The sequence below is a fragment of the Flavimobilis rhizosphaerae genome (assembly GCF_014852685.1).
Taxonomy (GTDB): domain Bacteria; phylum Actinomycetota; class Actinomycetes; order Actinomycetales; family Cellulomonadaceae; genus Flavimobilis; species Flavimobilis rhizosphaerae.
Window position 1 is genome coordinate 1 of record NZ_JACZDF010000001.1, and the last position, 57,671, is coordinate 57,671.

The following is a 57,671-nucleotide window of genomic DNA, read 5'->3' on the forward strand; positions in this document are numbered from 1 at the left end:
TGGGAGAGTAGGACGCTGCCGGACATTCTTTCGCGAAGGCCCACCCCGTTGAGGGGTGGGCCTTCGTCGTTGCCGGACCGGCTCTTCCGGAGCCGCGCTCCCCGGGTCGGGGGGTGAGCCCACCTAGGTCGCTGAACCTCTTCACCCCTCTCCCGACGTGCGAGAACGCACCGAACGGGTGACGATGGTCCCTCCAGTCAGACCGACGGAAGGAACGACCATGAAGTACGGCACAGGAATCTTCCTCCTCGTGATCGGTGCCATCCTCGCCTTCGCCGTCGCCGACCGCATCGAGGGCGTCGACCTCGTGATGATCGGCTACATCTGCATGGGCGCAGGAGTGCTCGCCCTCATCATCGGCGCGATCGCCGGAGCGCAGCGTTCCAACACCTCGCACCACGAGATCGTCGAGCACCGCGAGGACCCCCCGCGCGTCTGAGCCACCCCACGCACGGGCCCCCTGCGCCGACGCGCAGGGGGCCCGTCGTGCCTCAAGCCTCGGAGGTACCGCGGCTGGCGGCCTCGTACCAGACGCTGCGCGCCTAGGATGGGCCTCATGACTGCCCCTGCCGTCCCGGCCGCACCCACGCCAGACGTCACGGGCACAGGGGTCCGCAGCTACCGCGCCGCGGTCCTCGCCGGCACCGTCCTCGTCGGCATCGCCGCCGCCATCATCGCGGGCCTCACCACCGGAATCTTCGACCCGGCAGTCATCTCTGACCCCGGCCCGCTCGTGAGGTGGGCGCTCCCGCTCATCGGGGTGCTGCGCGACCTCGCGACGTCCGTGACGGTGGGGGCACTCCTCCTCGTGACGTTCCTGCTCCCCTCGGGACGTGACCGCGACCGCGCTCTCGCCGCCGCCGGGGCGGCCGCAGGTGCGTGGACGCTCCTCGCCATCGCCGACGTCATCACGACATTCGCAGACGTCCTCGGCGCGCGGAGCGGCGACGCCGACTTCGGTGCGCAGCTCGCCGAGTTCGTGCTCCAGGTTCCCCTCGGGCGCACCCAGCTCGCGATGGCCGTCATCGCTGCGGGCGTCACGGTGCTCGCGCTCCTCGTGCGCACACCCACCGGCTCAGCGTGGTGCCTCGCCCTCGTCATCGGCGCGCTGTCCCTTCGGTCCCTCACGGGTCATACCGCTGGCGCGAGCGGCCACGACCTTGCCGTGTCGTCGATGATGGTGCACCTCGTCGCCGCCGCCGCCTGGACCGGAGGGATCCTCGTGCTCGTCGCCCTCCGTGCCCGGGGCGGCCTACGCGCGCCGGCGCTCGCCGACATCGTCGCGCGGTTCTCGACGCTCGCCGCCTGGTGCCTCGTTCTCGTCGCGTACTCCGGCGTGCTCTCGGCGATCGTCCGACTCGGCGCCGTCGACGACCTCGTCACGACCCGCTACGGGATCCTCATCGTCGCGAAGGGCGCCGGGCTCGGGCTTCTGGGACTGCTCGGCTGGCAGCACCGCCGGCACGTCGTCGCAAGGCTCGGGCTTGAGCAATCAGCGCAGGCGGCCGGCCAGCTCTTCTGGCGACTCATGGCCGCCGAGGCCCTCCTCCTCGGAGCCGTGGCCGGCATCGCTGGCGCCCTCACGTCGTCAGCGCCGCCTGTGCCCGACGAACCTCCCGCGACGCCGACGCCCGCCGAGCTCGTCACGGGCGAGGCCCTGCCGCCCGAGCCGACACTCGCCCGGTGGCTCACCCTCGTGCGGTGGGAGGCGATCCTGGGCGCCGCGATCATCGCTGCCGTCATCGTCTACGTCCGCTGGTACCTGAGGCTCCGCCGCCGTGGCGATGCCTGGCCCGTCGGACGGGTCGTCGCCTGGTGCGCCGGCATGGTCGTGCTCATGTGGGTGACGTCCGGCGGTGCAGCCGTCTACGGACGGATCCTCTTCTCGGGCCACATGGTCCAGCACATGACCATGGCGATGGTCGTGCCCCTGCTGCTCGTGCTGTCCGCGCCTATGACGCTCGCGCTGCGTGCGCTCCCTGCCCGGGGCGACGACTCCCGCGGGCCGCGCGAGTGGCTCCTCACGATCGTGCACTCCCGCTACGGCAGGTTCTTCGCGCACCCCGTCATCGCCGCCGTGAACTTCGCGGGGTCGATGATCATCTTCTACTACACCCCGTTGTTCGAGTGGTCGCTCACCACGCACATTGGGCACCTCGGCATGGTCGCGCACTTCACGCTCGCCGGATACTTCTTCGCCAATGCCCTCATCGGCATCGACCCCGGGCCCACCCGCCCCGGGTACCCGCTCCGGCTGCTCCTGCTGCTCGCGACCATGGCGTTCCACGCGTTCTTCGGCGTCGCGCTCATGTCAGGCACGGCGCTGCTGGTCCCGGAGTGGTTCGGGCTGCTCGGCCGCCCATGGGGGCCGCCCGCGCTCGACGACCAGCAGATCGGCGGTGGGGTCGCCTGGGGTGTCGGTGAGATCCCCACCGTGCTCCTCGCCGTCGTCGTCGCGTTCCGCTGGGCACGCGACGACGAACGCACGGCGAGACGCCGCGACCGGCGCGTCGAGAGGTCCGGCGAGGACACCGAGCTTGACGCGTACAACGCGATGCTCGCCGACCTTGCCGAGCACGACGGACCGGGGAAGCGTCGCTGACCCCGCGCCGGGACGCCGAGGGTTCGAGGCGTCGATCGCGCGCGTGGCTAGGGCCAGGGCTCTCGCTCAGGACTCCGGGACGGAGATGATCCCCTCGAGCACCTCGGCGAGGGAGGGGCCGGCGCTCGAGAAGTCGAGGGTGAGCGGGTCGGGAGCCGACGTTGACGTCGTCGTCGGATCGGACTGGGAGAGGGACACGATGGACTCCCGTGTGCACGTGGGCTGAGCTGGTGAGCGCTGCGGTGGCGCAGCTTCCACCCGACCATATCGGCAGGGATGCCGCCACGCTTGAGGTGGACGCTGGTCGGGTCCGTCCACATCTCCCCCGTCGAAGGTGGGGACGACGCTGGCGGCACGTGCACGGACGTCATCGACGGGCCCACGCAGGGTCGACGTGACGCCGACGCAGGTCGGCTCCCGTCCCTCGTGCGCCCGCGGTCTCCTCACGGCGTCGAGGCCGCGGGGTGTCAGCGTCGCGGCAGGATGATCGGAGCGCCGCCCCGCGGATGGGGGAGGACCTCAACAGGATGCTCGTAGACGGCCGACAGCCGCGCGGCGGTGAGGATCTCCTCCGGCGTGCCGTCCCCCGCGACACGGCCGTCCGCGACGATCGTCACGCGATCCGCGTACGCGGCTGCGAGACCGACGTCGTGGACGACGACGACGACCGCGCCGCCCGCCCGCGCATGATCACGGGCGAGGGCGAGCACCATCTCCTGGTGGTGCAGGTCCAGCGCCGCGGTCGGCTCGTCGAGCATGAGCAGCTGCGCGCGCTGCGCGAGGACCCGCGCGAGGGCGACGCGGGCGCGCTCGCCGCCCGAGAGCGTCGGGAACGCGCGGCCGGCGAGGTGCGTGACGTCCGTCGCCGCCATCGACGCGGCCACGACTGCGTCGTCGTCATCGGCGGCCGCGGTGCCGCGCCACGGCGCGCGGCCCATCGCGACGACCTCGTGGACGAGGAACGGGAAGCTCAACGTGACGTCCTGCGTCATGACGGCGCGACGCAGCGCGAGCTCGGTCGTCGACCACGCCGCGAGCGGCGCGCCGGCCGCCTCGACCGTGCCGCGCGTGGGCTCGAGGTCGCCCGTGAGGACGCCGAGCAGGCTCGACTTGCCCGCACCGTTGGGGCCGATGAGCGCGCGCACCTCACCCGCGCGGACCTCGACCGACACGTCGTGCAGGACCTGCACGCCGCCACGGGCGAGGTCGACGCCGCGGGCGGCGGCGAGGACCGTGCCGGCGTCCGCGCGCAGTGGCAGCCGCGCACGCCGGCGCAGGCCGCGCGCGACAGCGCCCCCTGCGCTGCGGGCGCCGGCGCTCCTAGTGCCGCGGGCGCCGGCCGCAGGGGCCGCGCCGGGCGTCACGCCCAGCCTCCCTGGGAGGCGCGCGTCCTGCGCAGGAGCCAGAAGAAGAACGGCCCGCCGACGAGCGACGTGAGCATGCCGAGCGGCAGCTCGGCGTGGGCGACCGCGGTGCGGGCGACGAGGTCCGCGACGACGAGCACGAGCGCCCCGCCGAGCGCGGACGCCGGCAGCAGCACCCGGTGCCCCGGCCCCGCAACCATACGGACGACATGCGGCACCACAAGCCCCACGAAGGCGATGATGCCCGTGAACGCGACACCCGCGGACGTCAGGAGGGCCACGAGGACGATCGCGACCTGACGCAGACGCTCGACGTCGAGACCGACGTGCCGCGCAGCGCGCTCACCGAGCGACAGCAGGTCGAGCCGACGCGCGAGCAGCCACGAGCCCACGAGCCCCGCGACGACCATGGGCGCGACGATCCCGACCGAGCGCCACGTCGCGCCGTTGAGGGAGCCGAGCTGCCAGAAGACGATCTGCTCGCGCGCCGACGGGTCGGCGACGTAGACGAGGAAGGCGAGCACGCCCGCAGCGAACGCGTTGACCGCGACGCCGGTGAGGACGAGCGTGACGACCTCCGTGCGACCGTTCGCGCGTGCGAGCGCGTAGACGACGGCCGTCGTGACGAGCCCCCCGACGAATGCGGCGCCCGCCACGGCGAGGGACCCTGTCGCGCCGAGCACGGACCCCGGCAGGACGATGACGAGGCACGCGCCGACCGCGGCTCCCGACGAGATCCCGATGACGCCCGGCTCCGCGAGCGGGTTGCCGAACACCCCCTGCATGAGGGCGCCCGCGCAGCCGAGCGCGGCACCGACGAGCAGGCCGAGGACGATGCGGGGGAACCGCGCGACCCACAGCGTCGCCTCGCCCTGCGGGTGCGCCGGCAACGGACCGGCATCGATGCCGAGCCTGTGGAGGACCGCACCGAGGACCTCGGCAGCCGTCACCGGCGTCTGCCCGGACACGGCGGAGAGCGTCGCGGCCGCGAGCAGCGCAACCACGAGCCCGCACAGCAGCACGACGCCGCGTCGGCGGCGCGCGGGCAGGACCGGGGCGGGCGCGGTCACGAGTACAGCGCCTCGGCGAGCGCAGCGACCGTGCGAGCCGTCGACGGGCCGAAGCTCAGCAGGCGCGTGTCCGGGGCATCGACGACCCGCCGGGCCGACGCCGCCGGGGTCTGTCCGATGCCGGGCATCGCGAGCAGACCGTCGACCCCGCCGACGGACTCGAGCCCCTCGGACATCGTGAGCAGCACGTCGGGCGCCGCGTTGATCATGCCCTCGCTCGTCACCGGCGTGAACGACGAGGTGAGGCCGAGAGCCGTACCGGCGTCCGTCGCGCCGACCGCCTCGACGAGGGCGTCCGCGCCCGAGCCGGGGCCGCCGAGCATGTAGACGCCCGCCGTGCCCCGCAGGTAGAGGAAGGCCACCGAGAGCGGCTCGCCCGTCGGTGCCGCCGCGCGTACCGCGTCGAGCTCGGCCTCCGTGCGTGCGACGAGCGTCTCGCCCTGCTCCGGTACGCCGAGGGCGGCCGCGACCTGCCGGACGTGGTCGTCGATCGTCGCGAGCGAACGGTCGGGGTCGAGGAAGACGACGGGGACGCCTGCCGCCCGCAGCTGGTCGAAGACCTCGGCCGGACCGATCGACGTGTCGGTGAGCACGACCGTCGGGTCGAGCGCGAGGATCGACTCGACGTTGAGGGCGTGGCTCGAGCCCGAGACGACGGGAAGGTGCGCCGCTTCCTCGAAGCCCGTCGCGATGTCGCGCCCGACGACCCGGTCGCCGAGACCGAGGGAGAAGACGATCTCGCTGAACGTGCCGTAGAGGTCGACGGCGAGGATGCGGCTCGTGTCGGTGACGGTCACGCGGACGCCGTCGGCCGACGTCACCGTCGCGGGAAGGTGCTGGCTCGTCGGTGCGGGGAGCGGCCGGACAGGGTCGGGGTCGGCGGCGATAGTGCGGGGCCCTGGCGAGGCGCCGTCGCCCGTGGCCCCGGAGGTGCCGCCGGGGGCGGCTGCGCCCGGGGCGCACGCCGTGAGCACGGCGACGGCGAGTGCCGCGAGCGCCACGAGGGGGCGGCGGCTCATGCGCCGGACCCGGTGGGCGACGCGTCGTCGGCGCCCGTGGCTCCTGTCGCGGCCGCGTCCTCCTGCGCGCGCACCGCGCGCACGCGGCGGACGGCGTACGTCGTCGCGACGGCCGCGACGAGCAGGCCGGCCGACGTGAGCAGCCAGAAGCGTGTCGTCGCACCCTCGTCGTCCGTCGACGAGGGTGCGGGGGCCGCGGGCGTGGTCGGCGTGGCCGTGGTCGACGCGGGGGAGGAGGCGTCCGTCGTGCCGCGCTCCGTCGTGCTCGGCTCCGTCGTGCTCGGCTCCGTCGTGCTCGGCTCCGTCGCCGTCGGCGCCGGGGCGCCGGCGGCGACGAACGTCAGCGGGACGCGGACGTCCGCGGACCGGTCCGTGAGTCGCGTGTGGTCGGCGAACGTCGCGAGGACGCAGCCGCGCGGGGCGGCCGCGGCGTCGGAGCAGTCGACGTTCGCGTCCGTGCCCTGCACCGTGAGCTCGAGCCCGAACGAGCCGCCGTCGCCGAACGGCGTCGCGAGGTCCTTGCCGTACGACGGCGGGTTGGAGGACACCCAGGCCGACGAGCCGCCCTCACCGCCCATGTCGACGCCGCCCAGGCACGGCGTCGGCCGCTCACCGGGGCCGTTGTCGACGCAGACGCCGACGTAGATGCCCACGGTCTCCTCGAAGCCCGCGCCCGTGACCGTCACGGTCGTGCCGGTCGGGTCGAGGTCCGTCGCCCGCGAGACCGTGAGCGTCTGCCCGTCCGTGCCCTCGCCCGTGCCGGGCACCGCGAGCGCGGCCGAGGGCAGGAGCCCGAGGAGCGCCGCCGCGACGAGCGTCGCGGGCAGGCGCAGGGCGGTGCGGACCGTGGGCATGGGGGACCTCGGGACGGTAGGAGGGAGCGGCGACGCGCGCGCATCGTCGCGAGGTTAGGCTACCCTGACCCGCCGCCATGGAGGAGTGTCGTCCGGCGTGCGGGACGTCACCCCCGCCCGTCAGTCGACGGGGTGGAGGCGGCCGAGCTCGGCGAACAGCGCGCGGTTGAGACGGAAGGCCTCCTGCGCCTCCGCGACCGCGGCCGCGCGCCCGTCCTCGTCGAGCGGGAGCGCGTCGAGCAGCGCGCGGTACTCGTCCTTGAACACCTTGGGCTTCGCGATGTCCGCGAACGTGTAGAAGCGCAGTCCCTCGTCGCCGAGCCCGTAGTGGCGCTGGAGCATGACCTTGATGACCTGACCGCCCGAGAGGTCGCCGAGGTAGCGCGTGTACGCGTGGGCGGCGTACGTCGCGAGCGATGACGCCGAGGCGAGAAGGCGCTCGACATAACGCTGCGTCGCGGGCAGGTACGTGATCTGCGAGGGCCAGTCCGCGCCGACGAGGTCGGCGAGGTCGGCCTCGATCTGCGGGGTGCGCGTGAGGATCGGCAGGACGATGCCCGCGGCGGCGCCCTCGGACGTCGCCGCGATCCGTGCGCCGGCTTCCTCGAGGGCCCGGTAGATCGCGTGCTGCTGGACCGCGAGCGACGTGTAGGCGGCGCGGCCACGCTCGCCGTAGCCGCCGCTCATGAGGGTCTCGATGTACCCCATGGTCTCGGCCTCCGTGTGCTCCTCGCGCGTGCCGACGCGCAGCAGCGCGGAGAGCGTCGCCGGCGCGGTCCCGTCGCTGACGGGAAGGGCGGGGGACTCGACGATCGTGGTCACAGAAGGCTCCAGCAGGTCTCGGTGCGCGCGGGATATGGACGCGCGTCATGACGATCTGTCACGATACCTCGCCGACTTAGGCATGCCTACCCATCGCTCAGCAGCTGGGACACGGCGTCGTGCCCGTGCCCCGCTGCCCGCGTGCGCCTAGCATCAGGACCATGAGCGACGACGCCGTGACGCCCGACGACAAGGACTGGACGTGGGTGCTCACGCGCCCCTGCGCGGAGTGCGGGTTCGACCCCGCACGGCCCGTCGAGGAGCACCTCGACGCGCTCGAGCAGCACGTGCTGCGCTGGCGCGAGGTGCTCGTGCGCACCGACGTACGCGCACGGCCCGCACCCGGCACCTGGTCACCGCTCGAGTACGCATGCCACGTCCGCGACGTCCTCGACGTCATGGCCTCCCGCGCCCTCAACATCCGCGAGGAGGACGCGCCGACGTTCCCCGGCTGGGACCAGGACGCAGCCGCGATCGAGAAGGACTACGCGGGCGACCGGCCGCTCGCCGTCGCCGACGAGATCGCCGAGCGCGCCGGATGGTTCGCGCAGGCCTACGCCGGCGTGCGCGACGACGAGTGGGAACGACGCGGACGCCGCGGCGACGGCGCCGACTTCACGCTCCGCACCCTCGCGCTCTACACCGCGCACGAGCTCGTCCACCACGCGCACGACGTGAGCGCGTAGCGCTTCCTCTCGGCGAGGAATCCGCGCTGATGGTTGCTCCGAGCAGCCATCAGCGCGGATTCCTCGCCGGGGCGCGGGTCGGCGCGGCGGGTCAGCGCGTCGGCGCGGGGATCCTCGCGCCGACGGCGCGCAGGACGAACGCCTCCGTCGCGCGGCACGCGGCCGCACGGCCCGCCTCGTCGTCGCCGAGGGAACGGCCCGAGAGGCACGAGTTCACGAGGCTCACCGTGACGTCGAGGTCCTGCTCGGGGAACTGCCCGCGGGAGATCCCCTCGACGATGATGCGGCGCAGGATCGTCTCGACGATGTCTGCATGGCCGCGGAGCTGGCGGGCGGTCGAGCGGGACACGACCGTCCGCAGCTCCGGGCCCGGAGCGAGGTGGAAGACGCGCTTGAGGCGCATGCGGGCACGGACGTAGGTGCGCATCTGCGCGACCGGGTCGTCGACGTCCTCGAGCTCGCGCTCGAGGCTCGCGACGTACTGCTCCGTCTCGTGGTTGATGAACCCGACGAGCAGCGACTCCTTGTCGGGGAAGTGGTTGTAGACCGCGGTGCGTCCGATGCCAGCGGCGGCTGCGATCTCCGCGAGCGTGATCGAGTCGAAGCCGCGCTCGTCCATGAGCGCGGCGAGCGCGGTGAAGAGCTTGTGCCTCGTCTGCTGCCGGTGCTCGGCGAGGGACCCTCCGATGATCTTGGGCATGATGACATGATGCCACCGATCGTCAGGACGATGGTCCCTCGCAGCGGTGCGACACGTCACAGGGCGTTCCCAGAGGGTGTCCACTGGCTGGACGCCTATCCACAGATGTTGTCCACAGGGTTGTGGACGGTGTGGGGATCGTGCGGCCCCGCCTGTGCACGACGCTGTGGGTGCGCTCGACGGCCGAACTACACCCGCGTGGGGTCTTGTCGACCAGGGCATGACCAGAATAAGAACAGAGGAACAAGGAACCGTCGACCACCCCGCGCCACCGTGCGCAGGACGGCCCGACGGTGACGACCCACCGGAAAACGACCCCGACGGCGCACGCCGGCCACCACCGGCGCGCACGGTCGCGACGCCGCGTCGAGGACGGTCCCGAGGGTCCGACCGCAGCACGGCGCGCCACCGCGCGCCACGCACGTCGACCGGCGCACCCGGGCAGCTGCGGCTCACCACGCTCTCCCCCGGGCCCACGCCCGGGGGAGAGCCGTGACACCACCTGACGTGACACGGCGGACGGCCCTAGTCTCGGCACGTGACCGACACCACTCCCGAAGCGCGCACGCTTCCGGCCGACACCGCCCCCGCCGACCTCGCCCGCGACCGCTTCGCCGACCTCGTGCGCTCCGTCGCGCTCGGCGCCGTCATCTGCGGCCACTGGACGATGGCAGCCGTGAGCGTCGACGCGGGCGGCGCGCTCCACGTCGGCAACGTCCTCGCCCGCGCGCGCTGGGCCTGGCCCGCCACCTGGGTGCTCGTGCTCATCGGCCTGTTCTTCCTCGTCGGCGGGTTCGCCAACGCGACGAGCCTCACGCGCGCCCGCGCCCGCGGCCTCAGCTCGCGCGCCTGGGTCGGCCGACGCCTGCGCGGGCTCTTCGGCCCCGTCGTGCCGTTCGTCGCGCTCGTGCTCGCCGTCGTCGGGATCGCCCTCCTCGTCGGAGCGCCGCGCGGCCTCACCGCGACCGTCGCCGTCGCCGTCCTCATGCCCCTGTGGTTCCTCGCCGTCTACGGCGTGCTCGTCGTCCTCGCGCCGCTCGGGCTTCGGCTCGACGCCCGCTGGGGCTGGCGCGTGTGGATCGTCATGAGCGTCGGCGCCGTCGCCGTCGACGCCGTCCGCATCGTCACCGACGTGCCCTGGTACGGCTACCTCAACTACGTCCTCGTGTGGGGGCTCGCGCAGCAGCTCGGGTTCGCGTACCGCGACGGGCGGCTCACGCGCGTCCGTGCGCCCGCGCTCGCCCTGTGGGCAGCGGCCGGCTTCGGCACGATGGCGCTGCTCGCGTCGACAGGGGAGTGGTCGTGGTCGATGGTCGGGCTGCCCGGCGACCGCTCGCCCATGAACCCGCCCTCGACCCAGGCGCTCGCGCACGTGTGGGCGCAGGTGCCGCTCGCACTCCTCGCGCGGCGCGCGCTCGCGGGACGGCTCGACGGGCCGCGCGCCGCGCCACTGCTCGACCGCGTGGCCGACGCGTCGCTGCGTGCGTTCCTCTGGCACCTGCCGCTCTACGTCGTCGTCACCGCGGTGTGGTTCGCGGCCGGCTGGCCGTTCCCCGAGCCGGCGTCGGGCCTCTGGTGGGCGACGCGGCCCCTCGTGCTCGTCGTCCTCGGCGCGCTGCTCGTCGTGCTCCTCGGGCTGCCCGCGCGGCTCCGTCGTCGTCGGGCACCTGCGGCCTGAGCGTCTCCGGCGTGCTGCGACGGGCACGCAGCGGGCGTGCGCCCGCGTGCCCGCCTCGCGCCGGCGGTCTGCATGCGGTTCTCAGGCCTGCACGCGCGTTTCAACACGCGTGCAGCACTGAGAACCGCGTGCAGGCGGCGCGTTCGGCTGCCGGTGCCCCGGCAGCCGAACGGCGAGGCGGGCCGTCAGGCCGTGGGAGCCGGCGCCGGACGGCGCAGGGAGATGTTGTTGCAGGCCTCGCAGACGTCGGCAGGGATGAGCCCCGCGCGCTGCAGGCGGCCGAAGATCCAGCAGCCCAGGCAGAAGCCGGCGAACGCCTCGAGGCTCGCTGCGACGAGCAGGAGGCCGACGAGCACCCACGCGACCGTCGGCGCGTCGAGCGCGTACGCGAGCACCGCTGCCGACGTGAGCGTCGCGCCGATGCCCTGCGCGAAGCGCTTGGGCGGGCCCGGGACCAGGCGTGCCGGGCCGAGGCGCGGCGCGACGACGCGCTGCGCGACGAAGCCGAGCAGCGAGAGGCGCGGGCCCGCGAGGACGCGACCGACGAAGCCCGCGGCCAGGATCGCGAGCGGGATCCACGACTGCGTGAGGAGCGTGACCGCGCCGAGCACGACGACACCCGCCGCGACCGTGCGCGCAGCGAGCTCGTTGACGGGGTTGGGGAAGCTGAAGAACGACGCCATGCGGGGATGGTGCGCCCTGCGGCCGTCGTTCCCGAGCGATCGGCTCCAGAATCTCGCCCCTCGGACGCGAGGGCGCTACACACCGGACGTTCCGCCCGCCCTGCAGTGGCCCGATAGCCGATCCGTGCGTGTCCGGAGCGTGGATCGGCTATCGGGCCACAGAGGTCCGCGCTCGATAGCGGATCCGGACAGGTGAGGCGCACGGATCGGCTATCGGACATCGGGCGCTGAGCTCGGAGGCACGGATCGACGCGTTCCGACCATTCGACGGGTGAACGGCATCAATCCGTCGGGGGCTCGATAGCGGATCAGGACAGGTGAAGGGGGCCGATCGGCTATCGGAACAGAGAGGGGCGGGGGAGTGGCGGGGCGCGGACGGGCGGGGCGCGGACGGGCGGGGCGCGGACGGGTGGGGCGAGGAAGGGGTGGCCCTTGGGCGGGGTCGACCCCGAGGAGCGCGTGGGACGATGGCTCGGACCCCTGAGGAGGACACCGTGACCCACCCCCGCAGCCGCTGGGAGGAGATCGTCGAGGCCAACCCCGACCACTCCACCTGGTACGTCGAGCGCTTCCGCGCCATGGCACGCGACGGCAAGGACGTCGACGGCGAGGCCCGCCTTGTCGACGCCATGCTCCCGCGCGGAGCCCGCATCCTCGACGCCGGCTGCGGGCCCGGGCGCGTCGGCAGCGCCCTCGCAGCCCGCGGGCACACGGTCGTCGGCGTCGACGTCGACCCCGTCCTCATCGCCGCCGCCGAGGAGGACCACCCCGGCCCCACGTGGCTCGTCGGCGACCTCGTCGACATGGACCTGCCCGCACGCGGCATCGCCGAGCCGTTCGACCTCGTCGTGTGCGCCGGTAACGTCATGACGTTCCTCGCCGACGGCACCCACGAGGCCGCCCTCGCCCGCATGCACGCGCACCTCGCACCCGGCGGCCGCGTCGTCGTCGGTTTCGGCACCGGCCGCGGCTACGCCGTCCAGGCCTTCCTCGCCGACGCCCGCCGCGCCGGCCTCGTGCCGGACGTGCTCCTCGCGACGTGGGACCTGCGGCCGTACCAGCCTGACAGCGACTTCGTCGTCGCGGTTCTCCGCGAGGCCTGAGGCCCCGCTCCACCGATCACGCCCCCGGCCCAGGAATCCGCGCAGATGGTTGCTGCTAGTAGCCATCTGCGCGGATTCCTGGCCCCGGGGAGTGCGTGGGCGGGCACGACGAAGGCCCCGGACCTGTGGTCCGGGGCCTTCGCGACGGAGCGGATGACGGGAATCGAACCCGCGCTGTCAGCTTGGGAAGCTGAAGTTCTACCATTGAACTACATCCGCAGGACGCCCCTGGCGGGACGTCGCACACAGATCATACCTGCAGCCGGGGCCCCGCGTGCGCCGGGCCCGTGCGTCGCTCACACCACCGGGATGCGCAGCGCGAACCGACCCGTGAGCTCCTCGCCCGGCGCGAGCACGTGGACGCCCGCGCCTGGCACCCCGGCCTCGAGCAGCGCGAACCCGCCGTTGGCGTGCGTCGCAGGCTCGACCGCGAAGTACGAGCGGCCCGGCGGCACGTAGACGACCCAGTGCCCGTAGACGTCGTCATGCTCGACGAGCACCTCGACGTCCCCGCCGTCGCGACGCGCGCCCGGGTAGACGACGCGCGCCGGCGCGCCCGGCGCCGCGACGAGGCAGTCGTCGACGAACCGTCCGCCGAGCTCGCGCGCCGCACGGAAGTCCGCACGCGACGGGATCACGCCCGCCGGTCCCGTCGCGACCGCGTCCGTGAGCGCGTACCCGCCGGTCGCCGGCAGCTCGAGCAGCGCGTCGCCCCGCCCCGGCACGAGCTCGCGCACGAGGTACGGGTGGTGTCCGAAGCCCGCAGGGAAGTCCTCGACGTCGACGTTGGCGACCGTCGTCGTCACCGCGAGCCCGTCGCCCGTGAGCGCGTACGTGAGCGTCGTCGTGAACCGCCACGGGAAACCCACGCCGACGACGGTGCGTGCGTCGAAAAGGAGCGTCACGTGCGTGCTCGACGCCTCGACGACGCTGAACGCGTACGGCAGCACCGCCCCGTGCATCGACGTGCCGTCCGCCGCCGTCCGCGGCAGCCGCCACGAGCGGCCACGGAACGTCAGGGTGCACGCCGCGACCCGGTTGGACCACGGCACGAGCGGGAAGCTCGAGCACGCCGACGGCACATGGTGGCGCGTCGGTGGCGTCGGCCGGAGCAGGTCGCGCCACACGCCGTCGACGCGCACGTGCACGAACGCGAGCGCGCCCGCCGCGCCCGGCAGGACGCCCACGTGCCACGCGTCGTCGCGGAGCTCGACGAGCGTGCCGTCGTCGGCGGCGGCGAGGACGGAGCCGCCGGTCGCGTCCGCACCGGTCGCGTCCGTCCCGGGCGCTCCCGTGCCCGACGAGGACGTGCCCGACGACGCCGCTCCCGACCGGGCCGCCGAACGCTCGGCGGCCCGGACGACGACGCTCACAGGACGACGCTCACAGGACGACGTCGACCGCGACCGACGACCCGGCCGGCGCCCACGGCACCGTCGTCCCCTCGATCTCGGTGCCGTCGACCGTGAGCCGCGGCTGCGCGCCGCGGACGCCCGAGTTCTGCACACGGATCGTGTACGTCGCTCCCCGCGCCACGCGGGTCACCGTGAACTCCGGGACGTCCGGGCCCAGGCAGGGCGCGACGACAAGGCCGTCGTGCTCCGGCCGCACGCCGAGAAGGTGCTGGGACACTGCGACGAAGTTCCACGCGGCCGTCCCGGTGAGCCACGAGTTCTTCGCCTCGCCGTGCCGCACCGCCTCTTTGCCGGCGATCATCTGCGCGTACACGTACGGCTCGAGCCGGTGGACGTCGGAGATGTCCTCGCGGTACGCGGGCGTGATCTTGCGGTAGAGGTCGAACGCCTTGTCGCCACGGCCGAGCACCGTCTCACCGATGATCACCCATGGGTTGTTGTGGCAGAAGATGCCGCCGTTCTCCTTGTACCCCGGCGGGTACGTCGAGACCTCGCCCAGGTTGACCTGGTAGCTCGTGTACGCGGGGAACTGCAGGACGTTGCCGTGCTCGGTGCCGAGCATCTCCTCGACCTTGTCGAGCGCCAGCTCGGCGCGCGAGACGCCCGCGTCCGTCGGGACGTCCGCACCGATGCCGGCCATCGTCGCGAAGCCCTGCGGCTCGATCCAGATCTTGCCCTCCGGGTCCGCGTCCGTGCCGATCGGGGTGCCGTAGTAGTCGTACGCGCGGAGGAACCACTGCCCGTCCCAGCCGTGCGCGAGTACGGCCTGCTCCATGGCGGCGACGGCCTCGCGGGCGTGCCGGGCGACGTCGTCGAGCCCCCTGCGCTCGGCGATGTCCGCGAACTCGCGCCCGTAGAGGACGAACTGGGCGGCGATGAAGACGGACTCGGCGACGCCGCCTGCCTGGTTCTCCGTCGTCTGGAACGACTCGCCGGGCTCCCACGAGAAGCAGTTGAGGTTGAGGCAGTCGTTCCAGTCGGCGCGGCCGATGAGTGGCAGGCCGTGCGGGCCGCGGTTGTCGACCGTGAAGTCGAACGAGCGCGCGAGGTGCTCGAAGAGTGGCACCTCGGTGCCGGGCTCGTTGTCGAACGGCACGGGCTCGTCGAGGATCGACCAGTCGCCTGTCTCCTTGAGGTACGCGGCGACGCCGGCGACGAGCCACATGGGGTCGTCGTTGAAGCCCGAGCCGATGTCGTTGTTCCCGCGCTTCGTCAGCGGCTGGTACTGGTGGTAGGCGGAGCCGTCGGCGAACTGCGTCGAGGCGATGTCGATGATGCGCTCACGGGCACGCTCGGGCACGAGGTGGACGAAGCCGAGGAGGTCCTGGTTGGAGTCGCGGAAACCCATGCCGCGGCCGATGCCGGTCTCGAAGTACGACGCGGAGCGGGACATGTTGAACGTCACCATGCACTGGTACTGGTTCCACACGTTGACCATGCGGTCGAGCTTCGCGTCGGTCGACGTCACGGAGTACGTCGAGAGCAGGCGTGTCCAGTAGGCCTGGAGCTCGGCGAACGACGCGTCGACCTGCTCGGTCGTCGCGAACTGCGCGAGGAGCTCGTGCGCGCGCGTCTTGTTGAGGACCTGGAGGGGCTTGATGCCGCGGGCCTCGTCGGCGGGCTCCCACTTCTCGTCGCGCGGGTTCTCGAGGTAGCCGAGGACGAACGTGTAGGTCTGCGACGCGCCGGGCGCGAGGTCGACGTCGAGCTGGTGGGAGCCGATGGGGTACCAGCCGGAGGCGAGGGAGTTGCCGGCCTTGCCGTCGCGCGGTACGGCGGCCTCGCCGAGGCCGTTGTACGCGCCGACGAACGTGTCGCGGTCGGTGTCGTAGCCCGAGGCGACGGCGTTGACGCCGTAGACGGCGTAGTGGTTGCGGCGCTCGCGGTACTCGGTGCGGTGGTAGATCGCGGTGCCCGTCGGGCTCTCGGGCTCGACCTCGACCTCGCCGATCGAGAGGTTGCGCTGGTAGTTCGTCTGGTCGTCCTGCGCGTTCCAGAGGCAGAACTCGACGAAGCTGAAGAGGGAGACGCGCTTGTGGGCGTCGGACGTGTTGGTGAGCGTGACCTTCTGGATCTCGGCGTTGACGCCGACGGGGACGAAGAAGAGGGTCTCGACGGACAGGCCGCCGCGTGCGCCGACCATGCGGGAGTAGCCGAGGCCGTGGCGGGCCTCGAAGTGCTCGAGATCGGCCTTGACGGGCATCCACGAGGGGGTCCAGACGTCGCCGTCGTCGTGGATGTAGAAGTAGCGGCCGCCCGCGTCGGCGGGGACGTTGTTGTAGCGGTAGCGGGTGAGACGGCGCATCTTCGCGTCGCGGTAGAACGAGTAGCCACCCGCCTGGTGGGAGATGAGGGAGAAGAACTCCTGGGACCCGAGGTAATTGATCCACGGGTACGGCGTGTGGGGGGTGGTGATGACGTACTCGCGGGCTTCGTCGTCGAAGTGTCCGTAGCGCATGGTTGCCTCTCGGCCTCGGGTTCAGAATGGTGTGGAAGCGCTCCCACACGGGGTTGGATCGATCATAGCCCGCAGTTCCGCGGAAAGGGAACGGGCGACCTGCGAGACATCCCGCCCACGCACCCCGCCACGCTTGTACGGTGGGAACCGTGCTGCTCTCCGACCGTGACATCCGTGCCGAGCTCGACGCGTCCAGGGTCGTCCTCGACCCCTACGACCCCTCGATGATCCAGCCGTCGAGCATCGACGTGCGCCTCGATCGCTTCTTCCGGCTCTTCGACAACCACCGGTACCCGCACATCGACCCGTCGACCGAGCAGCCCGACCTCACCCGCCTCGTCGAGACCCCGCCCGACGAGCCCTTCGTGCTCCACCCCGGCGAGTTCGTCCTCGGCGCCACGTACGAGCAGGTCACCCTGCCTGACGACATCGCGGCGCGCCTCGAGGGCAAGAGCTCCCTCGGCCGCCTCGGCCTCCTCACGCACTCGACCGCTGGCTTCATCGACCCCGGGTTCTCCGGGCACGTCACCCTCGAGCTGTCGAACGTCGCGACGCTGCCGATCATGCTGTGGCCCGGCATGAAGATCGGCCAGCTCTGCTTCTTCCGCCTCTCGACCCCCGCCGAGAACCCCTACGGCTCCGCCGTCTACGGCTCGCGCTACCAGGGTCAGCGCGGCCCGACGGCGTCCCGGTCCTGGCAGTCCTTTCACCGGAGCGAGGTCTGACTGTGTCCGCCCTGCGGCCCCTGCCCGCCGAGCCCGACGACACCCTCCACGCCGGCGCCGGGCGGCAACGACGCGTCCGGCACCTGCTCGTCCTCGGCGGCGCTGACGACGGCGGCGAGATCGCCCGCGACGACCTGCTCGACCTCGCCGACCTCGCCGCGTGCCGCTTCCCGTCAGCCACGCTCACGACCGGGCCCGGCCCGGTCGGCGACGTCACGCCCGGCGTCCTCACGCTCTCCCGCCACACGACCGTCGTCGGCCCCTACGGGCCCGGCGCCGGCCTGCGTGCCCCGTCGACCGCGCACGTCGTCGACGTGCTCGTGCCGCGCGAGCGCGGCGAGCGTGCGCTCGCCGGCTCGGGCGACCCCGACGGACTCTCCCGCGTCTTCGACGCAGGGCTCCCCGTCCACGAGGAGGCACGCGTCGTCGCGTGGCTCCTCGACGTCGCCCGACGGCTCCACGGCACCCTCGTCCTCGCGACCGACGCCGGACCTGCGACCCTCACGCCCGACCCTGACGCGCACGTCGACCTCACCGTCCACTCCGACGTCTGGCTCGACCCCGAGGCCGCGCTCGCAACCCTGCGCGCGCTCGACGCCCGCGTCGTCTACGCACCCGACGGCACGGACTGGGACGGGCCACCGGAGACGCTGCGCATCCAGGGCCCCGCGATCTCCGTCCTCGACGACGCGGCGCGCGCCGCGCTGCACGACGAGGCCGACGCGTTCGACATCCACACCCTGACGACGCCCGAGCAGCGCACCGGGTACGCCCTCCACCTCGACCTCGGCGACGACGGGCTCGTCGCCGTCGAGATCGGCGGCGAGGAGCACCCCCCGCTCTCCGTGAGCCGCCACGCATGGGCGTCCGCCGGCACGATCGCCTACAGGGTCCGCTGGTTCCCGCTCGACGACCTCGAGCTCCTCGAGGAGAACCCCGCTCCGGGCCACCGCATAGCGCGCACGCGGGCCGCCGAGCGCATGGGGCAGCTCGCGCGCACGCTGCACGCGGCCGTCGGCGGCGTCGTCACCGACGCAGCAGACCTGCCGGTGCACCCGGAAGACCTCTAGGCGGGTGCCTGCCGCGCCTGGACCCCGGCGACGCGACGGCGACGAGCGCAGCCGGCTCGCGCAGTAGATCGCGGAATGCCCCGAGGGGGAGCACGCCGCCTACCTCGTGGTGCTCCACGAGCTCGCGCACGTCCTCGGGCTCGGCCACGTCGACGCCGCCGACCAGGTCATGGCGCCCGACCTCGACGACAGTCTTCCCGACCTTGGTGCAGGCGACCTCACGGGCCTCGCACGACTCGGACAAGGGGCGTGCCTCCCAGAACGGTGAGCCTCGGCCAAGACCCCGAGCACGGCACTCAGCCCCTCAAGAGAGGGCTCGCACGTGCCGAGTAACTAGATGTGTACGACCGACGGGTGAGAATGTCATCCGTGGCGGGTGTGGCCCGCGGCCGGTATTCAGGGTGCCGGACCGTGAGCCCTTCCCCGCGGTGCGAACCGTGGGACCCGCAGAGGTGGAACACCGAAGTTCACATTGCGCGCCCAGGGAACGAGATGCGATGACCGCCTTCAAGACGCCGGCTCCGGCGACCGTCCGCGCGGTCGCCGTCCGGCCGCCGCTGTGGCCCGCGATCGGCGCCATCCTGCTCCTTCTCGTCTCCGTCGCCGCGATCGTCGTCGACCTCCTCTCCCCGGCGCTCGCCCCCGCCGTCCTGCCCGCCGTCGGCTACCTCACCGGCTCGATCGGCGTCTCCGTCCTCGTCGTCGTGCACCGCACGCTCATGCAGCGCGCACAGCAGAACCGCATGTTCGAGCCACGCCGCTACCTTCCAGGCCTCGTCGGGATCGTGCTCACGGCCGGCCTGCTCGCGGGCAGCGTCAACGCCTTCCTCCTCGCGACCGAGCTGGCCAAGGGATGAGGGCCTCGTCGCGGCTCGCAGCCGTCGCGCTCGCCGCAGCGCTCGTCCTCGCCCCCGTCGCCGCACCCGCGTCAGCCCAGGAGCTCTCGGAGCCCGGCGAGCTCGCGATGGCGCAGATCGCCGGCTGCGCCGCGAGCTCCGACAACCTCCTCGTGTCCGTCGTCGTCGACGAGTCCGGGTCGCTCCGCCAGAACGACCCGAAGAACGAGCGTGTCGACGGCGTCATCTCCGCGATCGACATGCTCGCCGACCTCCGCCGGAGCACGGGCGGCGAGCTCGAGGTCGAGATGAGCCTCTCGGTCTTCGCCGAGGGCTACGAGCGACTCGTCGACTGGGCCCCGCTCGACAAGGCCAACGCCGAACGCTTCAGGTCCGTCGCCGCCGGCGACCTGCCGGGTCGCAACCGCGGCAGCTACACGGACTACCGGGCCGCGCTGCTCGGCGCGCAGAAGGACCTCGACGCGCGGGAGGCCAAGCTCGACGGCACGTCGTGCAAGACCGTCCTGTGGTTCACGGACGGGGCGCTCGACGTCGAGGGCGACATCGACGAGGCCGTCACCGACCTCTGCACCGAGCAGGGGATCGTCGACAGCCTCCGCGCCTCGCACATCTCGATCCTCGCGCTCGCCCTCTTCACCGACGCGAGCAAGATCCCCGCGAAGCAGAAGGAGCTCCTGCGCGCCGTCGCCGAGGGCTCGGGCGACGGCGTGTCGTGCGGCCAGGTGCCGATCCGCAGCGACTCCTCCGCCGGCGCGTTCTTCCACGCGAGCGACGCGAGCGCCCTGCGCCTCGCGTTCGCCGGCATCAGTGCGCTCATCGGTGGCGCGAGCCGCTCGGGCTCCTTTACGTGCCCCTCCGACGAGTGCGTCGACGGCGTCGTCACGTTCCCGGTCGACCGCGGCATCGCGGGCGCCCAGTTCATCGTCGACTCCCTCACCGACGGCACCCGGCTCGAGGTTGCCGGCCCCGACGGCAAGGCTGTGCCGCTCGAACCAGGGGAGACGACGGTGCCGGGTGGCACGCTCGACGTCGCGTCCAGGGCGGGGCTCACGACCGCGACCCTCGAGTTCGCCGACGTCGACGGTCCCCACGTGGGCGACTGGACGCTCCGGGCTCGCGACGGCGCCGGGAAGCCCGCCCGGATAGCCGCCGACCTCTTCTACGCGTGGGGCGCGGAGCTGAGCATCGACGCCCCGTCCGGGGTCGTCGTCGGCGAGGCCTCACCCCTCTCCGTGCAGGTGACGATCAACGGCCGGCCCGTCTCTGCGGACTGGTACCGCAACCTCGACGTCCGGCTCAACGCCGGCAGCGAGGCCGTGAGCCTCGTGCCCGACGGCGACGCGTTCGTCGGCGAGCTCACCCTGCCCGCGAGCGGCGCACCCTCCGAGATCGCGTTCACCGCGTCCGCGTCCGCGACGACCGACCCGTCAGGGCTGCGGCTCGCACCGTTCTCCGCGCGCACGGTCCTGCCGACGCGCCTGCCGGCCGCGTTCCCGACGCTCTCGCCGACCCGGCTCACGCTGCCCGCCATGGAGACGCGCGACGGCGTCACGGGCACGCTCACCGTGACCGGCGGCGAGGACGGCCCGGCACGGCTGTGCCTCGTCGGCACCGACCTCGTCGGCCCGCAGAACGCCGGCGCTCTCACGCTCAGCCCGTCGCAGGAGTGCCTCACCGTGGCGGCCGGCGCGACGGAGCGCTGGGACTTCACCCTCCGCACGGCGTCGCTCGCGGACGGGCTCGTCTCGGGCCAGATGCAGGTCGAGATCACCGACGAGACGACGGGCGACACGGTGACCATCGCCACCCCCGTGAGCGGTTCGATGGCCCGGCCCGTCGACGAGTCGCTGCGCTGGGGGCTCGTCGCAGGGCTCCTCGCCGCCTCGATCATCCTGCCGCTCATCCTGCTCGCGCTCGGCAACTGGGTGGTGGGTCGTTACCGGCTCACGGCCCTCACGCGCGCCGCGTCGGTGCCCGTGACCCTCACCCCGCAGGGCGTCCGGCGACGCGGCGAGGCCGTCGCGACGGGGCTCATCGACCCCGACGACCTCGAGGCCGTCGGCCTCGGCGCGAGTCGTCGACGTTCGTTCCGGGCGCGCGGCGTCGAGCTCACGCACCGGCTGCCGTGGTGGCCGCTCAAGGAGCCCAGGGCCGTCGCGACGGCGTCCGACAGCAGCATCGTCGTCTCCGGCACGGGCCGCTTCACCGACGCGTCCGGGCACGAGGCCCCCGTGACGACGGCGCTCGAGCAGTCGTGGGTCCTCCTCGTCGACCCCACGACGCTCACCGAGACCTCCGCCGAGGGCCGGCTCGTCTTCGTCGACGAGGACAAGGGTCTCCTCGAGCTCATGGACTCCCGCACCGCGCGGCTCACGACGTTCCACGGCTGGGAGACGCTCTGGGGCCGCGTCGTCGCCGCATCCGCCCACCGCGCCGCGGGGGCGGAGCGCAAGGCGGCCGCGAAGCAGGGGGCCAGCCGCGGCCCGAGGCGCGGTGCGCAGCCTGCGACCGACGCTCCCGCCCCGATGGACACCGGCGACGCCCCGCCGCCGCTCTTCGCGAGCACCGGGGCCTCGTCCGACGGCTCGCCCCCGCTCTTCTCCGACGGCCACGGCTCCGCCGGCGGTCCGCCGCCCCTGTTCTCCGACCGCACTGCCGGCACCACGTCGTCCGGGCAGCCCGGGAGCCCGGGTAGCACGCGCGGACGCGGCAGCCGCCGCGATCGCGGACGCACGGACGAGACCCCGACCCCGCCGCCGGCAGGCCCGAGCACCCCGCCGCCCGACGACGACTCCACGACCCCGCCTCCGCTGGCCTTCTAGGCCTCCGAACCAAGGAGATCCACAATGCTGCAGCCCTTCCTCCTCATCGGTGTCGGAGGTTCCGGAGGCAAGACCCTGCGCGTGGTCCGCGCCGATCTCCAGCGGCGCCTCGCCCAGGCCGGCTGGACCGGCGACCTGCCCCGCGCGTGGCAGTTCCTCCACATCGACGTCCCGACGGTCGCCGACGGCGACGAGGCGGATCTGCCCCCGCAGCTCCCCGCCGGCCAGTACCAGGGCCTCGTCGCCGAAGGGCTCGACTACCGGACGATCGACAGCGCGCTCGCGGGCGCCGGCATGACGAACATGACCCAGCTCCTCACGGGCTACCGTCCCGACCCGACGAAGGTCACCGTGTCGGTGAGCAAGGGAGCCGGGCAGTACCGCACCCTCGGCCGCATGATCACCGTCGCGAGCCTCGACAAGGTGAGCCGGGCGATCACCGGTGCGATGAAGATCCTCGACGACGCCTCGGTCGTCGACGACCTCATCCGGGTCTCCAACCTCCTCGGGAGCGACTCGCGCGCCGCCGCGCGTGCCCCCATGGCCGTCGTCGTCGCGTCGATCGCGGGCGGCTCGGGTGCGGGCGCCATCATCGACGTCTGCGATGCCCTGCGCGCGACGGGCACCACCTGGGCCAGCGACTCCGTCGGCGTCCTCTACGCCCCCGACGTCTTCAGCGACGTCCCGCCCGAGAAGACGAAGGGCGTGCGCCCCAACGCGCTCGGCTGCCTCTCGGAGATCCTCGCCGGCTACTGGAACTCCGACGGACCGTCGCCCGAGACCGTGAGCCTGCTCAAGGTCAAGGGCATCGTCACGTCCGCCGACCGGCTCGGACCCCGCTTCCCCTTCCTCGTCGGCAGCCGCAACGACTCCGTCGCCTTCGGCAGGCAGAACGACATCTACCGCGCGATGGGCCGCTCCCTCGCGTCGTGGATGACGAGCGACTCCGTCCAGAGTCAGTTCGGCGACTACATCATCGGCAACTGGCCGAACACCGCCCAGAACGTCCCCGACAAGCTGCCCCTCAAGGCGCAGGGGACCGAGACCCCGTTCTCCGCGATGGGCTCGTCGCGCGTCGGGCTCGGCCGCGACCGGTTCCGCGACTACGCCGCGCAGGCGATAGCCCGGCGCTCCGTCGAGCGTGTCCTGCGCGTCCAGGAGGAGCAGCGCGCCCCCGACGACGACCGGACACCGAAGAAGCTCATCGCCGACATCGCCGAGCAGCGCTTCGCGTACTTCCTCGACTGGGCCGAGCTCGAGGAACGCGGCACCGAGTACAACGACATCCTCGACGCGCTGCGCCCCGCAGGGCTCAAGGACGACGCGGCCGCCCTCACCGCGGAGATCCACCGCAAGATCGTCAGCGAGATCGACCCGAAGAAGGGCATCCGCCGCCAGGACGCCGCGACGCGCATCCTTTCCGAGGTCAGCGGCCGCTCGCGCGCCTTCCAGGACGGCCAGAAGCAGGCCCGTACCGACTGCGCCCGCGCCTGGATCGACCAGGTCCAGAAGCACCTCGTCACCGTCGCCTCGAGGAGCGTCGCGACCGACGGCGCACCCGTGACGGCGGAGCTGCTCGACATGGTGTGCACCGAGCTCACCCAGGTGCGCGAGGAGCTCGAGAACGAGGCGAGCCAGCACGCGCGCTACGCGTCCGACCTCAGCGTCGTCCAGAAGGGGCTCGGCACCGCCGAGCTCCTCGTACCGGACCACCCCGCGCTCGAGACCGCGACGCGACAGGTCGTCGAACAGCTCATCCACCAGGAGGAGGCCAACCTCCGCGACCTCGCCGTCGAGCTCATCCCCGACCTCGTCGCGAACTTCCTCAAGCCCCTTGCCAACGCCGTGCGCAACGTGACGCTCACGCTCGAGCAGGAAGAGCTCCCCACCGCGAACGGGCGGCCGTCGGTCATCTCGACGTGGCCGGCAGGGAACCTCGTCCCCGAGCGGCTCAAGCCCGCCGCGAACGAGTTCCTCGTCGACCCGGTCGGTGAGTTCCCGGAAGAGCTCAACACGCTCGTGACCCGCACGGTCGGAGGGTCCTCGGCCGCGGCAGCGTGGCGCACCGCGATGATGCAGGTCCTGCTCGGCTCGGTCGAGGAGGACTTCGCGGGGCAGAAGCTCCTCGTGCCGTCCGTCCCGTGGGTCCCGCGCGACCACAACCTCCACGCGACGTGGGGCTCGTCGCCGACGCGCGCCACCTTCGAGACGCGGCTCGAGGCGGCCGACATCCTCGCGCGTGCCGACGGGTGGGTCACGCAGCCCGGCACGGCGATCGGTGCGCACAACTCCCAGTCGCTCAAGGACTACCTCGACCCGGGCAAGGTCGCCCCGGACGTCCACGCGCGGCGTCTCGAGCGCTTCCGGGGCCAGTTCATCGCGGCGCTCAACACGTCGGCCCCGCTCGTCGACATCAACGCCTCCGTCCTCGCGCAGGTGCACGGCGAGACACGCCACGGGTTCGAGGTCTTCTTCACGGAGATCCCGTTCCCCCAGGGGTCCCCGGGGCGCGCGCTCGTCCAGGAGATCCTCAACGGGCGGAAGTTCGACGGCGTCGACCGCTACTTCGGAGATGGCGACGCCTCGTCGATCGACCTCTTCGCCCTGCTCAGCGCCCCGTACGAGCCCGTCGTCTTCGACTCGATCATGAAGCCGATCGCCCAGGACTGGGGCGCGAAGTTCGACACCGACCAGCGCGCCGAGTTCTGGCGCTGGCGCCGCGCTCGGCCCCTGCCCGAGTTCCTTCCCTTCGCCCCCATGGTGCGCCGGGCGATGATCCGCGGCTGGTTCACCGCCGCGGTGCTTGGCCAGCTGATGATCGACGAGTCCACCAACCGCGTCGGCGTCTTCGTCCCCACGGAGACCGGGGCCCCGGGCACGACCGTCGACTTCCCCCACCCGTTCCTCTCCGCCGACGCCCCGCAGGCGTACGACCGTCTGCCCGTCGTCCTCATCTCGGTGCTCCTCGCCATGGTCGAGGTCAACACGATGGCGAGCCTCGACCCCATGAAGCCCTACGCGCGCCTCCGGGACCTGGGCCGTAGCGGCAAGGACGGCGGCCTCGAGAACTACACGGCCGCGAACGACGAGCTCGCCGCCTGGGTGCTGCGGGCGCAGACGAGCTCCGGCGCCCCGCAGGTGCCCGCCGAGGCGGGCACGGCGGACCAGAGCGTCGAGGAGCGGAAGGCCGCGATCGAGGAGCGCCTCCTGGGGCTCGCCGAGAGCTTCCGCGGCCTCTTCGAGAGGACGGAGCAGCGGACCGACCCGTTCGACGTGCCCCAGGCCTACGAGCTGCGCGGGGACATCCTCGGTGTGCTTGACGACCTCCGCCGCGCGGTCGGGCACCTCTCGGCGCCCACCGGGCTCGGCGCCTTCCACTGACATGGTCGACGTCAGTGTGATCCTCACGGACAACAGCCCCGCGGCTGCCCAGGTCCGTGACGCCGTCGCGTCCTGGGCAGCCGCGGGGCTCGTGGGGGAGTGCCTGTGGGTCACGGCCGCGCAGGTCGACGGGACGGTCCGCCCGGCCGCCGTCGAAGCCACGCTCGTCGGGCCGGGGGAGCCGGAGAGCGGCGACCTGCTCGGGTTCCTCGCCGTCCGACGGCTCGACGTCGTTCGGCTCGTCGTCGCGCACGTCGTCCCGCGCGACGGCGTCGATGTCGGCGATCTCGTCGCGACCGGGCGCCTCGTCGGGGACGTCCTGCACAACGCCCTGCCGCGGGGCGTGGGGGGCGAGGGCGGGACCCGACTGCGCCTGCTCAACGTCATCGTGCCCGCGAGCGGTGTCTCAGACCTCACCCGCGACGCGCTCGTCCCCGGCTGGGACGCGAACGTCGTCGTCGCCGCCGAGGACCGCCCGGACCTCGAGCGGTCGAGCGTCCAGGTGCGCGACGGCGACGTGTTCGTCGGGCACGCGGCCTCGGCGCTCGCCTCGATCGCGGCACTGTGGCCCGGCATCGACGAGGGGAGCGCCGACACGCTCGAGCTCGACTCGACGACGCACGCGGGCGACGTCGTCGTCGTGCGCGCCATGGTGCGCTCGGTCGTCCGTGACGACGCGACCGCCGAGCTTGCCGACGGCATCTGCACGGTGCTGCTCGAGGACCCGGCAGCGCGCAACCAGCACCTCGACTGGGCGCGCCCGGCGCAGACGCCCGACGTCGTCGTCCAGCTCGCGCTCGCCGACCTCGTCGACGGCAGCGAGTGGATGGTGCACGAGCCATCCGCCGGGTCGTCCCGCTTCGTGCTCGTCCGCAAGTTCTGGGCGGCGCTCAAGGCCGCGACCCTCTTCAACCTCCGCCTCTTCGGGCTCGGTGCGGCGACCCTCGTCGGCATGGGGACCCGCTGGGCCGAGCGCACCGCGACGAACGCGATCATCGGCGAGGGTGCCGGGCAGGTCATCCAGTTCCGGCCGACGTCGACCGAGGCGCTCATCCAGCAGGCGCAGGACATGCTCGAGGCCGCGAACCAGCACGAGCGGAACCTCGGCATCCGCGCCGAGGCGAGTGCCGTGCGGGCGCCGTCGCCGACCACGTGGTCGACCTTGCGTCGCTACTGCTTCGCCCTCGTCGACGGCTCGCCGCTGCCCGGCGCCTACCAGGTGCCGGACATCGCGGGCAAGCCTCAGGTGCTCGCGCCCGGGGATGTCGTCCCCGACCCGCTCGACACGTTCCGGACGCGCGACGACCACGTCATGAGGTCGTGCGACGTCATCGCGGAGCGCGTGCACCGCGCGGAGCTCGACGAGGAGCTCGCCGAGCTCGAGTCCGAGCTGGCCGAGGCGCAGGCGGAGGAAGCGGCGGCCAGGGCTGACGCCAAGGCACGCAAGTCGAAGACCGCGAAGGCGGCGAAGGCTGCGAAGAACGCGAAGGCGGCGGAGGCCGGCACGGAGACTGTCGACGACCCCGTCGACGAGACCCCCGCCGACGAGGCGCCGTCCGAGATCGACCGGAAGGTCGCTGCGCTCGCTGCGCAGGTCGCCGCGATCGAGCTCCGCGTCGTCGACACCACCGCGGAGCTGCAGCGTCTCGACGAGTGGGTCGAGCGGCGCGAGCAGAGCCTCGTGTGGCGCCTCGGTGTCAGCGTGCGCGAGGGCACGGAGGCGATGCGTGGCGCGGCCGACGCCTCGCGCAAGAGCGCGATGGCGGACAGCCGGCTGCCCGCCGACGGGCTCAAGCGGGCCCTACGACGGCTCGTCGTCACGTGGGTCGTGCTCGGTGCGGTGGTCCTCGGCTGGTCGCTCGCGCTCGTCTACGTCCCCGGCTTCGCCCAGCCGTTCGGCATCTCCGAGCTGTGGACGGGCATCGTCGGGGCGGTGCTCGTCGGCCTCGTCGTGGGCATCTTCGCGAACCACGTCTACTACCAGACCGTGCTCAACTTCGAGGAGCGGGTCAACGAGATGGTCCACCGACGGCGGGTCACCGCCGACAGGTACGTCGACGCGGTCCGCGAGTCCTCCCGGCTGGGGATGCTCCTCGGCAGGCTCGAGGAGTGGGCCGAGATCATCGGCTGGGCGCTGCACCGCACGTGCACGCCGGCGCCGAGCTCGCGCGAGACGCTGGCCGTCGACAGGCTCGGTAACCTGCCGGCGACCGTCGCGATCGCGACACCCGCGTCGGACGAGCTCGACGTCAGCCCCGTCGTCCTGTCGCGGGCCGTCCAGGTGCTGAGTCCGCGCGGGTGGGCGACCGACGCGTTCGACAGGGCCATCGACCACTACGAGGCGCATCGCCGCCCCGCGCGCGACGGCGGGCACCTTGCGGCCGACCTCGACACGCTCGGCCACTCGGCGAGCCCGTTCCGGCTGCTCCACGATTATTTCGTCGAGGGAGCTGCGGCCCGCTACTGCGTGGAGGATGCGAGGCTGCGGCTCGACCGGGCGCTCGACGACGGGGAGCTGGAGCTCCCGCCGCGCGCGATGACGCGCCGGGGTCGCTTCGGCGACGGCAGGGAGTCGAGCGACGAGGAGTTCCTCGCGGCGGCCCTCGGCCCGGTGACGCCGTTCGTCCTCGACATCTGGACACCGACGGGTCAGACGAAGGAGCGTCAGCGCCCGACGCTGTCGATCGCGTGGCTGCCGCAGGACGTCGGCCGGGTGCACGTGCCCGACGGGTCCGGGCTGCAGGTGCGCTCGGCGACGGGTGACGTCGCAGTGCGTGTCGACATCGGCGACCGGTGCGACATCACTGACATCGTCCACTTCGGTGGTCAGCACGTCGTGCCCGTGCGGGCCGAGACGCGAGCGGTCGAGGGCGTCTTCGACTGACCAGTACGTTGGAGGACTGCTACGCGAGCGCCCGGACGGTCTCGTCGTAGCGGCGGAGCGTGAGCTCCGCGAGGCGCGTGTCCGGCGCGAGCGGCGCCGCGACGACGTCCGCCCCGGCCTCGAGCACGCGGTCGTGGAAGAACCCGGGCGCGAGCAGGTACGACGCGACGACGACGCGTCGGCCCGAGGCTCGCGCCTCGGCGACCGCCGCGGGTACGCGCGGCTCGGCGCCCGCGCCGAAGCCGACGAGGAGACCACCGGACGACGAACCCGGCGCCCCGACCTCCCGGTCCAACGCCGCCGCAAGCCCGGCCGCGACCTCCGCGACCGCGTCCGCCGCCGCGGGGTCCGACGAGCCGGCGGCCGCAAGCACGAGGGCGTCGTCGTCCGTGAGCCCCGCCTCGCGGAGCCGGTCGACGAGGATGTCGACGAGCAGGCCGTCGGGCCCCAGCGGACCCGACGCGGCGGCGCCCGCTGGCTCGACGGCCGCCGCGACGTCGACCTTGACGTGGAAACCCACCGACAGCAGGAGCGGCACGACGACCGCGCCGCCCGCGTCGGCAAGCGCCGACGCCACGACGTCCGCGACCTCGGGCTCCTGGACGTCGACGAACGCCTCCCGTACGTCGAGGTCCGGCCGCAGCCGGCGCACATCGTCGAGGATCGACGCGATCGCCGCCCGACCCGCGAGGTTCGCGGTGCCGTGCGAGCAACCGATGAGGACGGGTGGGACCGGCGCGTCGGACGCCACGTCCACCTCCGGAGCGTCACCCGGACGCGTGAGGTGCGTGCCCGCGGTCGGACCGGCAAGGTGCTCGCACACCTGCGTGACCATCGCGCCGAGCCTGAACCGCTCGGGCACGAGCGCGGGCAGTCCGCGCTCGAGCAGGGGCGCAGCCGTGACGGGACCGACCGTCGCGAACGTCAGGGCGCCCGATCCCGCGAGCTCCGCAAGACGTTCCGTGAGACCGGCGGCCTCAGCCGCGTCGAGCCACGCGACGACGGGAGGTGCCGCCGTGAACGTGACGACGTCGACCTCGCCGGCAGCGACGGACCGCAGCGAGGACGCGAGCGCGTCGGCGTCGGCGGGCGGCCCCCACCGGTGCACGACAAGGCTGCGCACGCGCGCTCCCGCTGCAGCGAACGCCTCGTCGAGACCGTCGGCCCCCGCCCCGTGGTGCTGCACCGCGACGTCGCGGCCGGCAAGCCCTTCGGCAAGAAGCCGCTCGGCGACCTCGGCGTTCTGCTCGGACGCCGTCACCCATGCCGGGTGCACACCGACGCCGACGAGCGCACCGCGACCCTTGGGACCCCGCGCGACGACGCGCACCCGGCCGAGCAGCGCGACGAGCTCGTCGCGCAGGCCCGCCGCCGCTGCCGCCTCGAGCCATGAGCGCAGCCCGACGCCCGTTGTCACGACGATCGTGTCCGGCGGGTCCGCGAGCAGGTCGCGTGTCGTCGCGAGCAGCAGCGCGTCGTCGACGTGCGGGACCATCGCGAGCGGTGCGGCGTGGAGGGTGCGAGCGCCACGGCGCTCGAACGCGGACGCCTGCTCGGCGGCACGGCGCTCGGCCGTGACAAGCACGGTACGGCCCGCGAGAGGGAGGTCGGTGGTCAGCGTCACATCGGTCACCGGACCATCATGACGCGGTATCGGCCAGCGTGGCCGAGGCGTCCGGTACCCGGCTCGACGGGTGGACGCTCTCACCGGCGCGGTCTGTCCGAGACATCGTGGGTGTCGGGTTCCCCGAGCGCGAACATGGCCCGCGCCACACCACGTACGACTCTCGTGACGGCCCCGGGTTGGTAAACTTCAGCAAGTTCCCCGGCCGGCCGCCTACGTGCGTCGTCATCGGGGTGCCGACCGCCTCCCGCCCCCTGACGGACGGACACGGACGTGCCTCAGCTGCTCATCGCCCACCTTGCGATGGCCCTTGCTGCGCCCGCGCTCGTGAATTTCCTCGGCCGACGGGCGTTCCTCGTCCTCGCGCTCGCCCCCGCGTCCGCCGCCGTCTACGCGCTCACGTGGACGAGCCGCGTCATGCGCGGCGAGCACCCCGTGAGCGTCACACCGTGGATCGACGCGCTCGGCCTCAACCTCGTCTTCCGCATGGACACCCTCTCGTGGTTCCTCCTGCTCATCTCGGGCGGCGTCGGCGCGGTCGTCCTCGTGTACTGCTCGTCGTACTTCTCCGCGAACGCCCGCGGCACCGGGCGCTTCGCGGCCGTCCTCACGGCCTTCGCGGGCGCGATGGTCGGCCTCGTCACGGCCGACGACATGCTGCTCCTCTTCGTCTTCTGGGAGCTGACGACCGTCTTCTCCTACCTGCTCATCGGCCACTACGCGGACCGCAAGTCCTCACGTCGCGCCGCGATGCAGGCGATCGTCGTCACGACGTTCGGCGGGCTCTCGATGCTCGGCGGCATCGTCGTCCTCGGCGAGACCGCGGGCACCTACCTGCTCTCGGAGGTGCTCGCGGCACCGCCCACGGGCTCGCTCGTCACCGTCGCCGTCGTCCTCATGCTCGTCGGCGCCGTGACGAAGTCCGCGCTCCTGCCGTTCCACTTCTGGCTGCCGGGCGCGATGGCCGCACCGACGCCCGTCTCGGCGTACCTCCACGCCGCCGCCATGGTGAAGGCGGGCGTCTACCTCGTCGCGCGCCTCGCCCCCGGCTTCGCCGACCTCGACGCGTGGCGGGTCACCGTCATCGTCCTCGGCGCGGGCACGCTCCTGCTCGGCGGCTACCGGGCGCTGCGGCAGAACGACCTCAAGCTCGTCCTCGCGTTCGGCACCGTCTCCCAGCTCGGGTTCATCATCCTGCTCGTCGGCCTCGGCACGAGGTCGGCTGCGCTCGCGGGCCTCGCGATGATCGGCGCGCACGCGATGTTCAAGGCCGCGCTGTTCCTCGTCACCGGCGTCGTCGACGCCGCGACCGGCACGCGTGACCTGCGGCGCCTCACGGGCGTCGGCCGACGCCTGCCGCTCGCCGCGACGGCCGGCGGCCTCGCCATCGCGTCGATGATCGGCCTGCCGCCGCTCGCGGGCTACGTCGCGAAGGAGGGGGCGCTCGAGTCGCTCGTCCACGACGGGGTCCCGGGCGCGGAGCCGTGGGTGTCGGTCGTCCTCCTCGCGGCCGTCGTCGTCGGCTCGATGCTCACCTTCGCGTACGGCCTGCGCTTCTGGTGGGGCGCGTTCGCGTCGAAGGCGCCGTGCCCGGCACCGGCGCCGCGGCCCGTCGCACCCGGGGAGGCACCCCCGGCCGAGGTCGACGTCACCCAGATCGACCCCGCGCAGATCCACGCGCAACCGCGCCTCCTCGTGTGGCCGCCGCTGCTCCTCGCGGTCCTCGGGCTCGCGGCCGCGCTCGTCCCGCACCTCGGCGAGGACCTCCTCGCGCCGCACGCCGCGCTCTACCCGGCGGGCGAGGCGGGGCACCTCACCCTGTGGGGCGGCGTCGGCCCCGCGTTCTGGAGCACCGTCGCGATCGTCGCCGCGGGCACGCTGCTGTTCGTCGCCCGCCGCCGCGTCGAGGCCCTCCAGTCGCGCATGCCGCACATCCCCGAGGCCGAGCGCGTCTACCGACGCTTCATGCGTCGCCTCGACGAGGTCGCGGCCGACGTCACCTCGGTGACGCAGCGTGGCTCGCTGCCCCTCTACCTCGGCATCATCCTCGGCACGCTCGTCATCGCCGTCGGGGGAGTGCTCGTCGCCGACGGCGCGTGGCCCGAGCAGGTCGTGCTCGCGTCGAACCCCGGCCAGGTGCTCGTCGCGGGGGTGACGGCGGTCGCCGCGGTGCTCGCGGCGCGGGCCCGACGGCGGCTCAAGGCCGTCCTCCTCGTCGGTGTCACGGGCTACGGCACAGCCGTGCTCTTCATGCTCCACGGCGCGCCGGACCTCGCGCTCACGCAGGTGCTCGTCGAGACGATCACGCTCGTCGTCTTCGTGCTCGCGCTGCGGCGCCTGCCCGCGTACTTCTCCGACCGGCCGCTCGCGAGCTCGCGCTTCGTGCGGCTCGGCATCGCGATCGCCGTCGGCGTCACCGTCGCCGCGATGGCGCTCACCGTGCCGGGCGCGCGCATCCACGAGCCCGTCTCCGTCGACTTCCCCGAGGAGGTCTACGTCTACGGCGGCGGCAAGAACATCGTCAACGTCGTCCTCGTCGACACGCGCGCCTGGGACACGATGGGCGAGATCTCCGTGCTTCTCGTCGCCGCGACGGGCGTCGCGAGCCTCGTCTTCCTGCGTCGCCGCAGCGGTGAGATCCTGCGCGCACCGCAGGCCCTCCTCGACCGCGCCGCGCGCGCAGGGGTGTGGCTGCGCGGCGGACGCACGCTCGCACCGCAGCGACGCTCGGTCGTCTTTGAGGTCGCGACGCGCCTGCTCTTCCACTCGATGATCGTCTTCGCCGCGTTCCTGCTGTTCTCGGGGCACAACGCACCCGGCGGCGGATTCGCGGCCGGGCTCGTCACGGGCATCGCGATCATCATCCGGTACCTCGCCGCGGGTCGGTACGAGCTTGGCGAGGCCGCGCCCATCCACCCGGGCCTCCTCCTCGGCACGGGCCTGTTCCTCTCCGTCGGCGTCGGGCTCGTGCCCGTGCTCTTCGGCGGCGAGCCGCTGCAGAGCTTCATCGTCCAGACGGATCTGCCGCTGCTCGGGCACGTCAAGCTCGTGACGTCGGTGTTCTTCGATCTTGGGGTGTTCCTCGTCGTCATCGGGCTCGTCCTCGACATCCTGCGCTCGCTCGGCGCGGAGATCGACCGGCAGACGGACACTGCGCCGCGTGAGCAGGACGGCACGTACGGCGCGGCCGCGGTCCTCGACGACGCGCGGGCGGTCCGCGAGGCGCTCGACGCGGCCGGCCTGCGCCCGCACCGCACGGACGGAGGCTCGCGATGATCGACATGACCCCCTCCCTCGCGCTCGTCGTCGTCATCGGCGTGCTCGTCGCCTCGGGCGTCTACCTGCTGCTCGAGCGGTCGCTCTCCCGCGTGCTGCTCGGCGTACTCATGCTCGGCAACGGCGTCAACCTGCTCTTCATGGTCGCCTCGGGCCGCGCCGGCAAGGCGCCGATCATCGGCTCGGCCGAGCCCTCGGAGATGAGCGACCCGCTGCCCCAGGCGATGGTCCTCACCGCGATCGTCATCGCGCTCGGCATGGTCGGCTTCGTCATGTCGATGGCGTACCGCTCGTGGCAGCTCAACGGCCACGACGAGGTGCAGGACGACCTCGAGGACCGTCGCGTCGCCCGCAAGGCCGCCGCGAACGCGCCCGCGTACGAGGACGCGGACTCCGCGGACTCGGGCGAGACCCTCGACGAGGACGCCGCGGCCACGCGCGACGAGACGATCCACGACGACGAGGAGCACACCGTGCCCGCCGCCCCGTCCGACACCGCCGCAAGGCCCGGCACGCCCGAGGGAGGTGACGCATGACCTCTGCCCTCGTCCCGCTGCCCGTCATGCTGCCGCTCTTCGGTGCGGGCCTCGCGCTCGCCCTGTGGAAGCACAGCCGCGCGCAGCGACTCATCACGGTCGCCGTCCTCGCGCTCATGCTTGCGGTCGGTGTCGGGCTCGTCGTCGCGGCGGACTCCGGGCCGGTCGTCGTCGACGTCGGCGGCTGGGCCGCGCCCGTCGGCATCGTCCTCGTCGCGGACCGGCTCTCGGCGCTCATGGTGACGGTGTCGTCGCTCGTGCTCCTGTGCGTCTTCCTCTACTCGCTCGGGCAGGGCATCGCTGACGGCGACGACGAGGCGCCCGTCGCGATCTACCACCCGACGTACCTCGTCCTCGCCGCGGGCGTCTCGAACGCGTTCCTCACGGGCGACCTCTTCAACCTCTACGTCGGCTTCGAGATCCTCCTCGCGGCGTCCTACGTGCTGCTCACGCTCGGCGGGACGGGCTCGCGCATCCGGGCGGGCACGATCTACGTCGTCGTGTCCCTCGTGTCCTCGGCGCTCTTCCTCGTCGCACTCGCGATGATCTACGCGGCGACGGGCACGGTGAACCTCGCGCAGCTCGCGGAGCGGCTCCCCGAGATCGACGGGACGACGCGCCTCGTCCTCGAGATCCTCCTCATGCTCGCGTTCGGCATCAAGGCGGCGATCTTCCCGCTGTCGGCGTGGCTCCCGGACTCTTACCCGACGGCGCCCGCGCCGGTCACCGCGGTCTTCGCGGGCCTCCTCACGAAGGTCGGCATCTACGCGATCATCCGCACGCAGACGCTGCTCTTCCCGGACGACCGGCTCGACGACGTGCTGCTCGTCGCCGCGCTCCTCACGATGCTTGTCGGAATCCTCGGCGCGGTCGCGCAGGACGACATCAAACGACTCCTGTCGTTCACGCTCGTCAGCCACATCGGCTACATGGTGCTCGGCATCGCGCTGTCCTCGCAGACGGGCCTCACCGCGACCGTCTTCTACGTCGTCCACCACATCACGGTGCAGACGACGCTGTTCCTCGTCGTCGGGCTCATGGAACGCATCGGCGGGACGACGTCCCTCGCGCGGCTCGGCGGGCTCGCGAAGATCGCGCCGCTGCTCGCGATCCTCTTCTTCGTCCCCGCGATGAACCTCGCGGGCATCCCGCCGCTGTCGGGCTTCCTCGGCAAGGTCGGGCTGCTCCAGGGCGCGGTGCAGCTCGGCACGCCGCTCGGGTACCTGCTCGTGGGCGGGGGGCTCGTGACGTCGCTCCTCACGCTCTACGCGATCGTCAAGGCGTGGAACAAGGCGTTCTGGCAGACGCCGCCGCAGGAGATCCGGCCGCAGCGACTGCCGTCGGGCATGGTCGGGGCGACGCTCGCGCTCGTCGTGTTCGGCCTCTCGCTCACGGTCGCGGCCGGGCCGTTGTTCGACTACGCGGGCCGGGCGGCGGAGACGCTGCGCGCCCGCACGCCCTACACGGCTGCGGTGCTCGGCCCGGACGGCCGGGGCGAGGGCACGTCGAACGATGTCGTGCCGGACGGCGGCACCGTCCTGCCCGACGTCCCCGACGACGGCACTCCCTCGCCGACCCCCGCCGAGAGCTCGACGGAGGTGACCGGATGAACCCGCACGCACGGCGCCGGGCACTCGTCACCCAGTGGCCGACGATCCTGTGGCTCACGGCGGTGTGGACGTTCCTCTGGGGCGAGATCACGTGGGCGAACGTCCTCGGCGGCCTCGCCATCGGCATCGTCGTGACGCTCGTGTTCCCGCTGCCTGCGATGGGCCTGCCGATGAGGATCCGGCCGTGGCACCTGCTGCGGCTCGCCGGGTTCTTCCTGGGCTCGCTCGTCGTCGCGTCGTTCCAGGTCGCGTGGCAGGCGCTGTCACCGCGGACGCAGGTGCGCGGCGCCGTCGTCGGTGTGCGGCTGCGCAACCCTGCCGACCTCTACCTCACGGTGACCGCCGAGCTCTCGACGCTCGTCCCGGGGACGCTCGTCGTCGAGGCGCAGCGCATCACCGGCATGATCTACCTCCACGTGCTCGACCTTGCGGCGTCGGGCGGTGAGGAGAAGGTCCGGCAGGACGTCCTCGACCTCGAGGAGCACGTGCTGCACGCGCTCGCCTCGGACGAGGAGCTCGAACGGGCCGGGCTCGTCGTGCCGCGCCGCTGGTCGGTGCGGCGGCCCGCGAAGGCCGCGGCACCCGCACCCGCGCACTCGTCCGAGCCCGCGCCCGCACCCCCGGGGGAGGACGCATGAGCCCCGTCGTCGTCGCCGTGTCCGCGGCCATGCTGCTCGTCGGAGCTGCGCTCGCCGTCGTCCGCATCGAGCGGGGCCCGTCGATGCTTGACCGCACGATCGCGCTCGACGTCCTCACGGCGACGCTCGTCGCGGTCATCGCGCTCGAGGCCGCGTGGAACAAGCGGACGGACACCCTGCCAATCCTCGTCGTGCTCGCGATGGTGGGCTTCGTAGGGTCGGTGACGATCGCACGGTTCGCTGCGGCGGAGTCCGACGACGACCGGCGCATCCGGTCGCGCGAGGAGGTCGAGGCGGAGGACGCGCAGCGTCGTCTCGTCGAGGAGGCCGAGGACCGTGCGGTCGAGCGGGTCGCGGAGCTCGACGCGGAGCCCGACGACACGACGCACCAGGGAGGGACGCGCTGATGCTCGACACGATCCTCGACGTCCTCTCCGGCGTGCTCATGCTCGGCGGCGCGTTCCTCTCGTTCGCGGCGGGCGTCGGCGTCCTGCGGTTCCCGGACCTGCTCGCGCGCATGCACGCGGCGACGAAGCCGCAGGTGCTCGGGCTCATGCTCGTGCTGCTTGGCCTCGAGCTGCAGCTGCGCACGTGGCGCGGGGCCTTCGTCGTGCTGCTCGTCGTGCTGTTCCAGATGCTCACGGCACCCGTCTCGGCGCACATGGTGGGTCGCGCGGGGTACAGGACCGGCAAGGTGCGCACGGATCTGCTCGTCATGGACGAGCTCACGGCCGACGTCCAGCAGGCGGCGCTCATCGCCGACCAGGCGGGGGTCGCGCGGCTCGCGGCGGAGCTCGTCGACGAGGCCGTGCACGAGGCGCACGACGAGGAGCCTCCCGAGGAGCGTCCCGCGGACCCGCGGCCGGACGCGGGGCGTGCGGACTTCGACGCGCGGGACGCCGGTCCGCACGACACCTGAGGGCTCGGTCGAACGTCCGGGCAGCCGCCTTCTGCCCTTACAGGGCCTGCGTCCCCGGCGGCACGACCTCGTCGAGCCACCCGACGACCCGCGCGAGGTACTGCGAGCGCGCAGGCTCCGGGGAGAGCGCAAGGTCGTGTGCGCCGCCCGGGATCTGCTCGTACGTGACGTCGGCACCGAGCCCGGGCGCGAGGGCTGCGGTCTGCTCGACGGACAGCACCGAGTCGGTCGTCAGCACCTCGGGATGGTCGTTCTCGTGGTCGCCGGTCGCATCGGACGTCAGCACGAGCACCGGGCAGGTGACGTCGAGCCCGCGCGCGACGCGCGCGTGCGCGCGGCGCACCGACGCGATCCAGCGGGCGCGCACGGGGAAGCCGTCGATGGGCTTCCACGCGAGGTCGTAGTCCCACTCGCCGCCCGTGCTCGTGTGGAGCGCGCGCCCGTAGTGGGGTGCGAGGTGCCCGACGACGGTGCGCGGCGCGACCCTCCCGAGGACCCGCAGGGCCTGCGTGCCGACGGTGCGCATGAGCGCGGTGTCGTTGAGCTCGAGCCACGGGCTGTTGAGCACGAGCGCGTCGATGCGTCCGGGCCGCGCGTTCGCCCACAGCGACGCGACGAGCCCGCCCGTCGAGTGACCGAGCACGGCGATGCGGTCATGGTGCTCGTCGTCGCGGACGACGGCGAGCGCGGCGTCGAGGTCCTCGGCGTGGACGGCGAGGTCGTCGACGAGGTTCGCGGTCTGCCCGGGGCGCAGTGAGCGGCCGTAGCGGCGCAGGTCGACCGCGTAGAAGTCCCAGCCGGCCGCGTCGAGCGCCTCGCCGACGTGCGTCTGGAAGAAGTAGTCGACGAAGCCGTGGACGTAGAGGACGGCGCGGTCGCGGCGCGGGCCGCGGGTGAGACGCACGAGCGTGACGTCGACAGGTCCTTCGTTGTCCGTGCCGAGGTGGAGGGTGCGCTGCTCCCAGCCCTCGCCGAGGACGTCGGGGTGCCAGGATCCGGCGGCGCGCGGCGCGGGCGCGCCCGTGGGGAAGAACGTCATGCTCAATCATTGCACCGCTGGCCTCGGCGACGAGAGGAACCTGCCGCTTCCGCAGGGTGGTGCACCAAAGTTGAGCGGAATAGACTCAAGTCTGACGAGGTTGTTCCGGCAGGACCACCCCGACCCGAGAGGAGACCTCATGGAGTCCAACTTCACCGCAGCGTCGCAGCAGGCGATCGGCGACGCCATCCGCGCGGCCGCCGCCGCCGGCAACCCCCAGATCGAACCGCTCCACCTCCTCGGCGCCCTCCTCGAGCAGCCCGAGGGCCTTGCTGTCGCGCTCCTCGGCGCCGCGCACGTCGACCTCAAGGATGTCGGCCGCCGCACCCGCACCGCGCTCGCCTCGCTCCCGTCGTCCCAGGGAGGCTCCGTCGCCGAGCCCACCGCCTCACGTGCCCTCGGCAACGTGCTCGAGGCAGCGAAGAAGGAGTCGGCCGCCCACGGCGACGAGTACATCTCCGCCGAGATCCTGCTCCTCGCCCTCGCGACCGTCGACTCGGCGGCGGCCACCGCCCTGCGCGAGTCCGGCGCGACCCCCGACGCCCTCCGCGCGGCCCTGCCCGCCGTCCGCGGCACCGGGCCCGTGACGTCCGCCAACCCCGAGGGCACCTACAAGACCCTCGAGAAGTACGGTGTCGACCTCACCGAGCAGGCCCGTGAGGGCCGCCTCGACCCCGTCATCGGCCGCGATGCCGAGATCCGCCGCGTCGTCCAGGTCCTCTCGCGCCGCACCAAGAACAACCCCGTCCTCATCGGCGAGCCCGGCGTCGGCAAGACCGCCGTCGTCGAGGGCCTCGCCCAGCGCATCGTCGCGGGCGACGTCCCCACCTCCCTCCAGGGCAAGAAGCTCGTCGCGCTCGACATCGCCGCGATGGTCGCGGGCGCCAAGTACCGCGGCGAGTTCGAGGAGCGCCTCAAGGCCGTGCTCCAGGAGATCAAGGACTCCGACGGCGAGGTCATCACGTTCATCGACGAGCTCCACACCGTCGTCGGCGCCGGAGGCGGCTCCGAGGGCGCGATGGACGCGGGCAACATGCTCAAGCCCATGCTCGCCCGCGGCGAGCTGCGCCTCGTCGGCGCGACGACGCTCGACGAGTACCGCGAGCACATCGAGAAGGACCCTGCGCTCGAGCGACGCTTCCAGCAGGTGTTCGTCGGCGAGCCGTCCGTGGAGGACACCGTCGCGATCCTCCGCGGCCTCAAGTCCCGCTACGAGGCGCACCACGGCGTGACGATCTCCGACGGCGCGCTCGTCGCAGCCGCACGTCTCTCCAACCGGTACATCACCGGCCGGCAGCTTCCTGACAAGGCGATCGACCTCATCGACGAGGCCGCGAGCCGCCTCCGCATGGAGATGGACTCCTCGCCGGTCGAGATCGACACGCTGCAGCGCGTCGTCCGGCGCCTCGACGCCGAGATCCTCGCGCTCAAAGAGTCCGGCGCGGACGAGGACCTCGAACGTGCCCGCGAGCTCGCCGCGCAGCGGGCCGACCGCCAGGAGGAGCTCGCCGCGCTCACCGCTCGCTGGGAGGCAGAGAAGGGCGGCGTCAACCGCGTCGGCGACCTCAAGAAGCGCCTCGCCGAGAAGGAGGCCGCCGCGCTGCGCGCCGAGAACGACGGCGATCTCGCGACGTTGGGCCGCCTCAAGTACGGAGAGATCCCGGCGATCGAGAAGGAGATCGCCGAGCTTGAGGCGTCCGAGCATGACCGCGCAGGGACCGACGGCGACGCCGAGGGTCCGCAGCGCCTCGTCGGCGAGAAGGTCGACGCGGCGGAGATCGCCGAGGTCGTCGCCGCGTGGACCGGCATCCCCGCAGGAAGGCTCCTCCAGGGCGAGGGCGAGAAGCTCCTCAGCATGGAGCAGACGATCGGCGCACGGCTCATCGGCCAGACGAAGGCCGTCGAGGCCGTCTCGGACGCGGTGCGCCGCGCCCGCGCCGGCATCTCCGACCCGGACCGGCCCACGGGCTCGTTCCTCTTCCTCGGCCCGACGGGCGTCGGCAAGACGGAGCTCGCGAAGTCGCTCGCCGACTTCCTCTTCGACGATGAGCACGCCATGGTGCGCATCGACATGTCCGAGTACGGCGAGAAGCACTCGGTCGCGCGCCTCGTCGGCGCCCCTCCGGGCTACGTTGGCTACGAGGAGGGTGGCCAGCTCACGGAGGCGGTGCGCCGGCGCCCGTACTCGGTCGTTCTGCTCGACGAGGTCGAGAAGGCGCACCCGGAGGTCTTCGACCTCCTCCTGCAGGTCCTCGACGACGGTCGGCTCACCGACGGTCAGGGGCGGACGGTCGACTTCCGCAACGTCATCCTCGTCATGACGTCGAACCTCGGCTCGCACGCGCTCGTCGATCCGACGATCTCCGACGAGGCGAAGCACGAGGCCGTCATGGCGGCCGTGCGCGCTCACTTCAAGCCGGAGCTCCTCAACCGGCTCGACGACGTCGTCATCTTCGACCCGCTGAGCGTCGACGAGCTCGGACGGATCGTCGACCTCCAGGTGCGGGCGCTCGCCGACCGGCTCACGGAGCGGCGCCTGGGCCTCGAGGTGACGGACGCGGCCCGCGAGTGGCTCGCGCTCGAGGGCTTTGATCCCGCGTATGGTGCGCGTCCGCTGCGCCGGCTTGTCCAGCGGGAGATCGGTGACCGGCTCGCGCGACTCGTCCTCGCGGGCGAGGTCGCGGACGGCGACACGGTGACGGTCGACCGCGCGGACGATGCGGAGGGACTCACCCTTCGCACGTCATGACGCCCCACCGGCTACGCCAAGGATCCGACTCGTAGGTCTCCAGCACCATCGAACGGTGCTGGAGACCTACGAGTCGCTGCACGACGAAGCCCCCGCCCTCCCTGCTGACGGAGGACGGGGGCTTCGACGTGGTGGGTACGGGCCGCCGGGCCGGGGAACTCCGGCGGCCCGCACCTGTCAGAGGGTCTCGATCACTTCAGACCGGACGAGATCGCGGAGATGAGCTCACCGTTCTTCGTGTCACCGTCGAGCGACCAGAAGAACGCGCCAGCAAGGTTCTGCTGCTTCGTGTAGTCCATCTTGCCCTTGATCGTGGCGGGAGTGTCGTAGCTCCACCAGTTGCCGTTGCAGAACGCGTAGGCGGTGCCAGCCACGGTGCCCGTGGGCGGGCAGGTCGTCTTGAGGACCTTGTAGTCCTCGATGCCGGCCTCGTACGTACCCGCGGCCGCCTGCGTCGCCGCGCCACCCGGCGCAGCCTGCGTGACACCCGTCCAGCCGCGGCCGTAGAAGCCGATGCCGAGGAGGATCTTGTTCGACGGGATGCCGAGGCTCTTGAGCTTCTGGATCGCGGTGTCGGAGTCGAAGCCCTTCGTCGGCTGGCCCGCGTAGGAGGTCAGCGGCGAGTGCGGGGCCGTCGGGCCCTTGGCAGCCCAGGCACCGAAGAAGTCGTACGTCATCGGCATGATGAAGTCGAGCGACTTCGCACCCTCGGCGTAGTTGGCGGCGTCGATCTTGCCACCGCTCGTGCCGTCAGCGGTGATCGCCGAGGTCACGAGGCCGTTGCCGAACTCCTTACGGAGAGCCTTGAGCAGGCGCGGGTAGGACTCGGAGCCGGAGTTGTCGCACGTGAGACCGCACGCGTTCGGGTACTCCCAGTCGATGTCGATGCCGTCGAAGACGTCAGCCCAGCGGGGGTCCTCGACCATGTCACGGCAGGACTTGGCGAATGCCGCAGCGGAGGCGTCGGAGGCCGCGGCCTGGCCGAAGCCGCCCGACCAGGTCCAGCCACCCATGGAGAAGAGCACCTTGAGGTGCGGGTACTTCGCCTTGAGCTGGCGGAGCTGGTTGAAGTTGCCGCGCAGCGGCTGGTCCCACGTGTCGGCCTTGCCGTTGACCGACTGGTCAGCGGTGTACGCCTTCTCGTAGTCCGCGTAGGAGTCACCGATGACGCACTTGCCGTTCGCGACATTGCCGAACGCGTAGAGGATGTGCGTGAGCTTCGCGGCCGAGCCCGACGTGTCGAGGTCCTTGACGTGGAAGTTGCGGCCGTAGACGCCCCACTGCGTGAAGTAGCCGACGACCTTCTTGTCACCGGTGTCGACCGGCGGCGTCGTCGTGGGCGGGTCGGTCGGCTCGGTCGTCGTCGGCGGGTCCGTGGGCTCCGTCGACGTGGGCGGGTCGGTCGGCTCCGTCGTCGGGCCCGTGCCCGACTGCAGGCGCCACACGCCCCACTCGCCACCGGTGCCCGGGGTCTCGCCCTGGGTCCACCAGCCAGCCTTGTAGACCTTGCCGTTGTACGTCACGAGGGCGCCCGCCTGGTAGGCGGTCGAGGCGTTCCACGCCGGGGCGTTGCCGGGCTCGGTCGGGGGCGTCGTCTGCGTGGGCGGGGTGGTCTCCGCCGGAGGAGTCGTCTGGGTCGGAGGCGTCGTCTCCGCCGGAGGCGTCGTCGTGGTGCCACCGTCGCCGCACGGGCCGAGGTCACGCCACACACCCCACTGGCCACCCTCACCCGGCGTGTCGCCCTGGGTCCACCAGCCGGCACGGTACTGACGGCCGTTGTGCGACACGGTCGCGCCGCTCTGGTACGTCGCGGACGCCGACCACTTCGTGGCCGTGCACGTGCCGGGCTCGGTCGGGGGCGTCGTCTCCGTCGGAGGCGTCGTCTCGACCGGCGGCGTCGTCGTGGTGCCGCCGACGTTGATGTCGACGCAGTTGTAGAACGCCATCGCGGTGTTGGAGACGTTCCAGCGCGCGAGGATGGTGTGCTTGCCCGCAGGAAGGTTCGTCAGCGTGTGGGTGGTCGTCGCGGAGGGCTGCGCACCCTTCTGGTCGAACGTCTGGTGGAGCTTGCCGTCGACGAAGTACTCCCAGAGGGAGGTGTTGTGGGCAGCGGTGAGCTTCCACTGGATGTCGAGGCTCGTGCCCACGTTCTTCACGGGCCACGGCTTCGAGTTGTCGTCAAGGATGGTGAAGGCCTCGTTGCCACCCGAGCAGAGCATGGAACCCTTGGGGGCCTCGACGCTCTGGGGCTCGTACTTGACGGAACCACAGTCGAAGGACGTCGCGCCGTTCGCGCAGTTGTCCTGGCGGCTCGGGGGGTTGGTCACCCAGCCGTGTGCCTCCGCCGCGGGCGCGGTGATCGCCGGAACGATCCCCACGAGCCCGAGCGCGGCTACAGCAGCCACGATCCGGAATCTCTTCATCGGGACTCATCTTTCTTGGGAGGGAGGGCCGCTCACCGGGGGAGCGCGGCCGTCCCGGGACAGGTCACGTGGAGGTGCAGGGGGGCGCCGCCACTAGCGTGAGACGTTAGTCACGCGCCGAGGGCGCCGTGATGAGGTAACTCCACATCCCTGGACCGGACGTGAGACGCCCGGTACGGGTTTTCCCGTACCGGGCGTCGAAAGTCGTGGCGATCCCGCAGCCCGGAGCCGTCAGTCCTCGTGCGCGCGCACCGCGAGCTCCACCCTGGTCGTCACCCCGAGCTTGCGGAACGCGCGACCGAGGTACACCTCGACCGTGCGGACGGAGAGGTAGAGCGTCTCGGCGATCTCACGGTTCGAGGCGCCCTGCGCGACGAGCTGCGCGACCTCGAGCTCGCGTTCGGTGAGGATGGACCGCCAGCGGGCGATGCCACGCGGCACGCCGGCCGCCGGGGAGGCGGGCGAGACTGCCGACGGAGCAGGGCCAGGCGGGGGCGCGAGGATCGCGGTCGTGAGCGTCGAGAGCCGATGGCGCGCCGCATCCGCGGTACGGCGGGCACCCGTGAGGTCGAGGAGCTCCGCGGCTGCGAGCACGTGCGTGTGGGCGCGGTGAGGCTCGCCCACCCGGGCGAAGGCGCGCCCGACGGAGAGCTCGACCATCGCGGTGTCCCAGTCGGTCGCGCCCTCGATGTCCGCGAGGCCGGTGCGTCCGTCCGGGCCGACCATCGTGAGGCCCGTGAGCGCGACCCTCGAGCGTTCCGCGAGGACGCGCGCGGTCGCGCCTGTTCCCGCCGCGACCGGAGCCGGGAGGCTGTGGTCCGCCCGGCCGGTCTCCGCCCAGGCCTCCGCCGGGACGAGGCCAGGCAGAAGGAGGTCGTGCGCCGGTCCCGTCGCACGACGACGCTGCTCGGCGGCAAGCTCGAGGAGCGCCGCCGCCTCGGCGGCCGCGCCGTCCGCGAAGGTCGCGAGCGCGCGGTCCTCGAGAGCCGCGATCCGCAGGAGGGCCGACGACGGCGCGGGATACCGCGCCACGGCCCCGACGATGCCCCGCGGCGCTGCTGCGCCTAGGGCCACGAGCCGCCCGGAGATTGCGGTCGCGAGTGCTCCGAGGACTAACGGGAGCGGGAGCGCGCGAGCATGCTCGTCGACGAGGTCAGCCGCGAGGTCGAACCGGGCTTCGAGGACGTCGAGCAGCGCCTGCGTCACACGGACGTGCGACTGAGCGAGAGGCGAGGGCCTCGGCTGCCGGTCGGTGCGCCAGATGTGCTCCTGGACGGGCTCGAGCATCGTCGTCGCGAACGCCTCGAGCTCGCGGCGTGCGTCGTCGGCGGAGCCGGTGAGGGCGGCGCGCAGCGCATCGTCGGTCGCGCGCAGAGCCTGTTCGTCGGCAGGGCACAGGTGCGTCGCGGCGAGCGGGGCGATGCCCCAGTCGGTCGAGCGTTCCGTGCGCTGCGCGATGAGTCGCAAGCCGTGCTCGACGAGCACGTCGACGTCGATCGTCGGGTGCGAGGCACGGCGGAGGTGATGGACGGCGTCGTGGACGAGTCCGGCACCGAGCGCCGCGGCTCCTGCGACGGCGTGGCCGTAGGGCTCGGCGGCGTCGGCTCCCTGGCTGAGGGCCTCGCGCGCGACGCGCACCGCGTGGACGCAGTCGCCCCGGGCGAGAAGCTGCTCGGCGATCCCGAGAAGGTCCTCGGCGTGAGCGCCGTCTCCTGCGAGCGTGCCGAGACTGCGGTGCCACTCGGCGGCCAGCATGTCGGACGCCGCGAGCGCGCTCGCGAGGGAGAGGTGCGCGTCGGTGCGGTCGGCGAGCGTCGCACGGGCGTGCACGAGGGCCCGCACCCCGGGCTCGAGGATGCGGCAGCGGCCGCCCGCAAGGTTGAGGAGGGCCGCGGCTGGCCACGTCGCGATCGTCGCGGCATCGGTGCCAGCGGCGCGGACGAGCACGTCCGTGCGATCGACGACGGCGACCGCTGCGATGAGGAGAAAGCGGTGCTCGACCGGCGACAGGTCGATGAGACGGGCGCCGACGAGCCTCTCCGTCGCCGGAGGGACGGGCATGGGGTCTGGCAGGAGGCTGGTCCCGCCGAGCTGCTCGGGGGAGAGCCACGGCATGGTCTGCAGGAGCGCGGCGGGGTTGCAGGACGAGGCGCGGACGAGGCTCGCGACGACGTGGGGGGCCGCGACGACGTCGTGCTCGGCGAGGACGAGGAGCGCGTCGGCCGCGGTCAGCGGCGGGACGCGGCGTTCGACGAGGGGGTGGGGGAGCGGCGACGCGTCGGCGACGGGACCTGTCGTGCGTGTCGCGAGCAGCACCCACGGGGTCTGGGGGCGGGTCGCGGTGTCGAGGAGGTAGGAACGCACCCCGGGCGCGAGGTGGTCGAGGTCGTCGGCGAGGACGAGCACGCGGGTGCCGTCCTCGGGATGGACAGCGCGCTCGTCGATCTCGGTGAGGGAGCGGGGCACGATGACGCGGCGCAGGCGCATGCCCTCGGAGGCTGCCGCGGTGGCGAGGGCGTCGGCGACGACGTCGAGGAGCGTCGAGCGGCCCGAGCCCGGGTCGCCCGTCCACACGACCCCGCCGTGCCCGCGTGAGAGTGCGGCAGCGGCGACGCGGATCTCCGCGTCGTGCTGGGCGAGCCGGGCCGCTCCGCTCGAGGTGCGAAGCTCTGGAGCTGCGCCCCGATATCCGAGAACGGAGGAACTATCCACCATACCTCCACGTCCGTGACCTGCGACGGGACGTCTTCGTCCCAGTGGGTCACACCTTGTCAGGCCGGGGCGGTTCCTGCACCTCGGGACTGTGTGACGGAAGCGCGTGCGCCCACCTCGGGGGAAGGTGGGCGCACGCGCGGCTTGTGGTGGGTCAGACGCGGAGGAACGTCGGGTTCGACTGCCAGATCGACCGCACCTTGATGCTCTTGCCCGGTCGCGGAGCATCGATCTGCTTGCCGTTCCCGACATAGATCGCGACGTGGCCCGGGGTCCAGATGAGGTCGCCGGGGCGGGCGCTCTTACGGGAGACGACCTTGCCCGACCCGCGCTGGGCCGAGGACGCCCGGGGAAGCTTGGCGACGCCGGCCTTCTTGTAGACGTAGCTCGTGAAGCCGGAGCAGTCGAAGCCGCGCGGGGTCGTGCCGCCATAGCGGTACGGGGTGCCGACGTAGCGCTTCGCGGTGCGGACGACGAGGTCGCCCTCGGAGCGGACGCGGACCTTCGTCGTGCGCTTGGCGGTCGACGCGTCGGTCGACGAGGCGGGAAGGAACTTCAGGGTGATCGTGTGCTTGCCGACCTTGAGCTTCTTCGGCAGGCGGTAGCTGAGGGTGAGGCGGCCGTCGTCGTTGCGGTCGGCCGCGGTGAGCGTCCGGAGGAGCTTGCGGCCGTCGTAGATCTTCACGCGGCCGTCGACGGGCGCGTCGGCGTTGCGGAGCCGGATGGACAGGCGGGCGCCCTTGCGCCCCTCGTACGTCGTCGCGGTCGACCGCTTGACGGTGAGGGACGTGCGGGCCGTGGTGGTGGCCTTGGCGGCGACTGGGCTCGTGCTGGTGGTGCCGGTCGCCGCCGGTGCGGCGTGGGCCGTGGCGGTGCCGACGGCGGGGACGAGGCCGAGCCCGAGTGCGGCGACGAGGGTCGCGGCGGTGCGGCGGGCTTTGCGGGGGCGTGCGGGGGTGGACGTCGACGAGCCGGCGATGGGCGCGGTCTCGTGCATGACGTCCGTCGGACGGACAGACATGTGAACCTCTCGACGCCTGCGAGGTGAGCTGTCGGGTTCGGGCTGAGGTTCTGCCCGGCCGCTGGACGCAGTGACGTCCGGCGGCTTCACCCCGAGGCCGGCTGGTGCTCGGCCGAAGGTGGGTCCCCCGTCGCTGCCGTGGGATGAGGATGAGCCGTTCCCGGCGGCAGCGCTCGGCGTCCGGGACGGCACCCGCGCACCGGGAGAGTGGTGGCGGGCGTCAACGACGCTAGGTTGCGGTTCTGCGTGGTGTCACGGGCAGGTCACGACGTTGCGCACGCCCTTCACATCATCTTCCGGTCCGGTTTCGTGAGGTTGCTGGGGTGGCGGTGCAGGTCAGTGGTCATGGCGTCGGGGCTGTGGGGTGGGTGCTCTCCGTCACACGCCTTCACTCTCTCTTCACGTGCCGGTGGCGGCTCTCGCGAGGCACAGGCCGCTGCGGTCGCCCGCGCGCCACCCTGCAGCCGTCGGCGTGAGCGCGACAACGTCCGTGCCCGACGGCGCCGTGACGCGGCACCGAGTCTCGACGACGCGCAGCACCTCGGCATCGCCCGGCCACGTGCTGCCGCGCAGCGGCACGACCGCGACGACCGTCGCCGCGTGCGGGCCGTCGCACGGCACGACCGTCACGCGCCGGACGTTCCCGTCGGGCAGCGACTCGAGGCAGTGCCCGTCCCGGAGCTGCCGTGCGTACGCGCTCGTGGGACCGGTGACGTCGCCGAGGGGAGCGGTCGCGCCCACGGCGCGCGCCCACGCCTCCGACGACGGCAGCACGACGGTCGGCACGACGACGCTCACGGTGAGCCCGACGACGACGGCCGCGACCGCGAGGCCGACGCCACGGCGACGCGCACGTCGCGCACGGACCGCCGCGACGACGCCGAGGACGGCCCCGACCGGGGCGAGCACCCACGCGAGGACGAACGCGGGGACCGCGAGCCTCTCGCGCGGAGCGGGAGCCGCGGGCGGCGCGAGCGTGCCGAGCGCGCGCGGGTCCCACCCGTCGGCGAGGTGGGTCTGCGGCGCGTAGCCGACGAGCCGCTCCGACTCGGGCACGACGGGCGGCGGCGCGGCCGGCACGGGGAGCGACCACGGGTCGGGCGCGGCGGGCGCCGGACCGTCGGGCGAGGCGAAGAGCGGCGCCGGGGAGCCCTCGGAACCCGGCTCGGGTTCCGCCGGCGGCGGGACGGACGCGCTCACAGCGCCGACGTGTCGACGTCGACGATGACCGGCACGTGGTCGGACGCACCCTTGCCGCGCCGCTCGTCGCGGTCGATGCGCACGTCCGTGACGAGCGGTGTGAGCGCGGGCGACGTGTACGCGAAGTCGATGCGCATGCCCTCGTTGCGGGGGAAGCGCAGCTGCTGGTAGTCCCAGTACGTGTAGCGGTGCTCGTCGGGCAGGAACTGACGCGAGACCTCCGTGTACCCGGCCTCGGCGAACGCACGGAACGCCTCCCGCTCCGGCTCCGAGACGTGCGTCTGACCCTCGAACGCCGCGACGTCCCACACGTCCGTGTCGAGGGGCACGACGTTCCAGTCGCCGACGAGCGCGACCTTGTCCCCGGCGTCCGCCCACGCCACGGCGTGCTCGCGCAGGCGCCCGAGCCACGCGAGCTTGTACGCGTAGTGCGGGTTGTCGAGCGCGCGACCGTGCGGCACGTAGAGGCTCCACACGCGCACACCGCCGCACGTCGCACCGAGCGCACGCGCCTCGACCGCGGGCGTCTCCCCGAACTCGGGCTGGCCGTCGAACCCGGGGGTGACGTCGTCGAGCCCGACGCGCGAGAGGATCGCGACGCCGTTCCACTGCGAGAATCCGAAGGTCGCGATCTCGTAGCCTGCAGCCTCGAAGGCCTCGCGCGGGAACTGCGCGTCCTTGCACTTGGTCTCCTGCAGCGCGAGGACGTCGACGTCCTCGCGCTCGAGGAAGGCCAGCGCGCGGTCGGCGCGCGCCCGGATCGAGTTGATGTTCCACGTCGCGATGCGCATACCCCGAGGCTACCCACCTGCACGCGACGATGAGGAGTGCGGCCACCCGTAGGGTGGGGCGCATGGGAACCGCACTGGTGACCGGGGCGAGCGCGGGCCTCGGCGAGGAGTTCGCGTGGCAGCTCGCGACGGCGAAGCACGACCTCGTGCTCGTCGCGCGCGACGAGGCCCGGCTCGAGGCCCTCGCAGTGAGGCTGCGCGCCGCAGCCGGCGTCCACGTCGAGGTCCTGCCCGCCGACCTTTCCGTCCGCGAGGACGTCGCGCGGGTCGCCGCACGGCTGGAGGCCGACGAACGTCCCGTCGGCCTCCTCGTCAACAACGCCGGCTACACCGTCCACGAGCGCTTCACGCGCTCCGACCTCGACGCGCAGGATGCGCTGCTCGACGTCATGGTCCGTAGTGTTCAGGCCCTCTCGCACGCGGCTGCGCGCACGATGAAGGACCGCGGTCGCGGCGCGATCCTCAACGTGTCGTCGGTCGCCGCGCACACCGTGAGCGGCACGTATTCCGCAGCGAAGGCCTGGGTGCTGACCTTCACCGAGGGCCTCGCCGTCGAGCTCGAGGGCACGGGCGTCACCGCGACCGCACTGTGCCCGGGCCTCACGCGCACCGAGTTCCACGAGCGCGCCGGCTTCACGCGGCTCGGCCCCGGATGGTTCTGGCTCGACCGCGCCGACGTCGTCCGTGTCGCGCTCGCGGACGTGCGCCGCGGTGCCGTCGTCTCCGTCCCGTCGGTGCGCTACCGCGTCGCGACGACGGTCGCCCGCCACCTCCCGCGCGAGGCGATGCGCGCCCTGACGAAGCGCGCGGGGTTGTAGTCCTGGGCCATCCCGGGCCCGCGAGATAGCGCCCCGTAGCCGAGATAGCGTGCCTCACACGCTGACTCGTCCGCTGGGCGCTATCTCGCGGAACGCGGGGGCACGGGCACCTCGGGGATCGTTAGGCTGGGCCTGTGACCGACTATGACGCCGTCCTGTCCCCGTCCCCGCGCGAGCAGCTCCGCGACCTCGTCAAGGAGCTTGCCGTCGTCCACGGCAAGGTGACCCTCGCGTCCGGCAAGGAGGCCGACTACTACGTCGACCTGCGCCGCGTGACGCTCCACCACCGTGCTGCGCCGCTCGTCGGGCACGTGCTGCTCGACGCGCTCGAGGAGGCCGGGCTCGGCCCTGCCGAGATCGACGCGGTCGGCGGCCTCACGCTCGGCGCCGACCCTGTCGCGGGCGCGCTGCTCCACGCGGCCGCGTCCCGCGGGCAGGACCTCGACGCGTTCGTCGTCCGCAAGGAGGGCAAGGCGCACGGCATGCAGCGCCGCATCGAGGGCCCCGACGTCGCGGGCCGCAAGGTCGTCGCGGTCGAGGACACCTCGACGACGGGCGGCTCCGTGCTCACCGCCGTCGAGGCGCTGCGCGAGGCTGGCGCGGACGTCGTCGGCGTCGCCGTCATCGTCGACCGCAACACGGGAGCGCGCGAGAAGATCGAGGCCGAGGGTCTCAGCTACCTCTACCTCTACGGGCTCGACGACCTCGGCCTCTCCTGAGCGATCCTGAGCGAGCCTGACGACATGACCGGAGCCGGCGTCGCCGTCGAGCTCGACGCGGTGAGCGTCGTGCTCGACGGCTCGACCCTGCTCACCCCGACGAGCGCTGCCGTCCCTGCGGGCGGCACGCTCGTCGTGCGCGGGCCGAACGGCTCGGGCAAGTCGACGCTGCTGCGTGTCGTGGCGGGAGTTCGCGCCCCGACGACGGGCACGGCGACCGTCGACGGTCGCGCCCCCGACCCGCGGCGGCGCGCGTTCCGGCAACTCGTCGCGGGGACCGTGGAGTCCCCCGTGCCCGCGCGCGACCTCACGCTCGCCGAGCACGTCGCGCTCGTCGCGACGACGTGGGGCACCCCGGTGCGGGCGGCGCGCACGTTCGCGACCGAGCTCCTCGGACGGCTCGGTGTCGCCGAGCTCGCCGCGCGTTTCCCGCACGAGCTCTCCTCGGGCCAGACGCAGCTCGCCGCGATCGCCGTCGTCCTCGCACGCCCGTCCGCGTTGCTCCTGCTCGACGAGCCCGAGCAGCGGCTCGACGCCGACCGCGTCGCGACCGTCGCCGAGCTCCTCGCCGAGCGTCGTGCCGCGGGCACCACGCTGCTCGTCGCGACGCACTCCGACGCGCTCGAGGCGGCGCTCGGCGGGCCGGTGCTGCGGCTCGTCCCGGCAGTGCCGGGCGCTCCGGACGACGTGCCCGACAACGACGTTGCAGACGACGACGGTCCAGACGACGACGTGCCGGACGCCTCGGCCGACGGTCGCTCGGACGCGTGACCGCCACCGACGCGGCCGGCGTGCGCGGCGCCCTCGCCGTGTGGGCGGCGCGTGCCCCGCGGGCGCTCGGCGACCTCGCGTACCTCGTCTACATCGTGGCCCTCTCCGCACTCATCCTCCTCGGGCCCGGGGTGCGGGCGGCGTGGCTGCTCGCGACGGGCGCGGATGGGCGCGCGGTCCTCACTGACCAGTCGGTGCCGTCGACGTGGGCCGCAGCGACGGCGCTCGTGTGGCTCGCGGCGCTCGTCGTCGGGCGCGAGCGCGGGCCCGCGCTCCGGCCGCCGTTCCCCGCCGCTGTGCTCGGCGATGCGGGCGTTCCGCGCACGCGGTCCTTCGGTGGGCCCGTCCTCCGGGCGACGCTCGCGCTCGTCGTCGCCGGGGCCCTCGTGCCCGCGATCCCTGTCGCCGCGCTCGTCGACCTCGGGGCCGCGACGCCCCGCGGCGCGGGGCTGGTCGTCGCCGTCGGTGCGGTCGCGGGGCTCGTCACAGCGGGGGGATGGCTCGCGGGCCAGGTCATCGGAGCGCGGACGTTCGCAGCCGCCGCGGGGGCGCTCGCCGCGGGTGCGGCCCTCGCCGTCGCGGGGGCGTGGACGTGGGCGCCGTGGGCGCTCGTCGGCACGGCGTGGCACAGCGCTGCGTGGCCAGATGCGGGCGCGCACGCCGGCGGGATCGTCGCAGGCGTCGTCCTCGCGCTCGGCATGGTCGCCCCGCTGCGCGCGGGGCTCGAACGGCTCGCGACGCGGCGGATCGTCGGACAGGCGGTCCGTGCACAGCGTGCGCAGGCCCTCGTCGACGCGATGGATCTCCAGGCATCGGGCGAGGTCTACCGTGCCCTGCCGAGCGTGGGACGGCGGCTCGCGGCCGTCGGGCACGTGCGGGGTCCTGCAGCGGTCGTCGTCGCTGACGTCGTCGGGTCGTTGCGGACGCCGGCTCGGCTGCTCGGCGGCGTCGTCGCGCTCGTCCTCGCGGGAGCTGTCGTCGGGGCGGAGCTGTCCGGTACGACGCTCGCCGTCGGGCCCGTGCTCGCCGCGATCCTCACCTACGCAGGGGTGTCGGTGCTCTGCGACGGGCTCCGGCACGCGGCTGCGCTCGGCGAGGGCTCGGCGCAGTACGGGCTGTCGCGGCCAGCGCTGCGCGGGCTCCACGCGGTGTGGCCGACCCTCGCAGGGATTGGGCTCGCGGGCGCGGGGGCGGCGCTGGCGGGCGCCCCCGTGGGGCTGGCGACGGCCGTCGTCGGCGTCGTCGTCGCCGTGCGGCTCGCCGACGTCCTCAAGGGCGTCATGCCCGTCGAGATGCTCGTGCCGATCGTCACGCCCATGGGTGACCTGTCCGCTGCCGGGCGCGCCGTGTGGCTCGCGGACGGGCCGCTGCTCGTGCTCGCGGCGGGCGTCGCGGGCGGGTTCGCGGCCGACGGGCGCGGGGGTCTCGGCCTCGTCGCCGCGCTTGTCGCGGCGGTCCTCGGGTGGCGCGCGCTGAGGCGTTGACGACCGCGTCGTCTCACCCTGTGATGACGAGCTGTCAGACGAGTCGACGGACGAAGGTCCTACGACTAACGTGAGGCGCGCTTAGGTGAGGCAAGCCTCACCTCAGTGCTCCCGCCGGGTCCCGGACGAGGGCACGTCCTATGACCGAGGAGCTTCCGTTGCAGCTGCTGTCCCGAGCGAGGTCCGCCGTCGCGGCCCTTGCCGTCCTTGCCGTGACGCTGACGGCCGCGGTCGTCGGCCTCGCGGCCCCGGCGTCCGCCGAGCCCGCCGGCCCGACGGTGACCGTCTCGAAGGTGTCAGGTCTCCTCGACGGTGAGACCGTGACGGTCCGGGGGACTGGGTTCGTCGCGGAAGGGGCTCCCGTGGGGAGTCGCCCGCCGCTGGCGGGGAAGTTCACGGGGATCTACGTGGGCTTCGGCCGATTCGCTGCGGACTGGAAGCCGAGCGCGGGGGCGCCGTCGAGCGCGCGTGTGCTGGGTGACAACAAGTGGGCCGTCCTCGCGGCGGACGTGGACATGATCGGAGGCTCTGCCAGGGGTGCGATCGAGCTCGCCGCGGACGGGTCGTTCGAGACGACGCTCACGCTCACGCGGACGGAGGCGATGCTGGCGGCGTCCGGTGAGTGGGGGATCTACACGTTCCCGGGCAGCGGTGCCAAGCATGCTGCGTACGAGACGGCGACGCCTGTGACGTTCGCGCCGCCAGCCCCGACGGTGACCGTCTCGAAGGTGTCAGGTCTCCTCGACGGTGAGACCGTGACGGTCCGGGGGACTGGGTTCGTCGCGGAAGGGGCTCCCGTGGGGAGTCGCCCGCCGCTGGCGGGGAAGTTCACGGGGATCTACGTGGGCTTCGGCCGATTCGCTGCGGACTGGAAGCCGAGCGCGGGGGCGCCGTCGAGCGCGCGTGTGCTGGGTGACAACAAGTGGGCCGTCCTCGCGGCGGACGTGGACATGATCGGAGGCTCTGCCAGGGGTGCGATCGAGCTCGCCGCGGACGGGTCGTTCGAGACGACGCTGACGCTCACGCGGACGGAGGCGATGCTGGCGGCGTCCGGTGAGTGGGGGATCTACACGTACCCGGGCAGCGGTGCCAAGCATGCTGCGTACGAGACGGCGACGCCTGTGACGTTCGCACCCGCCACGCCGCCGACGACTGAGCCGACGGACGGCTCCACGGCGACCCCCACCGACAAGCCGTCCGACAAGCCGACGGACAAGCCGACGGACGAGCCGTCCGGTGAGCCCTCGGACGAGCCCACCGACACCTCGACGAGCACGCCGCCGTCGTGCACGGTCGACGACACCGTCGCATCCTCGTCCCTCGCCTGGGGCATCAAGAGATCGTTCGTCGACTACCTCACGGGACCGATCGCGGGCGGGAAGGTCACACGCACGGGCGTCGGGCTCGAGGACGGCCGCTTCGTGTGGTCGAAGGGCACGGGGACCGCGACGCCTGGCCGGGCCTCGGTCGCGTTCCCCGGTTCGCTGCGACTCACCGGCCACCACGACGAGCTCGACATGACCCTGTCCGACGTGCGCCTCGTCGTCACCTCGGCGACGCGCGGCGAGATCCGCGTCGATGCGAGCATCAGGGCGTACCTCGGCAACCCCGCGCAGCGCCTCGACGACGTCGTCGTCGGGACCGTCGACCTCACGGGCGCGGTGACGACGTCGGGTGCGACGACCCGCATCGTCAACGCTCCGGTCACGCTCGTGGCGTCGGGCGAGCCGGTCTTCGCGGGGTTCTACAAGGCGGGCGATGCGCTCGAGCCCGTGAGTGCGACCCTCACGGTCACCGAGACGTGCGACGTGCCTGGCACCGATGAACCCGGCACCGACACGCCGACGACGACCCCCGCGCCGCGCGTGACGATCGGCGGCGACGCCGACGGCACGGCGGTCGAGCAGGGCGGCACGGTGACGTTCACGACGACAGGACTCCCGGCGCGTGCGAGCACGTCGGCCGAGGTCCGCTCCGACCCCGTGCGGCTCGGCACGCGTCGCGCGTCCGCGCGGGGATCGGTGACGTACACGTTCAAGGTGCCCGCGAGCTTCCCCACGGGCCGGCACACGTTCGTGCTCACTGCTGCGGGCGTCGAGGGCTCGGTGAAGCGCTCGTTCCGCGTCGTCGCGGCCTCCGAGCCGACGACAGCGCCGTCGGACGGACCGACCGTCGAACCGTCCGACACGGCGACGACGTCCGACGCCCCGACGTGCACGGCTCGCGTCGTCGCGGGCGCGACGCTCTCCTGGGCGATCAAGGACTCGTTCGTCAGCTACATCGAGGGGACGATCGCGCAGGGCTCGATCGCGACCTCGGGCTCGCGTCGCTCGGGCGGGAAGTTCACGTGGTCGGGCGGCTCGGGCGCGCTCAACACGGTCGACTCGCGCGGCACGGTCCGGTTCGCCGGGTCCGTGACGACGTCGGGCCACGACGGCAAGCTCGAGGTGCGGTTCGCGAACCCGCGCGTCGTCGTCGCCGGCTCGACGGGGTACCTCGTGCTCGACGTCGCGGGCACGACGCTCGAGGGCGAGGACTTCGCGTACTCCGGTCTGACGTTCGCGACGCTCGCGCTTGCCGGGCACGGCGGGACGAGCGGCGGCAGGATCGCCTACAGCGGTGTTCCTGCGACGCTCACCGCGGCTGGCGCCAAGGCGTTCTCGGGCTTCTACGAGGCGGGCGAGCAGCTCGCGCCCGTCGCCTTCACGCTCCCGCTCGGCGCGGAGACCGACTGCACGCCTGACTCGGGCACGCTCCCGACGACGGGTGCGGAGACGGCTGGCCTTGGCGGCGTCGCGGCGGCGTTCGTCGTGCTCGGGCTCGGGTTCGTCGCGCTGCAGCGGCGTCGGGCGCGGCTCGAGGCCTGACGCCTGACGACGGGGGCCGTGCACACGTCGCGTGCACGGCCCCCGTCGTCGTACCCGGACCGAACCAGGTCCAGGGCCGAGCCCCGGGAACGCGTCAGATAAGCGGGATGAGGTCCCCGATTCCCGCGACGACGCGGCTGGGTCGGAACGGGTACGTCTCGACCTCCTCGGCCGACGTCGAGCCCGTGAGCACGAGGAACGTCTCGAGGCCGGCCTCGATGCCCGCGACGATGTCCGTGTCCATGCGGTCGCCGATCATCGCGGTGACGCGCGAGTGCGCGTCGATCCGGTTGAGCGCCGAGCGGAACATCATGGGGTTGGGCTTGCCGACGAAGTACGGCTCGCGGCCCGTCGCCTTGGTGATCATCGCGGCGACCGCGCCCGTCGCGGGCAGGGGGCCGTCACCGCTCGGCCCCGTGACGTCCGGGTTCGTCGCGATGAAGCGGGCGCCGCCGAGGATGAGGCGGACGGCCGTCGTGATGGCCTCGAACGAGTACGTGCGGGTCTCGCCGAGGACGACGTAGTCGGGCGACTTGTCGGTGAGCGTGTACCCGGCCTCGTAGAGGGCCGTCGTGAGCCCGGCCTCACCGATGACGTACGCACTGCCGCCGGGCGACTGCGTGCGCAGGAACGTCGCGGTCGCGAGCGCAGACGTCCAGATCGCCTCGATCGGTACGTCGATGCCGCTCGACGCGAGGCGGGCGCGCAGGTCGCGGTCGGTGAAGATCGAGTTGTTCGTGAGGACGAGGAACGGACGGTCCTTGTCGCGCAGCGTCCGGATGAACTCGGCCGCGCCGGGCAGCGCCTCGTTCTCGTGGACGAGCACGCCGTCCATGTCGGTGAGCCAGCAGTCGATGCGGTGGTGGTCGGCCGCGGCCTGGGCGCTAGCGGACTGGTCGTCGTGGGTCACGGGTCCTCCTTGGGACGGGTGCGGGTCCTCGTCCCAGCCTAGGTGTGCGGAGGGCCCGTGAGGCGGCCGCGATGCGGCCGCGATGCGGCCGCGCGTCGTCGGTGCGCGACGATGGTCGCGTGCCCCGCCCTCCCGTGCCCGACGCGGCTCTGCCCGATGCGACGTCCGACGACGCTCCGCCCGATGCGACGTCCGACATCGAGCGCACCCTGTCGGGGGAGGAGCGCGAGGTGGGCGTCGGCCCGTGGCCGGGTGGTGAGGCGGCGTGGCCGCGACTGCCCGACGGGTCGCTCGACCCGCGCTACGACCCCGAGCTGCTGCGCGACGGCGACCGACGCAACGTCGTCGACGAGTTCCGGTACTGGACGCTCGCCGCGATCGTCGCCGACCTCGACACCCGGCGTCACGACCTGCACGTCGCGATCGAGAACTGGCACCACGACCTCAACATCGGCTCGGTCGTGCGGACGGCGAACGCGTTCCTCGTGCGTGAGGTGCACGTCGTCGGGCGGCGTCGCTGGAACCGGCGCGGGGCGATGGTGACGGACCGCTACCAGCACCTGCGGCACCACGCGAGCGTCGCGGACCTCCTCGCGTGGGCGAGCGCGGAAGACCTGCCGGTCGTGGGGATCGACAACGTGCCGGGGTCGGTGCCGATCGAGACGGCGGAGCTCCCGGCGCGGTGCCTCATGCTGCTCGGGCAGGAGGGTGCGGGGCTCACGCCCGAGGCGCTCGACGCGTGCACGAGGGTCCTCCACGTCACGCAGTTCGGCTCGACGCGCTCGCTCAACGCGGGCGCGGCGGCGGCGATCGCGATGCACGCGTGGATCCGCCAGCACGCGACGCTGCCCTGACCACTCGCCCCACCCCCGCCACCACGCCCCACCACCTCACCGCCCCCTCCCCACCGCCACACAGTTGACTCGATAGCCGATCCGCCCACGTGTCCCGCACGGATCCACTATCGAGCGCTGCACGGGCCAGACCTGAGCCGCTCGATAGCCGATCGGTCCATGTGACGTGCAGGGATCGGCTATCGAGGGGGTGGGGACGGGGGAGGATGGTGCCCGTGACCGCCACCCTCGTCGCCAAGTCGCTCGCCGCCGGGCACGCCGACCGCACCCTCTTCTCGGGGCTCGACCTCGTCGTCGCCCCGGGCGACGTCGTCGGCCTCGTCGGCGCCAACGGCGCCGGCAAGTCGACGCTCCTGCGCCTCCTCGCCGGCACCGACGAGCCCGCCGCGGGCACGGTGTCGCTCAGCCCTCCCGGTGCGGTCGTCGGACGCCTCGCACAGGAGGTCGAACGCCTGCCCGACGAGACCGTCGGCGCCTACCTCGCCCGCCGCACGGGCGTCGCGGACGCCCAGGCCGC

44 protein-coding genes, 1 tRNA gene and 1 riboswitch (1 of these 46 running past the window's edge) are annotated in these 57,671 nt (G+C 72.8%); of the genes, 26 read left to right on the plus strand and 19 right to left on the minus strand.

The features are described from left to right. Window positions 1-220 precede the first annotated feature (220 nt). Both IGS67_RS00005 and IGS67_RS00010 read left to right on the plus strand, forming a co-directional pair. Window positions 221-439, plus strand: coding sequence for a DUF6458 family protein (locus IGS67_RS00005; RefSeq protein ID WP_192276461.1), 219 nt, complete (start codon window positions 221-223; stop codon window positions 437-439). A 117-nt stretch (window positions 440-556) separates the two neighbouring features. Then, window positions 557-2,602: a cytochrome c oxidase assembly protein gene (locus tag IGS67_RS00010; RefSeq protein WP_192276464.1), complete on the plus strand. Its 2,046-nt coding sequence runs from the start codon at window positions 557-559 to the stop codon at window positions 2,600-2,602. A 66-nt stretch (window positions 2,603-2,668) separates the two neighbouring features. Here IGS67_RS00010 and IGS67_RS14090 read toward each other — a convergent pair whose 3' ends face one another. The 6 genes from IGS67_RS14090 to IGS67_RS00035 all read right to left on the minus strand — a co-directional run bounded on the left by IGS67_RS14090 (window position 2,669) and on the right by IGS67_RS00035 (window position 7,731). After that, window positions 2,669-2,800: a hypothetical protein gene (locus IGS67_RS14090; protein ID WP_268888735.1), complete on the minus strand. Its 132-nt coding sequence runs from the start codon at window positions 2,798-2,800 to the stop codon at window positions 2,669-2,671. 269 nt (window positions 2,801-3,069) lie between these two features. Then, window positions 3,070-3,966: a heme ABC transporter ATP-binding protein gene (locus IGS67_RS00015; protein WP_328741198.1), complete on the minus strand. Its 897-nt coding sequence runs from the start codon at window positions 3,964-3,966 to the stop codon at window positions 3,070-3,072. Next, the gene (locus IGS67_RS00020; protein WP_192276467.1) at window positions 3,963-5,036 is read right to left on the minus strand and encodes a FecCD family ABC transporter permease; all 1,074 of its coding nucleotides are present in this window, start codon (window positions 5,034-5,036) and stop codon (window positions 3,963-3,965) included. The genes IGS67_RS00015 and IGS67_RS00020 overlap by 4 nt, the downstream gene beginning before the upstream one ends. Further along, a complete protein-coding gene (locus IGS67_RS00025) occupies window positions 5,033-6,055 on the minus strand; it encodes a heme/hemin ABC transporter substrate-binding protein (RefSeq protein ID WP_192276470.1) in 1,023 nt (340 codons plus the stop codon). Before IGS67_RS00025 ends, IGS67_RS00020 begins: the two co-directional genes overlap by 4 nt. Continuing rightward, the gene (locus IGS67_RS00030) at window positions 6,052-6,909 is read right to left on the minus strand and encodes a hypothetical protein (RefSeq protein ID WP_192276473.1); all 858 of its coding nucleotides are present in this window, start codon (window positions 6,907-6,909) and stop codon (window positions 6,052-6,054) included. Before IGS67_RS00030 ends, IGS67_RS00025 begins: the two co-directional genes overlap by 4 nt. A gap of 120 nt (window positions 6,910-7,029) precedes the next feature. Beyond that, a complete protein-coding gene (locus tag IGS67_RS00035) occupies window positions 7,030-7,731 on the minus strand; it encodes a biliverdin-producing heme oxygenase (protein WP_328741201.1) in 702 nt (233 codons plus the stop codon). Between the two features lie 161 nt (window positions 7,732-7,892). Here IGS67_RS00035 and IGS67_RS00040 point away from each other — a divergent pair, with 161 nt between their 5' ends. Further along, window positions 7,893-8,417 carry a DinB family protein gene (locus IGS67_RS00040; RefSeq protein WP_192276476.1) on the plus strand — a complete coding sequence of 175 codons (525 nt, stop codon included), beginning with the start codon at window positions 7,893-7,895 and terminating at the stop codon, window positions 8,415-8,417. 91 nt (window positions 8,418-8,508) lie between these two features. Here IGS67_RS00040 and IGS67_RS00045 read toward each other — a convergent pair whose 3' ends face one another. Continuing rightward, window positions 8,509-9,117 carry a TetR/AcrR family transcriptional regulator gene (locus IGS67_RS00045; protein WP_192276479.1) on the minus strand — a complete coding sequence of 203 codons (609 nt, stop codon included), beginning with the start codon at window positions 9,115-9,117 and terminating at the stop codon, window positions 8,509-8,511. Window positions 9,118-9,655: 538 nt separating this feature from the next. Here IGS67_RS00045 and IGS67_RS00050 point away from each other — a divergent pair. Next, the gene (locus tag IGS67_RS00050; protein ID WP_192276482.1) at window positions 9,656-10,795 is read left to right on the plus strand and encodes an acyltransferase family protein; all 1,140 of its coding nucleotides are present in this window, start codon (window positions 9,656-9,658) and stop codon (window positions 10,793-10,795) included. A gap of 185 nt (window positions 10,796-10,980) precedes the next feature. Here IGS67_RS00050 and IGS67_RS00055 read toward each other — a convergent pair whose 3' ends face one another. Beyond that, window positions 10,981-11,478, minus strand: coding sequence for a DUF4395 domain-containing protein (locus IGS67_RS00055; RefSeq protein ID WP_192276486.1), 498 nt, complete (start codon window positions 11,476-11,478; stop codon window positions 10,981-10,983). Between the two features lie 494 nt (window positions 11,479-11,972). Here IGS67_RS00055 and IGS67_RS00060 point away from each other — a divergent pair, with 494 nt between their 5' ends. Further along, window positions 11,973-12,581: a class I SAM-dependent methyltransferase gene (locus tag IGS67_RS00060; RefSeq protein ID WP_407925792.1), complete on the plus strand. Its 609-nt coding sequence runs from the start codon at window positions 11,973-11,975 to the stop codon at window positions 12,579-12,581. A gap of 148 nt (window positions 12,582-12,729) precedes the next feature. Here IGS67_RS00060 and IGS67_RS00065 read toward each other — a convergent pair. The 3 genes from IGS67_RS00065 to IGS67_RS00075 form a co-directional block, all read right to left on the minus strand. After that, window positions 12,730-12,800 (minus strand) — tRNA-Gly (locus IGS67_RS00065). A gap of 77 nt (window positions 12,801-12,877) precedes the next feature. Further along, window positions 12,878-13,954 carry an aldose epimerase family protein gene (locus tag IGS67_RS00070; protein WP_328741206.1) on the minus strand — a complete coding sequence of 359 codons (1,077 nt, stop codon included), beginning with the start codon at window positions 13,952-13,954 and terminating at the stop codon, window positions 12,878-12,880. A gap of 10 nt (window positions 13,955-13,964) precedes the next feature. Further along, the gene (locus IGS67_RS00075) at window positions 13,965-16,454 is read right to left on the minus strand and encodes a GH36-type glycosyl hydrolase domain-containing protein (RefSeq protein ID WP_192276492.1); all 2,490 of its coding nucleotides are present in this window, start codon (window positions 16,452-16,454) and stop codon (window positions 13,965-13,967) included. Between the two features lie 149 nt (window positions 16,455-16,603). On the opposite strand from IGS67_RS00075, the gene dcd reads away from it, so the two are divergent. The 7 genes from dcd to IGS67_RS00110 all read left to right on the plus strand — a co-directional run bounded on the left by dcd (window position 16,604) and on the right by IGS67_RS00110 (window position 28,193). Then, complete coding sequence (dcd, locus tag IGS67_RS00080; RefSeq protein ID WP_192276495.1) at window positions 16,604-17,179, plus strand: dCTP deaminase; 576 nt, start codon at window positions 16,604-16,606, stop codon at window positions 17,177-17,179. Between the two features lie 2 nt (window positions 17,180-17,181). After that, entirely contained in the window at window positions 17,182-18,249 is a 1,068-nt protein-coding gene (locus IGS67_RS00085; protein ID WP_192276498.1) for a hypothetical protein, read from the plus strand. A gap of 106 nt (window positions 18,250-18,355) precedes the next feature. Continuing rightward, window positions 18,356-18,517, plus strand: a complete 162-nt coding sequence (locus IGS67_RS00090) for a matrixin family metalloprotease (protein WP_192276501.1) — start codon at window positions 18,356-18,358, stop codon at window positions 18,515-18,517. Window positions 18,518-18,746: 229 nt separating this feature from the next. Continuing rightward, window positions 18,747-19,106 (plus strand): hypothetical protein, encoded by a 360-nt coding sequence (locus IGS67_RS00095; RefSeq protein WP_192276504.1) that lies wholly within the window; start codon window positions 18,747-18,749, stop codon window positions 19,104-19,106. Beyond that, on the plus strand, window positions 19,103-21,928 hold the full coding sequence (locus IGS67_RS00100) for a vWA domain-containing protein (RefSeq protein ID WP_192276507.1): 2,826 nt from the start codon (window positions 19,103-19,105) through the stop codon (window positions 21,926-21,928). The genes IGS67_RS00095 and IGS67_RS00100 overlap by 4 nt, the downstream gene beginning before the upstream one ends. A 24-nt stretch (window positions 21,929-21,952) precedes the next feature. After that, complete coding sequence (locus IGS67_RS00105; protein WP_192276511.1) at window positions 21,953-25,309, plus strand: tubulin-like doman-containing protein; 3,357 nt, start codon at window positions 21,953-21,955, stop codon at window positions 25,307-25,309. Window position 25,310: 1 nt separating this feature from the next. Beyond that, window positions 25,311-28,193, plus strand: coding sequence for a hypothetical protein (locus IGS67_RS00110; protein ID WP_192276514.1), 2,883 nt, complete (start codon window positions 25,311-25,313; stop codon window positions 28,191-28,193). A gap of 19 nt (window positions 28,194-28,212) precedes the next feature. Here the strand turns inward: IGS67_RS00110 and IGS67_RS14235 are convergent, their stop codons facing one another. After that, on the minus strand, window positions 28,213-29,826 hold the full coding sequence (locus IGS67_RS14235) for a uroporphyrinogen-III synthase (RefSeq protein WP_328741210.1): 1,614 nt from the start codon (window positions 29,824-29,826) through the stop codon (window positions 28,213-28,215). Between the two features lie 264 nt (window positions 29,827-30,090). Between IGS67_RS14235 and IGS67_RS00125 the strand changes: the two genes are divergently transcribed. The 6 genes from IGS67_RS00125 to mnhG are packed head-to-tail and all read left to right on the plus strand — an operon-like array spanning window position 30,091 to window position 36,796. Beyond that, a complete protein-coding gene (locus IGS67_RS00125; protein WP_192276517.1) occupies window positions 30,091-33,093 on the plus strand; it encodes a Na+/H+ antiporter subunit A in 3,003 nt (1,000 codons plus the stop codon). Beyond that, a complete protein-coding gene (locus IGS67_RS00130) occupies window positions 33,090-33,629 on the plus strand; it encodes a Na(+)/H(+) antiporter subunit C (protein ID WP_407925793.1) in 540 nt (179 codons plus the stop codon). The genes IGS67_RS00125 and IGS67_RS00130 overlap by 4 nt, the downstream gene beginning before the upstream one ends. Beyond that, entirely contained in the window at window positions 33,626-35,239 is a 1,614-nt protein-coding gene (locus tag IGS67_RS00135; RefSeq protein WP_192276523.1) for a Na+/H+ antiporter subunit D, read from the plus strand. The genes IGS67_RS00130 and IGS67_RS00135 overlap by 4 nt, the downstream gene beginning before the upstream one ends. Continuing rightward, window positions 35,236-35,877 (plus strand): Na+/H+ antiporter subunit E, encoded by a 642-nt coding sequence (locus IGS67_RS00140; RefSeq protein WP_192276526.1) that lies wholly within the window; start codon window positions 35,236-35,238, stop codon window positions 35,875-35,877. Before IGS67_RS00135 ends, IGS67_RS00140 begins: the two co-directional genes overlap by 4 nt. Then, the gene (locus IGS67_RS00145) at window positions 35,874-36,284 is read left to right on the plus strand and encodes a monovalent cation/H+ antiporter complex subunit F (RefSeq protein WP_192276529.1); all 411 of its coding nucleotides are present in this window, start codon (window positions 35,874-35,876) and stop codon (window positions 36,282-36,284) included. The genes IGS67_RS00140 and IGS67_RS00145 overlap by 4 nt, the downstream gene beginning before the upstream one ends. Beyond that, window positions 36,284-36,796, plus strand: coding sequence for a monovalent cation/H(+) antiporter subunit G (mnhG, locus tag IGS67_RS00150; RefSeq protein WP_192276532.1), 513 nt, complete (start codon window positions 36,284-36,286; stop codon window positions 36,794-36,796). The genes IGS67_RS00145 and mnhG overlap by 1 nt, the downstream gene beginning before the upstream one ends. A 37-nt stretch (window positions 36,797-36,833) precedes the next feature. On the opposite strand, the gene IGS67_RS00155 is transcribed toward mnhG, so the two are convergent. Beyond that, entirely contained in the window at window positions 36,834-37,835 is a 1,002-nt protein-coding gene (locus IGS67_RS00155; protein WP_192276535.1) for an alpha/beta hydrolase, read from the minus strand. A gap of 139 nt (window positions 37,836-37,974) precedes the next feature. On the opposite strand from IGS67_RS00155, the gene IGS67_RS00160 reads away from it, so the two are divergent. After that, window positions 37,975-40,584, plus strand: a complete 2,610-nt coding sequence (locus IGS67_RS00160) for an ATP-dependent Clp protease ATP-binding subunit (RefSeq protein WP_192276539.1) — start codon at window positions 37,975-37,977, stop codon at window positions 40,582-40,584. Window positions 40,585-40,775: 191 nt separating this feature from the next. On the opposite strand, the gene IGS67_RS00165 is transcribed toward IGS67_RS00160, so the two are convergent. The 5 genes from IGS67_RS00165 to IGS67_RS00185 all read right to left on the minus strand — a co-directional run bounded on the left by IGS67_RS00165 (window position 40,776) and on the right by IGS67_RS00185 (window position 48,731). Next, entirely contained in the window at window positions 40,776-42,989 is a 2,214-nt protein-coding gene (locus IGS67_RS00165; protein ID WP_192276542.1) for a glycosyl hydrolase family 18 protein, read from the minus strand. A gap of 249 nt (window positions 42,990-43,238) precedes the next feature. Further along, entirely contained in the window at window positions 43,239-45,719 is a 2,481-nt protein-coding gene (locus IGS67_RS14240) for a LuxR C-terminal-related transcriptional regulator (RefSeq protein WP_328741214.1), read from the minus strand. Window positions 45,720-45,873: 154 nt separating this feature from the next. Further along, on the minus strand, window positions 45,874-46,740 hold the full coding sequence (locus IGS67_RS00175) for a C40 family peptidase (RefSeq protein ID WP_235977470.1): 867 nt from the start codon (window positions 46,738-46,740) through the stop codon (window positions 45,874-45,876). A 1-nt stretch (window position 46,741) separates the two neighbouring features. Next, window positions 46,742-46,893: riboswitch (cyclic di-AMP (ydaO/yuaA leader) on the minus strand. Between the two features lie 246 nt (window positions 46,894-47,139). Then, window positions 47,140-47,940 carry a hypothetical protein gene (locus IGS67_RS00180; protein ID WP_192276545.1) on the minus strand — a complete coding sequence of 267 codons (801 nt, stop codon included), beginning with the start codon at window positions 47,938-47,940 and terminating at the stop codon, window positions 47,140-47,142. Beyond that, entirely contained in the window at window positions 47,937-48,731 is a 795-nt protein-coding gene (locus tag IGS67_RS00185) for an exodeoxyribonuclease III (RefSeq protein ID WP_192276548.1), read from the minus strand. Before IGS67_RS00185 ends, IGS67_RS00180 begins: the two co-directional genes overlap by 4 nt. Window positions 48,732-48,793: 62 nt before the next feature. Between IGS67_RS00185 and IGS67_RS00190 the strand changes: the two genes are divergently transcribed. The 5 genes from IGS67_RS00190 to IGS67_RS00210 all read left to right on the plus strand — a co-directional run bounded on the left by IGS67_RS00190 (window position 48,794) and on the right by IGS67_RS00210 (window position 55,390). Then, a complete protein-coding gene (locus tag IGS67_RS00190) occupies window positions 48,794-49,549 on the plus strand; it encodes an SDR family NAD(P)-dependent oxidoreductase (protein WP_192276551.1) in 756 nt (251 codons plus the stop codon). A 134-nt stretch (window positions 49,550-49,683) separates the two neighbouring features. After that, a complete protein-coding gene (gene pyrE / locus IGS67_RS00195; protein ID WP_192276554.1) occupies window positions 49,684-50,268 on the plus strand; it encodes an orotate phosphoribosyltransferase in 585 nt (194 codons plus the stop codon). 24 nt (window positions 50,269-50,292) lie between these two features. Then, window positions 50,293-51,039: an ABC transporter ATP-binding protein gene (locus tag IGS67_RS00200; RefSeq protein WP_192276557.1), complete on the plus strand. Its 747-nt coding sequence runs from the start codon at window positions 50,293-50,295 to the stop codon at window positions 51,037-51,039. After that, on the plus strand, window positions 51,036-52,523 hold the full coding sequence (locus IGS67_RS00205; RefSeq protein ID WP_192276561.1) for a hypothetical protein: 1,488 nt from the start codon (window positions 51,036-51,038) through the stop codon (window positions 52,521-52,523). The genes IGS67_RS00200 and IGS67_RS00205 overlap by 4 nt, the downstream gene beginning before the upstream one ends. Before the next feature lie 140 nt (window positions 52,524-52,663). Beyond that, window positions 52,664-55,390, plus strand: a complete 2,727-nt coding sequence (locus IGS67_RS00210) for an HtaA domain-containing protein (RefSeq protein ID WP_192276564.1) — start codon at window positions 52,664-52,666, stop codon at window positions 55,388-55,390. 94 nt (window positions 55,391-55,484) lie between these two features. On the opposite strand, the gene IGS67_RS00215 is transcribed toward IGS67_RS00210, so the two are convergent. Beyond that, complete coding sequence (locus tag IGS67_RS00215; RefSeq protein WP_407925794.1) at window positions 55,485-56,300, minus strand: HAD-IIA family hydrolase; 816 nt, start codon at window positions 56,298-56,300, stop codon at window positions 55,485-55,487. 119 nt (window positions 56,301-56,419) lie between these two features. Here IGS67_RS00215 and IGS67_RS00220 point away from each other — a divergent pair, with 119 nt between their 5' ends. Together IGS67_RS00220 and IGS67_RS00225 are read left to right on the plus strand one after the other, a co-directional pair. Next, window positions 56,420-57,154 (plus strand): TrmH family RNA methyltransferase, encoded by a 735-nt coding sequence (locus tag IGS67_RS00220; RefSeq protein WP_407925795.1) that lies wholly within the window; start codon window positions 56,420-56,422, stop codon window positions 57,152-57,154. A 215-nt stretch (window positions 57,155-57,369) separates the two neighbouring features. Further along, window positions 57,370-57,671: the 5' portion of an ABC-F family ATP-binding cassette domain-containing protein gene (locus IGS67_RS00225; RefSeq protein ID WP_192276570.1), read on the plus strand. The gene runs 1,363 nt beyond the window's last position; the window shows 302 of its 1,665 coding nt (coding positions 1-302); its start codon is at window positions 57,370-57,372; the stop codon falls past the right edge of the window.

Coding starts and splice junctions, on each gene's coding strand:
- IGS67_RS00005 (WP_192276461.1), top strand. CDS start 221: ATGAAGTACGGCACAGGAATCTTCCTCCTCGTGATCGGTGCCATCCTC.
- IGS67_RS00010 (WP_192276464.1), top strand. CDS start 557: ATGACTGCCCCTGCCGTCCCGGCCGCACCCACGCCAGACGTCACGGGC.
- IGS67_RS00025 (WP_192276470.1), bottom strand. CDS start 6,055: ATGAGCCGCCGCCCCCTCGTGGCGCTCGCGGCACTCGCCGTCGCCGTG.
- IGS67_RS00030 (WP_192276473.1), bottom strand. CDS start 6,909: ATGCCCACGGTCCGCACCGCCCTGCGCCTGCCCGCGACGCTCGTCGCG.
- IGS67_RS00040 (WP_192276476.1), top strand. CDS start 7,893: ATGAGCGACGACGCCGTGACGCCCGACGACAAGGACTGGACGTGGGTG.
- IGS67_RS00045 (WP_192276479.1), bottom strand. CDS start 9,117: ATGCCCAAGATCATCGGAGGGTCCCTCGCCGAGCACCGGCAGCAGACG.
- IGS67_RS00055 (WP_192276486.1), bottom strand. CDS start 11,478: ATGGCGTCGTTCTTCAGCTTCCCCAACCCCGTCAACGAGCTCGCTGCG.
- IGS67_RS00075 (WP_192276492.1), bottom strand. CDS start 16,454: ATGCGCTACGGACACTTCGACGACGAAGCCCGCGAGTACGTCATCACC.
- IGS67_RS00095 (WP_192276504.1), top strand. CDS start 18,747: ATGACCGCCTTCAAGACGCCGGCTCCGGCGACCGTCCGCGCGGTCGCC.
- IGS67_RS00100 (WP_192276507.1), top strand. CDS start 19,103: ATGAGGGCCTCGTCGCGGCTCGCAGCCGTCGCGCTCGCCGCAGCGCTC.
- IGS67_RS00105 (WP_192276511.1), top strand. CDS start 21,953: ATGCTGCAGCCCTTCCTCCTCATCGGTGTCGGAGGTTCCGGAGGCAAG.
- IGS67_RS00110 (WP_192276514.1), top strand. CDS start 25,311: ATGGTCGACGTCAGTGTGATCCTCACGGACAACAGCCCCGCGGCTGCC.
- IGS67_RS00130 (WP_407925793.1), top strand. CDS start 33,090: ATGATCGACATGACCCCCTCCCTCGCGCTCGTCGTCGTCATCGGCGTG.
- IGS67_RS00135 (WP_192276523.1), top strand. CDS start 33,626: ATGACCTCTGCCCTCGTCCCGCTGCCCGTCATGCTGCCGCTCTTCGGT.
- IGS67_RS00140 (WP_192276526.1), top strand. CDS start 35,236: ATGAACCCGCACGCACGGCGCCGGGCACTCGTCACCCAGTGGCCGACG.
- IGS67_RS00145 (WP_192276529.1), top strand. CDS start 35,874: ATGAGCCCCGTCGTCGTCGCCGTGTCCGCGGCCATGCTGCTCGTCGGA.
- mnhG (WP_192276532.1), top strand. CDS start 36,284: ATGCTCGACACGATCCTCGACGTCCTCTCCGGCGTGCTCATGCTCGGC.
- IGS67_RS00155 (WP_192276535.1), bottom strand. CDS start 37,835: ATGACGTTCTTCCCCACGGGCGCGCCCGCGCCGCGCGCCGCCGGATCC.
- IGS67_RS00160 (WP_192276539.1), top strand. CDS start 37,975: ATGGAGTCCAACTTCACCGCAGCGTCGCAGCAGGCGATCGGCGACGCC.
- IGS67_RS00175 (WP_235977470.1), bottom strand. CDS start 46,740: ATGTCTGTCCGTCCGACGGACGTCATGCACGAGACCGCGCCCATCGCC.
- IGS67_RS00185 (WP_192276548.1), bottom strand. CDS start 48,731: ATGCGCATCGCGACGTGGAACATCAACTCGATCCGGGCGCGCGCCGAC.
- IGS67_RS00190 (WP_192276551.1), top strand. CDS start 48,794: ATGGGAACCGCACTGGTGACCGGGGCGAGCGCGGGCCTCGGCGAGGAG.
- IGS67_RS00200 (WP_192276557.1), top strand. CDS start 50,293: ATGACCGGAGCCGGCGTCGCCGTCGAGCTCGACGCGGTGAGCGTCGTG.
- IGS67_RS00210 (WP_192276564.1), top strand. CDS start 52,664: ATGACCGAGGAGCTTCCGTTGCAGCTGCTGTCCCGAGCGAGGTCCGCC.